This is a genomic window from Actinomycetospora endophytica, assembly GCF_021026375.1.
Lineage (GTDB): Bacteria > Actinomycetota > Actinomycetes > Mycobacteriales > Pseudonocardiaceae > Actinomycetospora > Actinomycetospora endophytica.
The window spans coordinates 56,691-114,361 of record NZ_JAJNDB010000005.1 but is presented as its reverse complement, the minus strand read 5'-3'; the positions used below and the strand labels follow the sequence as shown (position 1 = coordinate 114,361).

Annotated in this window: 49 protein-coding genes (2 of these 49 cut by a window edge); 29 read left to right on the top strand and 20 right to left on the bottom strand. The window is 75.6% G+C overall.

Features of this window, described 5'->3' with window-relative positions:
- The 4 genes in view from cbiE to LQ327_RS21520 are tightly spaced (at most 44 nt apart) and all read left to right on the top strand, a layout consistent with a single transcriptional unit that may run on beyond the window.
- Positions 1 to 948 carry the 3' portion of a precorrin-6y C5,15-methyltransferase (decarboxylating) subunit CbiE gene (cbiE, locus tag LQ327_RS21535; protein WP_230737817.1) on the top strand. It extends 339 nt beyond the left edge of the window, so 948 of the gene's 1,287 nt are visible here — the last part of the coding sequence; the start codon falls outside the window, past its left edge; the stop codon is at positions 946 to 948.
- Positions 945 to 1,688, top strand: coding sequence for a precorrin-4 C(11)-methyltransferase (gene cobM, locus LQ327_RS21530; RefSeq protein WP_230737816.1), 744 nt, complete (start codon positions 945 to 947; stop codon positions 1,686 to 1,688). Before cbiE ends, cobM begins: the two co-directional genes overlap by 4 nt.
- Positions 1,685 to 2,434, top strand: coding sequence for a cobalt-precorrin-6A reductase (locus LQ327_RS21525; protein ID WP_230737815.1), 750 nt, complete (start codon positions 1,685 to 1,687; stop codon positions 2,432 to 2,434). The genes cobM and LQ327_RS21525 overlap by 4 nt, the downstream gene beginning before the upstream one ends.
- Before the next feature lie 44 nt (positions 2,435 to 2,478).
- On the top strand, positions 2,479 to 3,585 hold the full coding sequence (locus tag LQ327_RS21520) for an LLM class flavin-dependent oxidoreductase (RefSeq protein WP_230738236.1): 1,107 nt from the start codon (positions 2,479 to 2,481) through the stop codon (positions 3,583 to 3,585).
- Between the two features lie 158 nt (positions 3,586 to 3,743).
- Here the strand turns inward: LQ327_RS21520 and LQ327_RS21515 are convergent, their stop codons facing one another.
- From LQ327_RS21515 to LQ327_RS21485, 7 genes are all read right to left on the bottom strand, one after another.
- Positions 3,744 to 4,433 carry an SDR family oxidoreductase gene (locus LQ327_RS21515; protein ID WP_230737814.1) on the bottom strand — a complete coding sequence of 230 codons (690 nt, stop codon included), beginning with the start codon at positions 4,431 to 4,433 and terminating at the stop codon, positions 3,744 to 3,746.
- 34 nt (positions 4,434 to 4,467) lie between these two features.
- Positions 4,468 to 5,046 carry a TetR/AcrR family transcriptional regulator gene (locus LQ327_RS21510; protein ID WP_230737813.1) on the bottom strand — a complete coding sequence of 193 codons (579 nt, stop codon included), beginning with the start codon at positions 5,044 to 5,046 and terminating at the stop codon, positions 4,468 to 4,470.
- Entirely contained in the window at positions 5,043 to 8,282 is a 3,240-nt protein-coding gene (locus LQ327_RS21505; protein WP_230737812.1) for an acetyl-CoA carboxylase family protein, read from the bottom strand. Before LQ327_RS21505 ends, LQ327_RS21510 begins: the two co-directional genes overlap by 4 nt.
- A gap of 66 nt (positions 8,283 to 8,348) precedes the next feature.
- The gene (locus LQ327_RS21500; protein WP_230737811.1) at positions 8,349 to 9,962 is read right to left on the bottom strand and encodes an AMP-binding protein; all 1,614 of its coding nucleotides are present in this window, start codon (positions 9,960 to 9,962) and stop codon (positions 8,349 to 8,351) included.
- A 29-nt stretch (positions 9,963 to 9,991) separates the two neighbouring features.
- Positions 9,992 to 11,566, bottom strand: coding sequence for a precorrin-2 C(20)-methyltransferase (locus LQ327_RS21495; RefSeq protein WP_230737810.1), 1,575 nt, complete (start codon positions 11,564 to 11,566; stop codon positions 9,992 to 9,994).
- Positions 11,563 to 12,264, bottom strand: coding sequence for a precorrin-8X methylmutase (locus tag LQ327_RS21490; RefSeq protein ID WP_230737809.1), 702 nt, complete (start codon positions 12,262 to 12,264; stop codon positions 11,563 to 11,565). The genes LQ327_RS21495 and LQ327_RS21490 overlap by 4 nt, the downstream gene beginning before the upstream one ends.
- On the bottom strand, positions 12,261 to 13,499 hold the full coding sequence (locus tag LQ327_RS21485) for a ferredoxin-like domain-containing protein (protein WP_230737808.1): 1,239 nt from the start codon (positions 13,497 to 13,499) through the stop codon (positions 12,261 to 12,263). The genes LQ327_RS21490 and LQ327_RS21485 overlap by 4 nt, the downstream gene beginning before the upstream one ends.
- Positions 13,500 to 13,529: 30 nt before the next feature.
- Between LQ327_RS21485 and cobN the strand changes: the two genes are divergently transcribed.
- On the top strand, positions 13,530 to 17,249 hold the full coding sequence (gene cobN / locus LQ327_RS21480) for a cobaltochelatase subunit CobN (RefSeq protein WP_230737807.1): 3,720 nt from the start codon (positions 13,530 to 13,532) through the stop codon (positions 17,247 to 17,249).
- A 4-nt stretch (positions 17,250 to 17,253) separates the two neighbouring features.
- Here cobN and LQ327_RS21475 read toward each other — a convergent pair whose 3' ends face one another.
- Entirely contained in the window at positions 17,254 to 20,532 is a 3,279-nt protein-coding gene (locus tag LQ327_RS21475; RefSeq protein ID WP_230737806.1) for a serine/threonine-protein kinase, read from the bottom strand.
- A gap of 54 nt (positions 20,533 to 20,586) precedes the next feature.
- A complete protein-coding gene (locus LQ327_RS21470) occupies positions 20,587 to 21,111 on the bottom strand; it encodes a MerR family transcriptional regulator (RefSeq protein ID WP_230737805.1) in 525 nt (174 codons plus the stop codon).
- A 124-nt stretch (positions 21,112 to 21,235) separates the two neighbouring features.
- On the opposite strand from LQ327_RS21470, the gene LQ327_RS34935 reads away from it, so the two are divergent.
- Positions 21,236 to 21,448, top strand: a complete 213-nt coding sequence (locus LQ327_RS34935) for a DUF2795 domain-containing protein (protein WP_230737804.1) — start codon at positions 21,236 to 21,238, stop codon at positions 21,446 to 21,448.
- 158 nt (positions 21,449 to 21,606) lie between these two features.
- On the top strand, positions 21,607 to 22,842 hold the full coding sequence (locus tag LQ327_RS21460) for a L,D-transpeptidase (protein ID WP_230737803.1): 1,236 nt from the start codon (positions 21,607 to 21,609) through the stop codon (positions 22,840 to 22,842).
- Between the two features lie 4 nt (positions 22,843 to 22,846).
- Here the strand turns inward: LQ327_RS21460 and LQ327_RS21455 are convergent, their stop codons facing one another.
- Complete coding sequence (locus LQ327_RS21455) at positions 22,847 to 23,500, bottom strand: LuxR C-terminal-related transcriptional regulator (protein WP_230737802.1); 654 nt, start codon at positions 23,498 to 23,500, stop codon at positions 22,847 to 22,849.
- 223 nt (positions 23,501 to 23,723) lie between these two features.
- Here LQ327_RS21455 and LQ327_RS21450 point away from each other — a divergent pair, with 223 nt between their 5' ends.
- From LQ327_RS21450 to LQ327_RS21380, 14 genes are all read left to right on the top strand, one after another.
- A complete protein-coding gene (locus LQ327_RS21450) occupies positions 23,724 to 24,347 on the top strand; it encodes a response regulator transcription factor (RefSeq protein ID WP_230737801.1) in 624 nt (207 codons plus the stop codon).
- A gap of 59 nt (positions 24,348 to 24,406) precedes the next feature.
- Complete coding sequence (locus LQ327_RS21445) at positions 24,407 to 25,024, top strand: ATP-binding protein (RefSeq protein WP_230737800.1); 618 nt, start codon at positions 24,407 to 24,409, stop codon at positions 25,022 to 25,024.
- A complete protein-coding gene (locus tag LQ327_RS21440; RefSeq protein ID WP_230737799.1) occupies positions 25,021 to 25,656 on the top strand; it encodes a response regulator transcription factor in 636 nt (211 codons plus the stop codon). The genes LQ327_RS21445 and LQ327_RS21440 overlap by 4 nt, the downstream gene beginning before the upstream one ends.
- Before the next feature lie 88 nt (positions 25,657 to 25,744).
- Positions 25,745 to 26,413: a LuxR C-terminal-related transcriptional regulator gene (locus tag LQ327_RS21435; protein WP_230737798.1), complete on the top strand. Its 669-nt coding sequence runs from the start codon at positions 25,745 to 25,747 to the stop codon at positions 26,411 to 26,413.
- On the top strand, positions 26,410 to 27,990 hold the full coding sequence (locus tag LQ327_RS21430) for a polysaccharide deacetylase family protein (RefSeq protein WP_230737797.1): 1,581 nt from the start codon (positions 26,410 to 26,412) through the stop codon (positions 27,988 to 27,990). The genes LQ327_RS21435 and LQ327_RS21430 overlap by 4 nt, the downstream gene beginning before the upstream one ends.
- On the top strand, positions 27,990 to 28,730 hold the full coding sequence (locus LQ327_RS21425) for a polysaccharide deacetylase family protein (protein ID WP_230738235.1): 741 nt from the start codon (positions 27,990 to 27,992) through the stop codon (positions 28,728 to 28,730). The genes LQ327_RS21430 and LQ327_RS21425 overlap by 1 nt, the downstream gene beginning before the upstream one ends.
- Position 28,731: 1 nt before the next feature.
- Positions 28,732 to 29,889, top strand: coding sequence for a glycosyltransferase (locus tag LQ327_RS21420; protein ID WP_230737796.1), 1,158 nt, complete (start codon positions 28,732 to 28,734; stop codon positions 29,887 to 29,889).
- A 49-nt stretch (positions 29,890 to 29,938) separates the two neighbouring features.
- Positions 29,939 to 31,291, top strand: a complete 1,353-nt coding sequence (locus LQ327_RS21415) for a nucleotide sugar dehydrogenase (RefSeq protein ID WP_230737795.1) — start codon at positions 29,939 to 29,941, stop codon at positions 31,289 to 31,291.
- Between the two features lies 1 nt (position 31,292).
- On the top strand, positions 31,293 to 33,773 hold the full coding sequence (locus tag LQ327_RS34930) for an FAD-dependent oxidoreductase (protein ID WP_230737794.1): 2,481 nt from the start codon (positions 31,293 to 31,295) through the stop codon (positions 33,771 to 33,773).
- Entirely contained in the window at positions 33,770 to 35,179 is a 1,410-nt protein-coding gene (locus LQ327_RS34925) for a sugar transferase (protein ID WP_308286357.1), read from the top strand. Before LQ327_RS34930 ends, LQ327_RS34925 begins: the two co-directional genes overlap by 4 nt.
- The gene (locus LQ327_RS21395; RefSeq protein ID WP_230738233.1) at positions 35,176 to 36,351 is read left to right on the top strand and encodes a glycosyltransferase; all 1,176 of its coding nucleotides are present in this window, start codon (positions 35,176 to 35,178) and stop codon (positions 36,349 to 36,351) included. The genes LQ327_RS34925 and LQ327_RS21395 overlap by 4 nt, the downstream gene beginning before the upstream one ends.
- Positions 36,351 to 37,328 (top strand): NAD-dependent epimerase/dehydratase family protein, encoded by a 978-nt coding sequence (locus LQ327_RS21390; protein WP_230737793.1) that lies wholly within the window; start codon positions 36,351 to 36,353, stop codon positions 37,326 to 37,328. The genes LQ327_RS21395 and LQ327_RS21390 overlap by 1 nt, the downstream gene beginning before the upstream one ends.
- Positions 37,325 to 38,515 carry a glycosyl hydrolase family 18 protein gene (locus LQ327_RS21385; RefSeq protein WP_230737792.1) on the top strand — a complete coding sequence of 397 codons (1,191 nt, stop codon included), beginning with the start codon at positions 37,325 to 37,327 and terminating at the stop codon, positions 38,513 to 38,515. Before LQ327_RS21390 ends, LQ327_RS21385 begins: the two co-directional genes overlap by 4 nt.
- Positions 38,512 to 39,987, top strand: a complete 1,476-nt coding sequence (locus LQ327_RS21380) for a glycosyltransferase family 2 protein (RefSeq protein WP_230737791.1) — start codon at positions 38,512 to 38,514, stop codon at positions 39,985 to 39,987. The genes LQ327_RS21385 and LQ327_RS21380 overlap by 4 nt, the downstream gene beginning before the upstream one ends.
- Position 39,988: 1 nt before the next feature.
- On the opposite strand, the gene LQ327_RS21375 is transcribed toward LQ327_RS21380, so the two are convergent.
- The 9 genes from LQ327_RS21375 to LQ327_RS21335 all read right to left on the bottom strand — a co-directional run bounded on the left by LQ327_RS21375 (position 39,989) and on the right by LQ327_RS21335 (position 48,991).
- Entirely contained in the window at positions 39,989 to 40,645 is a 657-nt protein-coding gene (locus LQ327_RS21375; protein ID WP_230737790.1) for a response regulator transcription factor, read from the bottom strand.
- Positions 40,642 to 41,010, bottom strand: coding sequence for an STAS domain-containing protein (locus tag LQ327_RS21370; RefSeq protein ID WP_230737789.1), 369 nt, complete (start codon positions 41,008 to 41,010; stop codon positions 40,642 to 40,644). The genes LQ327_RS21375 and LQ327_RS21370 overlap by 4 nt, the downstream gene beginning before the upstream one ends.
- A gap of 143 nt (positions 41,011 to 41,153) precedes the next feature.
- Positions 41,154 to 41,939 (bottom strand): FHA domain-containing protein, encoded by a 786-nt coding sequence (locus tag LQ327_RS21365; protein WP_230737788.1) that lies wholly within the window; start codon positions 41,937 to 41,939, stop codon positions 41,154 to 41,156.
- A gap of 1 nt (position 41,940) precedes the next feature.
- Positions 41,941 to 43,239: a vWA domain-containing protein gene (locus LQ327_RS21360; protein ID WP_230737787.1), complete on the bottom strand. Its 1,299-nt coding sequence runs from the start codon at positions 43,237 to 43,239 to the stop codon at positions 41,941 to 41,943.
- Entirely contained in the window at positions 43,236 to 44,489 is a 1,254-nt protein-coding gene (locus tag LQ327_RS21355) for a PP2C family protein-serine/threonine phosphatase (protein WP_230737786.1), read from the bottom strand. Before LQ327_RS21355 ends, LQ327_RS21360 begins: the two co-directional genes overlap by 4 nt.
- Positions 44,486 to 46,855 (bottom strand): serine/threonine-protein kinase, encoded by a 2,370-nt coding sequence (locus tag LQ327_RS21350; RefSeq protein WP_230737781.1) that lies wholly within the window; start codon positions 46,853 to 46,855, stop codon positions 44,486 to 44,488. Before LQ327_RS21350 ends, LQ327_RS21355 begins: the two co-directional genes overlap by 4 nt.
- Positions 46,852 to 48,060: a hypothetical protein gene (locus LQ327_RS21345; protein ID WP_230737779.1), complete on the bottom strand. Its 1,209-nt coding sequence runs from the start codon at positions 48,058 to 48,060 to the stop codon at positions 46,852 to 46,854. The genes LQ327_RS21350 and LQ327_RS21345 overlap by 4 nt, the downstream gene beginning before the upstream one ends.
- A 5-nt stretch (positions 48,061 to 48,065) precedes the next feature.
- On the bottom strand, positions 48,066 to 48,272 hold the full coding sequence (locus LQ327_RS21340) for a hypothetical protein (protein WP_230737771.1): 207 nt from the start codon (positions 48,270 to 48,272) through the stop codon (positions 48,066 to 48,068).
- Positions 48,273 to 48,334: 62 nt separating this feature from the next.
- Positions 48,335 to 48,991: a C40 family peptidase gene (locus tag LQ327_RS21335; protein WP_230737770.1), complete on the bottom strand. Its 657-nt coding sequence runs from the start codon at positions 48,989 to 48,991 to the stop codon at positions 48,335 to 48,337.
- Between the two features lie 303 nt (positions 48,992 to 49,294).
- On the opposite strand from LQ327_RS21335, the gene LQ327_RS21330 reads away from it, so the two are divergent.
- The 5 genes from LQ327_RS21330 (at position 49,295) to LQ327_RS21310 (ending at position 54,139) form a co-directional block, all read left to right on the top strand.
- On the top strand, positions 49,295 to 50,287 hold the full coding sequence (locus LQ327_RS21330) for an undecaprenyl-diphosphate phosphatase (RefSeq protein ID WP_230737768.1): 993 nt from the start codon (positions 49,295 to 49,297) through the stop codon (positions 50,285 to 50,287).
- Positions 50,288 to 50,436: 149 nt separating this feature from the next.
- Positions 50,437 to 50,976, top strand: a complete 540-nt coding sequence (locus tag LQ327_RS21325) for a type II toxin-antitoxin system PemK/MazF family toxin (RefSeq protein WP_230737766.1) — start codon at positions 50,437 to 50,439, stop codon at positions 50,974 to 50,976.
- Positions 50,977 to 51,159: 183 nt separating this feature from the next.
- Entirely contained in the window at positions 51,160 to 52,794 is a 1,635-nt protein-coding gene (locus tag LQ327_RS21320; RefSeq protein WP_230737765.1) for a Na+/H+ antiporter, read from the top strand.
- A 242-nt stretch (positions 52,795 to 53,036) separates the two neighbouring features.
- Positions 53,037 to 53,819 carry a thermonuclease family protein gene (locus tag LQ327_RS21315; protein ID WP_230737757.1) on the top strand — a complete coding sequence of 261 codons (783 nt, stop codon included), beginning with the start codon at positions 53,037 to 53,039 and terminating at the stop codon, positions 53,817 to 53,819.
- A 41-nt stretch (positions 53,820 to 53,860) separates the two neighbouring features.
- Positions 53,861 to 54,139: an MSMEG_0570 family nitrogen starvation response protein gene (locus LQ327_RS21310; protein WP_230737750.1), complete on the top strand. Its 279-nt coding sequence runs from the start codon at positions 53,861 to 53,863 to the stop codon at positions 54,137 to 54,139.
- A gap of 6 nt (positions 54,140 to 54,145) precedes the next feature.
- On the opposite strand, the gene LQ327_RS21305 is transcribed toward LQ327_RS21310, so the two are convergent.
- Positions 54,146 to 55,705 carry a serine/threonine-protein kinase gene (locus tag LQ327_RS21305; RefSeq protein WP_230737748.1) on the bottom strand — a complete coding sequence of 520 codons (1,560 nt, stop codon included), beginning with the start codon at positions 55,703 to 55,705 and terminating at the stop codon, positions 54,146 to 54,148.
- A 283-nt stretch (positions 55,706 to 55,988) separates the two neighbouring features.
- On the opposite strand from LQ327_RS21305, the gene LQ327_RS21300 reads away from it, so the two are divergent.
- The 3 genes from LQ327_RS21300 to LQ327_RS21290 form a co-directional block, all read left to right on the top strand.
- Positions 55,989 to 56,486 carry a helix-turn-helix domain-containing protein gene (locus LQ327_RS21300; protein ID WP_230737741.1) on the top strand — a complete coding sequence of 166 codons (498 nt, stop codon included), beginning with the start codon at positions 55,989 to 55,991 and terminating at the stop codon, positions 56,484 to 56,486.
- Complete coding sequence (locus LQ327_RS21295; RefSeq protein ID WP_230737739.1) at positions 56,483 to 56,683, top strand: hypothetical protein; 201 nt, start codon at positions 56,483 to 56,485, stop codon at positions 56,681 to 56,683. Before LQ327_RS21300 ends, LQ327_RS21295 begins: the two co-directional genes overlap by 4 nt.
- 156 nt (positions 56,684 to 56,839) lie before the next feature.
- On the top strand, positions 56,840 to 57,671 hold the 5' portion of the coding sequence (locus LQ327_RS21290) for an FAD-dependent monooxygenase (RefSeq protein ID WP_230737737.1). The gene runs 395 nt beyond the window's last position; the window shows 832 of its 1,227 coding nt (coding positions 1-832); the start codon lies at positions 56,840 to 56,842; the stop codon falls past the right edge of the window.

Here is a 57,671-nt window from a genome sequence, read left to right as displayed (position 1 = left end):
ACGGAGCAGGACGTCGTCACGGTGTCCGCGGTCGGGCGCCCGCTCGCCGCCGTCCGGGCCGCGCTCACGCCCGGGCGGCGTCTGCTCGTGCTCGCCGATTCGGCCGAGACGCCCGGCCTGCTGGCGGCCCTGCTCGTCGGCGCCGGGTACGGGCAGGCGCCGATGACGGTGCTGACCTCGCTGGGCGCGGAGCACGAGTCGCGCACCGACGGGGTGGCCGCCGACTGGGACGCGCGCACCGACGATCCGCTCGCCGTCGTCGCCGTCACCTGCCCCGCACTGCCCGACGACGAGCTCCTCGGTCGCGCCCCGGGCCTGCCCGACAGCGCCTACGACCACGACGGCCAGCTCACCAAGGCCGAGCTGCGGGCGCTGTCGGTCGCCGCGCTGCGGCCGCTGCCCGGCCAGCTGCTCTGGGACGTCGGCGGGGGAGCGGGCTCGATCGGCATCGAGTGGTGCCGCGCCGAGCCGACCGCCCGCGCGATCGCGATCGAGGCCCGCGCCGACCGCGCCGGGCGGATCACCGCCAACGCCGAGACGTTCGGCGTGCCCGCGCTGCGGGTGGTCGAGGGGCGTGCCCCCGAGGCGCTGGCCGGGCTCGACGCGCCCGACGCGGTGTTCGTCGGCGGCGGGGTGTCGGTGCCCGGGATGCTCGACGCGTGCCGGACGGCGCTGCGGGCCGGCGGGCGGCTGGTGGCCAACGCGGTGACGATCGAGGGGGAGGCGGCGCTCGCGGCCGCCCGGGCCGAGCACGGCGGGTCGATCCGACGCATCGCGGTCTCGCGCGCCACCCCCGTTGGGCGCTATCTAGGGTGGAAGGCGCTCGCCCCGGTGACACAGTGGGTGCTGCACGTGGGGGCGGACGCCGGTTCCGGTCCCGCCGCGGACGTCGGCAAGGACCCGTTCCCGGAGACGTCGTCGACCACCCCGCCCTGGAGGAACGCGTGACCGTCCGCTTCGTCGGCGCGGGTCCGGGTGCGGCCGACCTGATCACCGTGCGCGGTCTGCGCGCGATCGCGACGAGCCCGGTCTGCCTCTACGCCGGGTCGCTCGTGCCCGAGGACCTGCTCGCCCAGTGCCCGCCGCACGCGCACCGGGTCGACACCGCGCGTCTGACCCTCGACGAGATCGTCGCCGAGCTGGTCGCCGCGAACGAGGCGGGTCTGGACGTGGCCCGGCTGTGCAGCGGCGATCCCGCCATCTTCTCCGCGGTCGCCGAGCAGACCCGCCGGCTCGACGCGGCCGGGGTCCCCTGGGAGATCGTGCCGGGGGTCCCGGCGTTCTCGGCGGCCGCCGCGGCGCTGCGCACGGAGCTGACCGTGCCCGGCGTCGGGCAGTCGGTGGTGCTCACCCGCGACGCCGCGAACGCTACGCCGATGCCGGCGGGTGAGTCGCTCGACGTCTGGGCCGCGGCCGGCGGGACGCTCGTGCTGCACCTCGCGGTCCAGCGCTGCGACGAGGTGGTGGCCGCGCTGCGGGAGCACCGGCCGTCGACCGAGCCGGTCGCGGTGGTGGCGCGGGCCTCGCGGGACGACGAGCTGGTCGTGCGCGGCACGCTCGCCGACATCGCCGACCGGGTGCGCGACGCCGGGATCCGGCGGACGGCGGTGATCGTCGTCGGGGCCGTGGTGGGGATCGCCGAGCAGGGGTGCGAGAGCCACCTCTACTCGGCCGCGCGCGAGCGGTGAGCGCGCGACGGGTGCTCGTCCTCGGCGGCACCGCGGAGGCGCGCGAGCTGGCGGACGCCCTCGCGGCGACACCCGACGTCGTCGTCACCACCTCGCTCGCGGGCCGCACCCGCGACCCGCGGCTGCCGGCGGGCGACGTCCGGACCGGCGGGTTCGGCGGCGTCGAGGGGCTGGTCGCGGCGCTGGCCGAGGTCGACCTCCTCGTCGACGCCACCCATCCCTTCGCCGCGCGCATGACCGAGCACGCCGCGGCGGCCGCGGCCCGCGTCGGGACCCCGTTCGTCGTCCTCCGCCGCCCCGGGTGGACGGCGGGGCCGGGCGACGACTGGCGCCGGGTCCCGACGACGGGTGCCGCGGCGGCCGCCTGTGCGGCCGGCGGCTACGGGCGGGTGTTCCTCGCGATCGGACGGCAGGGCGTGGACCCGTTCCTCGACGTCGACGCCTGGTTCCTGGTGCGGGCGATCGAGGCGCCGGACGCGCTGCCGGCGCGGTCGGAACTGATGCTCGCGCGCGGCCCGTTCGCCCTCGACGACGAGCGCGCGCTGCTGCGCCGGCACCGGGTCGACGTCGTGGTCGCCAAGGACTCCGGCGGCGCGACCGAGGCCAAGTTGACCGCCGCCCGGGAGCTCGGGGTGCCGGTGGTGCTGATCGACCGGCCGGGCGTGCCGGCGGGGGCGACGGTGGTCGACGACGTGGCCGGCGCGCTCGCCGTCGTGCGGGAACAACCCTGGCCGCCCTGCGGTTGAGGACGTACAGTAGTTGACGGTTCAACTTTGAGAGGGTGGCCGCCATGCAGTTCGGGGTCTTCACGGTCGGCGACGTCACGCCGGACCCGACCACGGGACGCGAGCCGAGCGAGGGCGAGCGGATCCGGTCGATGGTGACGATCGCACAGAAGGCCGAGGAGGTCGGGCTCGACGTCTTCGCGACCGGCGAGCACCACAACCCGCCGTTCGTGCCGTCGTCGCCGACGACGCTGCTCGGGTACATCGCCGCGACCACCTCGACGCTGCAGCTCTCGACGTCCACGACGCTGATCACGACCAACGACCCGGTCAAGATCGCCGAGGACTACGCGATGCTCCAGCACCTCGCGGACGGGCGCGTCGACCTGATGATGGGCCGCGGGAACACCGGGCCGGTCTACCCGTGGTTCGGCCAGGACATCCGGCAGGGCATCCCGCTGGCGATCGAGAACTACGCGCTGCTGCGTCGGCTGTGGGACTCCGAGGTGGTCGACTGGGAGGGGCAGTTCCGGACGCCGCTGCAGGGGTTCACCTCGACGCCGCGGCCGCTCGACGGCGTCGCGCCGTTCGTGTGGCACGGCTCGATCCGCTCGCCGGAGATCGCCGAGCAGGCCGCTTACTACGGCGACGGCTTCTTCTCGAACCACATCTTCTGGCCCGCGTCGCACACGGCGAAGATGGTCGACTTCTACCGGCGGCGCTTCGAGCACTACGGGCACGGGTCGGCGGATCAGGCGATCGTCGGGCTCGGCGGTCAGGTGTTCATGCGTCGTCGTTCGCAGGACGCGGTGGCCGAGTTCCGACCGTACTTCGACCACGCCCCGGTCTACGGGGGTGGCCCGTCGCTGGAGGAGTTCTCGACGCAGACGCCGCTGACGGTCGGTTCGCTGCAGGAGGTCATCGACCGCACGCTCGGGTTCCGGGAGTACGTCGGCGACTACCAGCGCCAGCTGTTCCTGATGGACCACGCGGGCCTGCCGCTGAAGACGGTGCTCGAGCAGCTGGATCTGCTCGGTGAGGAGGTCGTGCCGGTGCTGCGCCGGGAGTTCGCGGCGCTGAAGCCGGCGCACGTGCCGGACGCGCCGACGCACTCGTCGCTGGTGGCCGCGCGCGCCGAGGCTGCGGGCGGAGTGGAGCTGGCGTCGGCCTGAAGTCGGCAGAGGTGTGGCGCGACCGAGTCACGATGACTCGGTTGCGCCACACCTCGCGAGGTCCGGCACTGTCGACGACCTCGCGAGTGCACACGCGGCGGCCGTAGCCCTCGCCCGCCGTTGGCCGCTGATCACTGCGGAACCAGACCGCTACGCACCTACCAGGGCACCGTCCGTCCGAGGTAGTCCAGGTACTCCAGGCCCGGACGAGAGCGCTTCGCGAGCAGCACCCGCACCAGGCTGGGGATGCTCTCGGCGATGGTCAGCCGCGCGCCCGGGCCGCCGAGCGCGGTCTGCACCCAGCCGGGCGCCATGAGCACGAGCGCCCGCTTCTCGGGCTGGCGCACCGCGAAGCTGCGCATGGACATGTTCAGCGCCGCCTTGCTGCCGCGGTAGACCTCGCGCATGCCGGTCGTGTTGTTCGTGATGCTGCCCTGCCCGGACGTCATGGCCCCGATCAACCCGTCGTCGGGCACGAGGTCCTGCAGGGTCTCGACGACGCGCATCGGGCTCAGCGCGTTCGTCACCATCACCGTCACGAAGTCCTCGGTGGACACGTCGCCGACGAGGGTCGCCTCGTCGTTCGTGGTCCCGGCGTTCACGAAGAGCACCGCGAACTCCCGCCCGGCCAACCGTTCGCGCAACGAGGCCAGCTGACCCTGATCGGTGATGTCCAGGACCTCGATCCCGACCCGCCCCGGGTGCTCGTCCGCCAGCTCGTGCAGCGGGGTCCGGACGGTCGGGTCCCGGACCGTGCCGACGACGTCCCACCCGTGCGCCACGAACTCGGCGGCGATGGCGTGCCCGAGTCCGCGGGAGGTCCCGATGATCAGTGCGGTATCGCTCATGAGGCCGACGCTAGGACCTGGAGCGCGCTCTCGATCAACCCCGAGCGCGCGAGAGTCCGCCCAGCCGCAGGTACGCCGCCACCGCCGCCTCGGCCAGCTCCGAGCGACGCTCCGGCGCCGCGTCCACGATCTCCGCGAACCGCCGCACGATCCCGGTGATCGCCTCCGACACCTGCTCGGGCGCGATCACCGGGTCCGCGAGCCCGTCCGCCGCCAGCCGGGCGACGAACCGGGTGTTCCGACGGTGCACCCGGTCGAGGATCTCGACCTGCAGCGCCGCGCAGTCCGGGTCGGTGCGCGCCCGGGCCGCGAGCAGCTCCAGGACCCGCAGGTGGCGCACCGTGAGGTCGAGGTAGTCGGTGACGACGGTGCGCGCGATCGCCGCCGGGTCGTCGGTGCCGGTCACGGCCTGGGCGTCGAGCACCTCGTCGCGCACCCGGTGCGCGAGCGCCCGGAAGATCTCGTTCTTGGCGCCGAAGTGGGCGTAGACGGTCGGACGCGTGACCCCGGCCGCCTCGGCGAGCTCGCCGATCGACGCCGCGTCGACCCCGCGGCGCGCGAACACCGCCACCGCGCCGGCGAGGATCGCCTCCCGGGTGGCTTCCGTGCTCACCGGGTGTCCACGAACGCCCGCCGTGGTGCGAGCGGCCCGTCGGCGGTCTCCAGGGCCGCGACGACGACGGCGGCGGTGTCGGCCGGGTCGATGACGTCGTCGATCTCGAACACGACCGCCGCCGAGAGCGCCTTGCCCTGCTCGTAGAGCGCGGCCACGAGCTCGTCGTACCGGGCCCGGCGTGCGTCACCGTCGAGTGCGGCCAGTTCCTTCTGGTACCCGAGCTCCACCGCGCCCTCGAGCCCCATCCCGCCGAACTCCCCGCTCGGCCAGGCCACCGTCGTCACCGGGACGCGCATCGAGCCGCCCGCCATCGCCATCGCGCCGAGCCCGTAGGCCTTGCGCAGCACGACGCAGACCACCGGCACCCGCAGGTTCGCCCCCGCGACGAACATCCGCGAGAACCGTCGGACGGTGGCCGTGGCCTCGGCGTCGGGACCCACCATGAACCCGGGGGTGTCGCACAGCGAGACCACCGGCATCCCGCGGAAGTCGCAGAGCTGCAGGAACCGCGCCGCCTTCTCGGCGCCCTCGGCGTCGATCGCGCCGCCGAGATGGCGCGGGTCGTTCGCGAGCACGCCGATCGCGCGGCCCTCGATCCGCGCGAACGCGGTGATCATCCCGACGCCGTGGCGCGGTCGGAGTTCGGTCAGCGACCCGGCGTCGACGAGCGTGTCGATCACGGCGCGCACGTCGTAGACCCGCAGCCGGTTCTCGGGGACGGCGTGGCGCAACGTGCGCTGGTCGGGGCGCTCCACCTCGGTTGCCGGGCCGGATAACGCGAGGTACCGACGAGCCACGTCGACCGCCGCCGCCTCGTCGGGCACCAGCACGTCGACGACGCCGTTGGGCACCTGCACGTCCATGGCCCCGACGTCGCCGGGCGCCACCTCGCCGAGCCCGCCGCCGGCGATCATCGCGGGACCGCCCATGCCGAGGTTCGCGCCCTCGACAGCGACGACGAGGTCCGCGCACCCGGCCAGCGCGGCGTTGCCCGCGAAGCAGTACCCGGCGACCACGGCCACCGTCGGGACCCGTCCGGACAGGCGCGCGAACAGGGCGAACGTCGGGACGTCGAGCTGGGCGACGGCGATCGTGTCGGTCTCGCCGGGGCGCCCGCCGCCGCCCTCGGCGAACAGGACGACGGGCAGGTCGTGGGCGAGCGCGAGCTCGAGCGCGCGGTCGGTCTTGGCGTGCGAGAGGACGCCCTGGGTGCCGGCGAGCACGGTGTAGTCGTAGGCCAGCACGACGCAGCGCCGCCCGTCGACCGCGCCGATCCCGGTGACGATGCCGTCGGCCGGGGTGCGGGCGATGAGGTCGTCCATCGACCGGCGCTGTCGCTGGGCCGCCACCGCGAGCCCGCCGTACTCGACGAACGTGCCCGGGTCGCACAGGTCCTCGACGTTCTCCCGCGCCGTGCGGCGGTCGAGGGCGCGGCGCTTGGCGACGGCGTCGGGGCGGGCGTCGTCGGTCAGGAACCGGTGGCGGTCGTGGATCTCGGCGAGGTCGGGTCGGACGTGGTCCGGGTCGATCGCGGCGGCCTCGTCGCTCGTGTCCGCGGCGCTCTCGTCGGGGGTGACGACGGCGAGCACGTCGCCCTCGGCGACGACATCCCCGACGGCGACGGACACCGCCCGGACCGTTCCCGCGACGGGGCCCGCGGCGACGTGCTCCATCTTCATGGCCTCGACGACGACGACGGGTGCGCCGGCCGTGAGGGTCGCGCCGGCCGGGACCTCGACGGCGACGACGGTGCCCGCGGTGGCCGCCCGCAGCGCGACCTCGCCCTCCTCCGGCACGAGGGGAGCCCTCGTACCGGTAGAGCGACCGGATCCTCCCCTCGCGGCCGAGCCGTCGGACCCGGCGTGGGACCCGCCGTCGTGACCGCCCCCGTCGTCGGGAACCACGAGCTCCGGGAGGAGTCGCTCGACGAGCCCGGTGTCCCACCGGCCGGTGCGGACCTCGTCGCGGCCGAGCAGCGCGCGCAGGACGGGGAGCTGGGTCGCGACCCCGGCCACGTCGAACGCGGCGAGGGCCCGGGCGGCGTGGTCGACGGCGCCGGCGAGGTCGGCGTCGTGGACGACGACCTTGGCGAGCAGCGAGTCGTACCGCGGCGAGATCACGAGGCCGACGCCGCCGTGGGTGTCGACGCGGACCCCGCGTCCCGACGGCGGGGTGAAGCGCGTCAGCGTGCCCGCCGCCGGCCGCACGGAGCCGACCGCGTCGAGGATCTCGGTGCAGACCCGGGCCTGGAGAGCGACGCCTCTTGGCGCGCCGACGGGGCCCAGCCCGAGCTCGGCCAGCGTCGCGCCCTCCGCGATCCGGAGCCCGGCCACCACCAGATCCACGCCGAGGACCTCCTCGGTGACGGTGTGCTCGACCTGCAGTCGCGGGTTGACCTCGAGGAACGCGATCCGATCCCCGGCGACGAGGAATTCCGCCGTCGCGAGCCCACGCAGCGCGACCGACTCGCCGAGCGACCGGGCCTGGGAGTGCAGCCGGCGACGGACGTCGTCGGGAAGATCCGGGGCGGGCGCGATCTCGACGAGCTTCTGGTGACGGCGCTGCAGGCTGCAGTCGCGGTCGGCGAGGACCGCGACCTCGCCGGTGCCGTCGCCGACGAGCTGGACCTCGACGTGCCGGGCCCCGTCGAGGTACTGCTCCACGAACACCCGCCGGTCGCCGAACGCCGAGCCCGCCTCCGACGCCGCCCGGGCCAGGGCGTCGAGGAGTGCGGCGGCGTCGCGAACCACGCGCATGCCGCGCCCGCCGCCGCCGGCGACCGCCTTGACCATGACCGCGCCGGTTCGTGCCAGCAGGTCGGCGGCGTCGTCGGGACCGGTCGCCTCGAGCACGGCGACGTCGAGCGCCGCGGCGTGGTCTCGTGCGCGCGCCTTGTCGCCGAACAGCTCGAGCGTCTCCGGGGACGGCCCGACGAACGAGATCCCGGCGTCCGCGCAGGCCCGGGCGAGCGCGGGGTTCTCGGAGAGGAAGCCGTAGCCGGGGTGCAGCGCGTCGGCGCCGGCGTCGACCGCGGCGGTGACGACGGCCTCGACGTCGAGGTAGGCCGCCGGCCCGGCGCCGGGCAGCTCGACGGCGTCGTCGGCCCGCGCGACGGCGGGGGAGTCGCGCTCGTCGGCCGGGTGGACCACCACCGTCGACCAGCCGAGCGCGGCGGCCCCCTCGAGCAGGCGCAGGGCGATCTCCCCGCGGTTGGCGACGAGCAGGCGGTGCACGGGTCTCCTTCCTAGGTGCGCTGCGCGCCTGTGAGCACTAATCCGTGCCAGAGCACGGATTGGTGCTCACAAGCCGGAGGCACCTCTGCGCGTGACGCGGATGCCGGCGGCCTCGCGGTCCCAGGTCGCCGACCCCACGCCGGCGTCGCGCAGCTGTGCCTTCTGGACCTTGTGCGTCGGGGTCTTCGGCAGCGCGTCGGCGATCTCGACGTAGCGCGGGACCATGAAGTACGGCAGCCGGTCGACGAGGAAGGCCGTGAGCTCGGCCGGATCGAGTGTCGCGTCCGGCTGCGGCACGACGACGACCTTGATCTCGTCCTCGGTCAGCGCGGACGGCACCGCCACCACGGCGCTCTCGTAGACCGCGGAGTGCTCGTTGATGGTCCGCTCGACCTCGAAGCTCGAGATGTTCTCCCCACGACGACGCAGGGCGTCCTTCATGCGCTCGCAGAAGAAGAAGCGGCCCTCGTCGTCGGTGCGGAACGCGTCGCCGGTGTGGACCCAGCCGTCGACGAGCACGCGGGCGGTCTCCTCGGGCAGGCCGTGGTAGCCGGCCATCACGGTGTGCGGGACCCGCGGGCGCACCAGCAGCTCGCCGATGGTGCCCGGCGCGACCTCGGCCCCGTCGACGTCGACCAGGCGCGGCTCGTAGCCCTCGCGCGCGAAGCCGGCCTCGCCGCCGACCACCGTCGCCGGCGGGCCGTCGAGCACCGCCCCGATCTCGCTCATCCCGTAGACCGCGGCGAGGTCGACCCCGAAGCGGCGGCGGAACGCGTCGACGTCCCCGGCCAGCGGCGCCATGATCGCGAGCTCGAGGGGGTTGTCGGCGTCGTCGTCCGCGGGGGTGCGCTGGGCGAGGAGCTCGGCCATCGCCCCGAGCATCGTCGTGACGGTGATGCCGTGGCGGCGGACGGTGTCCCAGTAGCCGCCGACGGAGAAGCCCGGCTCGAGCACGCACGGGACGCCGTGGATGAGTGCCTGGTAGACGCCGTACCACTGGCCGGCGAGGTGGAAGACCGGCAGCGTCACCAGGGTGCGGTCGCCGCGGCGCGGGCGTTCCTGGTGCTCGCGGCTGGCGTAGGTGTAGGCCTGCGCGTGCGGGATGAGCACGCCCTTCGACAGCCCCGTCGTGCCCGACGTGTACATGATCGCGTGCAGGTCGCCCGGGTCGCGGTGGACCGGGCTCGCCGGGGCGGCGGCGTCGAGCTCGGCGAGCCCGACGACCCGGAAGCGTCGTCGCGGCAGGGCGGCCTCGGCGGCGTCGAGATCGCCCCGGACGACGAGGGTCCGCAGCTCGGGGAGCTCGTCGGCGATGCGCGCGATCCGCTCGGCGTAGTGGTCCTCGACGACGAGCACCGAGGCGCCGCAGTCGCGCAGCAGGTGCGCGAGGAACCGGCCCTTGTAGGCGGTGTTCACCGGGACCTCGATCCCGCCGGTGAGCACGACGCCGAACCAGGCGTGGATCGCGTCGAGGGAGTTGTCCAGCATCAGCGCGACCGGGCGGTCGACCCCGCCACCGCGCGGCGCGAGCCCGGCGCCGAGGCGCAGCGACCGTTCGACGGCGGCCGCGAACGTCCAGCCCCCGGCCGGGTCGGTCTGCGCGACGGCGTCCGCGTCGCGGGCCAGGACGCGGTCGACGGCGGCGAGGAGGGTGCGGTGCTCGACCTCGGGCAGTGCCACGTCCGTACCCCTCTCGCCGTCGAGCGCACCTAGTACCGGCGCGGGGTGTAGACGGCGCCGGTCGTGGCCCAGCGGGTCTGCGAGGAACCGACGATCAGCAGCGTCCGCATGTCCACCTCGGACGGCTCGAGCGCGCCGAGCTCGACCACCCGGACCGACTCCTCGGGGCCGTCGACGTCACGCCCGATGATCACCGGCGTCGCGGGGTCGCGGACCTTGAGCAGGATGTCGCGGGCGGCCTCGACCTGCCACGTCCGCGACCGGCTGGCCGGGTTGTAGAGCGCGACGACCATGTCGGCCTCGGCCACCGCGGTGAGCCGGCGCTCGACGACGTCCCACGACTTCAGCCGGTCGGAGAGGCTGATCGTCGCGAAGTCGTGCCCGAGCGGCGCGCCCGCGCGGGCGGCGACGGCGTGCGCGGCGGTGATGCCGGGGACCACGCGGACCGCGACGTCGGGGTAGTCCTCGGTCGCGACCTCGACGACCGCGGACGCCATCGCGAACACCCCCGGGTCGCCCGAGGAGACGACCGCGACCCGCCGTCCGGAGCGCGCTAGGTCGAGGGCGAACGCGGCGCGCTCGGACTCCACCCGGTTGTCCGAGCCGTGCACCCGCTGCCGGGGGTTCACCGGCACGCGGGCGACGTAGGTGGTGTACCCCACGACGTCGTCGGCCTCGGCCAGCGCGGTGGCCGCCTCGGGAGTGAGCCGGTCCCGCGCGCCCGGGCCCAGTCCGACGACGACGACGGTGCCGCGGCCGGGCGACGAGCTCTGATGTGAGGAAGGGTTCACCGTGACGTCAGACGTCAGCGAAGGACCCTCGCTGACACGGGGTCGGGCGGCATCCCCGTCCGCCCGCGCGGCCGGCGTCGTCGCCACGTGCACCCGCGACGGCACGATCCCGACCGAGAAGTACGGCACCGACGCCGGGTCGACGTCCTCGAACGCGCTGCGCCGCTCCGTCGTGGTGCTCGCCCGCTCGACGTAGCGCGCCTCCTCCGCCCGACCGGCCCGGCGCAGCGCCGTCCGGACCCCCGTGAAGGTCCGCCCGAGCTTCATCACCGCCGCCGCGTCGGTGTCCGCGAGCCGCCGCGCCAGCTCGTCCTCGCCGAGCGTGCCCGGCAGCACCGTCAGGACCTCGTCGCGCTCCACCAGCGGTGTCCCGAGCGCCGCGGCCGCCGCCGACACGCTCGTCACCCCCGGCACGACCTGCGCGGTGTAGCGGTGCGCGAGCCGCTTGTGCAGATGCATGTACGAGCCGTAGAAGAACGGGTCGCCCTCGGCGAGCACGACGACGTCGCGGCCCGCGTCGAGGTGCGCGGCCAGCCGCCCCGCCGCCTCGGTGTAGAAGGCGTCGATGCGGCCCTGGTAGTCGTCGGTCGCCTCGGTGGTGACCGGGTAGGTCAGCGCCTCCTCGACCTGCGTCCCGAGGTGCTCGGCCACGATCGCCCGCGCGTTCGACCGGCCGTGGCGCGCGCAGTGGTAGGCGACGACGTCGGCGTCGCGGATCAGCTCGACCGCCCGCAGCGTCACCAGCCCGGGATCACCGGGACCGACGCCGACCCCGTAGAGCTTGCCTGCCGTCCGGACCGGAATCGTGTTCACCGGGCGTTCCCGGCCCCGAGCGCGAGGGCGTTCACGGCGCCGACGGTCATCGCCGAGCCGCCGCGCCGGCCGTGCACGACGACGTGCTCCAACGCCGCCGGGTGCCCCTCCAGCGCCGCCTTCGACTCCATCGCCCCCACGAACCCGACCGGCAGGCCCAGCACGACGGCGGGTCGCGGCGCCCCGGCCTCGATCAGCTCCAGCAGGCGAAAGAGCGCGGTCGGCGCGTTGCCGATCGCGACGACGGCGCCCTCGAGCAACGGCAGCCACAGGTCGAGTGCCGCGGCGCTGCGGGTGGTGCCCAGGGCGGCGGCCTTCGCCGGGACGTCCGGGTCGTTCAACGTGCACACGACGTCGTTGCCGGCGGGCAGGAACCGTCGGGTGATCCCCGAGGCCACCATCTGCGCGTCGCAGAGGACCGGGGCGCCGGCCCGCAGGGCCCCGTGCGCGGCGGCGACGGCGCCGGGGGAGACGGCGGTGTCGAGCGCGAGGTCGGTCATCCCGCAGGAGTGGATCATGCGGACGACGAGGTCGTGGGCGTCGTCGGGGAGGTGGGTGAGGTCGGCCTCCTCGCGGATGATCGCGAAGGAGCGCCGGTAGATCTCGGCGCCGTCGGCGACGTAGGCCGGGACCGCCGGGGAGTCCGGCTCGTGGATCCCGTGCTGCTCGGCGACACTGCCGGCACTGCCCGAGGTCATCCGGTCACCCTTCCCGAGCGGACCACCGTGCGGTAGATCCCTCGCTGCTGCTCACGGCCCCCCGAAGCACCCATGTTGTATCCCAGTGATTCGTCCGGATCCAGGGCCTCGATCACGGCCACCCGTCCGCCCGGCGTCCCGCAGGCTCGTCCGCACCCGACCCAGTGCTGACGGACGGTGCCCCCGGCGTGGCCGGACTCCACCGCGGCGGCGAGGTCGCCGCGCACGTCGGCGAGCGACCTGGCGCAGCGCGGCGCGCCCACGCACGCGGAGAGCCCCCGCCAGCGCGAGGCGGGGTCGGTCTCGACGAGCCCGTCCAGCGTGCGGGCGGCCGCCGCGGGGTCGTCCAGGCCGCGCAGGACCAGCGTGCGCCAGGGGGTGGCGCGCAGGGTCACGCCGTCGAGGAGGAGACCGACGAGGGCCGCGGCGGTGGCGGCGTCGACCTCGCCGAGGCGGGGGAGGACCTCGAGGGTGCCGTCGTCGCGCGGGCCGAGCGCGGTCGGGTCGGCCGTCGCCGGGGTGAGGTCGGGGAGTACGACGACAGCGTCGGAGCGGTCGCGGACGTCGGCGACGACCGCGCCCCGCGTGGTGTCGTCGAGCTCACGGACCCGCCACGCGGTGTCCCGGCGCGCGGCGAAGGCGTCGACGGCGGCGAGGGCGAGCGCCGTCGGGTCGGGGTGGCGCAGGCCGGTGTCGGTGCCGTCGAGCAGGAGCGCGGCGGTCGGATCGCCGTCGAGGGTGTGGTCACCGGGACGCGCGACGAGGATCACCGTGATGTCGGCGCCCTGGCCGCTCACGTCGCCCGCCCCCCGGTCCTCCAGCGCGATCAGCAACCGGCCCGGGACGTCGGTCCGCCCGCGCAGCGCCGTCGCGACCTGCGCCGATGCCCCGTCGAGCCGGGTCGAGCGCGGCGAGGTGAGCAGGCCGCACGGGATGTCGCGCCCGCGGACGTCCAGCAGCGCGTCCGGGTGATCGGCGCGCAGCGCGTCCGCGAGGTCGTCAGCGGTGCTTCCCGCGAGGCCCCGCACCTGCCAGGATCCGCGGGACGTCAGCTCGAGCGGTGATCCACCGAGGGTCGCGGCGCCGGCGAGCAGCCGGAGTTCGGCCGCGGTGGTGGCCCCGCCCACCGGGCGGAAGCGCGCGAGTGCCCCGTCGGCCGCGTCGTGGCGGCGCCAGGCGCCGGGGCAGGCGTCGGGCCGGGCGCGGGTCGCAGCGCGGTCTCGGGTGCGGGGCATCGATGACACAGTACTTGCGCAGATGGTGAGATGTTGACCGTGCTGCTGCTTCTCTCGACGTCCGACACCGACCTGCGATCGGCCCGCGCAGGGAGCGACTCGGCGGCCGTCGACTGGCGGTGGGCCAACCCCGCGCGCGTCGACCCGGACACCGAGCTGCCGGGGCTGCTCGACGGCGTCGACCTCGTCGTCGTCCGGCTCCTGGGCGGTCGCCAGGCGTGGGAGGCCGGCCTCGACGCGCTGCTCGACACCACCGCGCAGTCGCGACCCGTCGTCGTGCTCGGCGGGGAGCAGGCGCCGGACGCGCAGCTGATGGAGTCCTCGACGGTGCCGGTGGGCGTCGCGACCCAGGCGCACCTCTACCTCGCCCAGGGAGGGCCGGACAACCTGCGCGAGCTCGCGGCGTTCCTGTCCGACACCGTGCTGCTGACCGGGCACGGGTTCGCGCCGCCCGAGGAGATGCCCACGTGGGGTCGGCTCCCGGGATGGTCGGCCGAGGATGTGGGGCTGCTGACGTCCAACGTTCCAGCGGAGCGCTCCGAGCACGCCGATAGGGCATCGCTGACAACGCAACCGAGCCCCCGCGTCGCCGTCGTCTACTACCGCGCCCACCACATGGCCGGGAACACCGCGTTCGTCGACGGCCTCTGCCACGCGATCGTCGACGCCGGCGGCATCCCCGAGCCGCTGTTCTGCTCCAGCCTCCGGGCGCCCGACGACGCCCTGCTCGAGCGGCTGCGCCACGCCGACGTCCTCGTCACGACGGTGCTGGCGGCCGGCGGGTCCCGCCCGGCGTCGGCCAGTGCCGGCGAGGACGACGAGTCCTGGGACACCGGCGCGCTGGCCGACCTCGACGTCCCGATCCTCCAGGCGCTCTGCCTCACCCGGACCCGCGAGGAGTGGCTCGCCGACGACGACGGCGTGAGCCCCCTCGACGCCGCCAACCAGGTCGCCGTCCCGGAGTTCGACGGCCGCATCATCACCGTGCCGTTCTCCTTCAAGGAGACCGACCAGGACGGGCTGCCGGTCTACGTCGCCGACCCCGAGCGGGCCGCGCGTGTCGCCGGGCTCGCCGTGCGCCACGGCGGGCTGCGCCACGTCCCGAACGCCGACAAGAGGATCGCGCTCGTCCTCTCCGCCTACCCGACCAAGCACGCCCGCATCGGCAACGCGGTCGGGCTCGACACCCCGGCCTCCGTCGTCGCGCTCCTCCAGGCGATGCGCGACGCGGGCTACCGCGTCGGGTCGGCCGAGGAGCCGGTGCCCGGGCTCGAGGAGAACGACGGCGACCTGCTCATCCGCGCCCTCATCGACGCGGGCGGGCACGACCAGGACTGGCTCACCGAGGAGCAGCTGGCCGCCAACCCGGTCCGCATCGACGCCGCCGAGTACACCGCGTGGTTCCGGACGCTGCCCGAGGACTTCCGCGCGGAGGTCGAACAGCACTGGGGCCCCGCGCCCGGACAGATGTTCCGCGACGACTCCACCGGGACCGACGCGATCGTCCTCGCCGCCCTGGTGCGCGAGCACGTCGTCGTGATGATGCAGCCGCCGCGCGGGTTCGGGGAGAACCCGATCGCGATCTACCACGACCCGGACCTCCCCCCGAGCCACCACTACCTCGCGGCCTACCGGTGGCTGCAGTGCCCATCCGACGACGGCGGGTTCGGCGCCGACGCCGTCGTGCACGTCGGCAAGCACGGGAACCTGGAGTGGCTGCCCGGCAAGACGGTCGCGAGCTCGGCGTCCTGCGCCCCCGACCCGATCCTCGGCGACCTGCCGCTGATCTACCCGTTCCTGGTCAACGACCCGGGTGAGGGCACCCAGGCCAAGCGTCGCGCCCACGCCACCCTGGTCGACCACCTGGTGCCGCCGATGGCGCGCGCCGAGTCGTACGGCGACCTCGCCCGCCTCGAGCAGCTGCTCGACGAGTACGCCTCCATCCAGGCCATGGACCCCGGCAAGATCGAGGCGATCCGCGGCCAGATCTGGCAGCTCATCCAGGCGGCCAAGCTCGACCACGACCTCGGCATGACCGACCAGCCCGACGACGAGCGCTTCGACGAGTTCGTCATGCACCTCGACGGCTGGCTGTGCGAGATCAAGGACGCCCAGATCCGCGACGGGCTGCACGTCCTCGGGCGTGCGCCGGCGGGCCAGGAGCGGGTGGACATGGTGCTCGCGGTGCTGCGGGCCCGGCAGATGTGGTCGGGCACCCAGGCACTGCCGGGCCTGCGGGAGGCGCTCGGGCTGGACGAGTCCGCCGGGGCCGCGTCGAGGATCGACGTCGACCGCGCCGAGGAACTGGCCCACAGCCTCGTCGTCGGGATGGAGAAGCGCGACTGGCTTCCCGACGACGCCGCCGACGTCGCCACCGAGGTGCTCGGCGACCAGACCGACCCGACCGTCGTCGACATCCTCCGGTTCGCCGCCACCGAGGTCGTGCCCCGCCTCGGCCGGACCACCGAGGAGATCGACGGCGTGCTGCACGCCCTGGACGGCGGCCACGTGAAGGCCGGGCCGAGCGGGTCCCCGCTGCGCGGGCTGGTCAACGTGCTGCCGACCGGGCGCAACTTCTACTCGATCGACCCGCGCGCGGTCCCGTCGCGGCTGGCGTGGGAGACCGGCCAGATGCTCGCCGACTCGCTGCTCGAGCGGTACCGCGAGGACCACGAAGGTGAGTGGCCGACCAGCGTCGGGCTCTCGCTCTGGGGGACCGCGGCGATGCGGACCAGCGGCGACGACATCGCCGAGGCCCTCGCGCTGATGGGCGTGCGGCCGGTGTGGGACGAGGCGTCGCGGCGGGTCACCGGGCTCGAGGTGGTCGACGCGGAGGAGCTCGGGCGGCCCCGCGTCGACGTCGTCCTGCGCATCTCCGGCTTCTTCCGGGACGCGTTCCCGCACGTCGTGGCCACCATGGACGACGCGGTGCAGCTGATCGCGGGCCTCGATGAGTCCGACGAGGACAACTTCGTCGCTGCCCACGCCCGCGCCGACGCGGCCTCCGGCAGCAGCTGGACCCAGGCCACCACGCGGATCTTCGGCTCGCCGCCCGGCGCCTACGGGGCGGGGCTGCTGCAGGCGATGGACTCCCGGGAGTGGCGGGGCGACGCCGACCTCGCCGAGATCTACACGACCTGGGGCGGGCACGCCTACGGCCGCGACCGGCACGGCGAGTCGGCCGTCGAGGAGATGAACGCGGCGTACCGGCGGATCGCGGTCGCGGCGAAGAACATCGACACCCGCGAGCACGACATCGCGGACTCCGACGACTACTACCAGTACCACGGCGGCATGATCGCGACGGTGCGCGCGCTGACCGGGGCGGCGCCCGCGGCCTACGTCGGGGACTCCACGCGCCCGGAGTCGGTGCGCACCCGGTCGCTGATCGAGGAGACCGCGCGGGTGTTCCGCAGCCGCGTCGTGAACCCACGGTGGATGGCCGCGATGCGCCGCCACGGCTACAAGGGCGCCTTCGAGATGGCCGCGACGGTGGACTACCTGTTCGGCTGGGACGCGACGGCGGGCACCGTCAGCGACTGGATGTACGGCTCGCTGACCGAGAACTACGTGCTCGACGAGCAGAACCGGGAGTTCCTGCGCGAGGCCAACCCGTGGGCGTTGCACGGCATGGCGGAGCGGCTGCTCGAGGCGGTCGACCGCGGGCTGTGGGAGAACCCCGACCCGGCGATGGTCGAGTCGCTGCGCGAGGCGTTCCTCGAGGCGGAGGGCGAGGCCGAGGGGGAGTAGCGCCCTACTCCTCGTCGCGCTCCGGCAGCGCCTCGAGCGCGGCCGCGAGCGCGGCGGCGTCCTCGGGCCGGGCCTCCGGGTCCGGGTCGAGCAGCGTCGTCAGGACCTCGCGCAGCTCCGGCGACCCGGGCAGCCCGCTCAGGTCGGGGCGGTACGTGGCCGCGCGCGCGACGATCGTCGCGACGGTGCCGCCGCGGACCGGGTACCCCAGGAGCATCTCGACCAGGATCAGCCCGAGCGCGTAGAGGTCCGACCGGACGTCGACCGGCTTGCCCTGCAGCTGCTCCGGGGACAGGTAGAGCGGGGTCCCGACGACGACGCCCGCACCCGTCAGGCGGGTCTCGCCGTCCCCGACCCGGCGCGCCAGGCCCAGTTCGACGACCACCGGACGGCCGTCGGCGGTGACGACGATGTGGGACGGCTTGAGGTCGAGGCGCACGACGCCCTGGTCGTCGAGATAGCGCAGCAGGTCGACCAGCCCGAGGGTGAGGTCGACCGCCACCGGCGGCCGCAGCGGGCCGCGGGCCACCAGGTCGGCGAGCGAGAGCCCGACGACGAAGTCCGACACCAGCCCGGGGTTCGCGGCGTCGTCGAGGGTGGCGATCGTCGTGGCCAGCAGCGGGTGGACGAGGCGGCGGGCGAGATCGAGCTCGCGGCGGAACCGCTCGCGCGCGGTGTCGTCGTGCGCCCGGACGTCGATCGTCCGGATCGCCACGTCCCGGCCGACGACGGCGTCGTGCGCCCGGTAGGTCCGTCCGAGGACGCTGCGCCCGAGCTCCTCCACGAGGACGTAGCGCCCCTCGCCCACCCGGCCGAGCTCGCGGTGGGTCGGCGCGACCCGCGCGACCGCGTCGGCCAGCGGCCGCGAGAGCCGGTACACCGTCTCGGCCGGCCCGGACCCGCCCACGGCGGTCACCAGGGCCGAGCCCGCCTCGCGCGCGTCGAGGACGCCCACCGTCGTCAGCTCGTGCAGGATCCCGAGGCACTCGTCGTCGGAGGTGAGATCCCGGCGGCTGGCCCCCGCGGCGCGGTCGGCCAGGAAGTCAGACGCGGTGAACATGGTCCCGCGCCGCTCGAGGATCCAGTCGACGACGAGGTAGGTGGCGCTGCGCCGGGCGTCGACGTCGACGGGGTCGGCGAGCGCGCCGCGGGGCCGGCCCTGCGCCCAGAGCGGGCCGACGCGGCGCTCCAGGGACGCGTAGAACGCCACGAGTAGCGCGTTCGCCGGGTCGATGACGACGTGCGGACCGTCCGGGTGCCACTCGACGAGCTCGTCGAGCTCGTGGAGCAGGAGCCGGGGCAGGCCGCGCGAGCGGTACTCCAGGTAGTCGGGGAGCTCGGGATGGACCCCGGGGTCGCCGCCGGTGAACAGGCCCGCGAGCAGCTCGGCCGGGGCGCTCGGGGGGAGGCCGTTGAGGTAGAGCGGCCGGCCGAACACCGAGGCCCAGATGGTGCTGCCGCGGGACTGGCTCCGGCGCGCCAGGTCGCCCACGTCCGCCCCGGCGACGAACACGACGTGCGCCGAGCTGGCGGTGAGCGTGTTCATGAGCGTCCGCAGCAGCTCCTCGAACGAGGCGAGCCCCGCCGGGTCCCGGGTGAGCTGGTCGAGCTCGTCGACGACCACCACGACGCGGCCGGTCCACGCCGGCGCGGCCTCCCGCCGGAACCAGCGGCGCGACGACGGGTCCTCGCCCGTCTCGCCGGGGGTGAGTGCCGCGACCAGGCGCAGGAAGTCGTACTCGGCCTCGGCGACGCCGTAGGGCTGGGCGGGCTGGTCACCCCCGGACGAGCGGCGCTTGCGCCCCGACCCCGACGACAGCCCCTCCGCGGCGCCCGCGTGGGGTCCCCACAGCGTCGTCGCGCTTCGGCGGTGCGCGGTCTCCACGAGGTCGCCGACCTCCTCGTGCAGCCGCGCGAGGAGCCCGTTGCGGTCGAGGGCCTCCGCCAGGCCCCGGAGCATCCGGACGATCAGCTCGGTGGGCGCCATCGGGCGGGCGACGGACTCCCACACGACGACGAGGGGGGTCTGCTCGGGCTCGGTCGTGACCAGCTCGGTGTGCAGCTCGTCGAGGGCGCGGGCGACGACGGTCGTCCGGCCCGAGCCCTCGAGCCCGGTCAGGAGCAGCGACCCGCCGGGCGAGAACCGGATCCACTGCCGGACGAGGTCGACGAACCGCTGGTTGCCGAGGAAGGGGATCACCGCCGGGTACCGGAGCGGCTCGGTGGTCGTCCGGTAGTCCGGACGCAGCGGGATCCGTCCGACCCGCGGCCCGAGGAGCTCGAACGGGCGGGGCGGCCGCGAGCCGGTGATCGTCGTCCGGACCGGGCCGCTGCCCGAGGTGGTGTCGGGTCCTGGAACGGCACTGCGCGCGGTGTCGGGCGGGCTCCCCGACGACGTCCGCGCCGAGGGCCGGGCCATGAGAGCCGTGGCGCCGGGGGAGTCCGTCGGGGTCCGCACGGCGGCCAGGACCGCCGCGCCCATCTCGCCCGCCGTCGCGTACCGCTGCCGGGGCTCCTTGGCCATCGCGCGGGCGATGATCTCGTCGAACGCGGCCGGCACCTCGGGCCTGGTCAGCGAGGGCCGGGGCGGCGGCTCGGTGAAGTGGGCGTGCATGGCCTCGGCGATCGAGGAGGTCCGGAAGGGCCGGTGGCCCAGGAGCATCTCGGCGAGGACGCAGCCCAGCGCGTAGATGTCCGACGCCGCGCCCGACTGCGTGCCGTCGAACATCTCGGGGGCCAGGTAGGCCACCGTGCCGATCACCGTGCCGGTGCTGGTGAGGTTCTCCGAGCGCCCCTGCTCGGCGGCGACCCCGAAGTCGGTGAGGTAGGCGAAGACCGGGTCCTGGGCGGCCAGCAGCACGTTGCCGGGCTTGACGTCGCGGTGGACCAGTCCCTCCCGGTGGGCGGCCTCGAGGCCGCTCGCGACCTGGGAGACGACCGCCGCGGCGCGGTCCGGCGCCATCGGCCCGGCGGACAGCACGCTCGCCAGGTCCGGCCCGTCCACCAGCCGCATGTCGATGAAGAGGCGGCCGTCGATCTCGCCGAAGTCGTGGATGGGCAGGATGTGCGGCTCGGACAGGCGGGCGGCGACCCGGGCCTCCCGGCGGAAGCGGGCGACGAACTCGTCGTCCACCGACAGCTCGCGCAGCAGCACCTTGAGGGCGACGGAGCGTTCCCGTCCGGTGTCGAAGGCGCGGAAGACCTCGCCCATGCCGCCGCGGCCGAGGCGCCCGTCCAGGCGGTAGCGCCCGATGGTGGCGCCGACCCCCGATTCCGCCGTCACGTCACCCCGCCCCCCGGACTCGACCTGCGCGCGGCCTGCCCGCGGGGGTGGAGATTACGCCCCGCAGCTACCGCCGTAGGTCGTGATCTTGTAGTCCACGACGGCGAGGGCGCCCTGCAGGTCGCGGAGCTGGGCGACGATCGCCGCGCGCTGGTCGAGCAGCAGGCCCAGGCGCTCGTCCTGGGTCTGCGGTCCGGCCTTGACCAGCTCGACGTAGCGGCTCACCGCCGCGATCGGCATCCCGGACAGGCGCAGCCACGTCACGAAGGCGACCCGCCCCAGGGCCTCGCGGTCGTAGATCCGCCGGCCGGAGGCGTCGCGGCCGGTGTCGACCAGCCCGATCCGCTCGTAGTAGCGCAGCGTGTGCGCGGTGATCCCGGTGATCTCGGCGACCTCGCCGATGCCGAGGGTCTCGGGCAGGTCGTCGGGCAGCCGCAGCGCGCGGATCAGCTCGTCGTTCAGCGGGGGCAACGAGCCGTCCTCCGCGGCGACCGAGTCCAGGATCGAGCGGAGGCGGGCCGCCGGGTGGACCTGGAGGTCGCCGGGGAAGGCCTCCGGGGCGGTGCTCACTGCCGTCATGGGATCGACCGTAGGCCTTCGAGTGCGCTCGAAGGCAAGCCCGGGTTGCACGGCGCCGACGCGCGTCACAGCCCGGAACGATCACGTTGACGACTACCTGTTACCGCCGGTACCCGTTGATGACGTGAGGGCTTCCGCATTCGCCGCCGTGCTGGACGGGGTCGAGTTCCCCGTGCGGCCGTGGCAGATCGCGGCCGCCGCCGAGGAGTTCGGGGTCGACACGGTGACCCGGACCAAGATCGACCAGATTCCGGACCGGGAGTACAGCGACGTCTTCGACGTGGTCGTCGCCCTCACGTCGACGCCCGCGCACCTGCGTCACCGGCGTCCGTTGTAGGCGACGCAGGACCGCACGAACCGGTCGGGCAGGGCCCAGCAGGGCACGAATCAGGCGTTCTACCTGCGAAAACACGCCGCCCCGATCACCAGGGCCAGGTGGTGGGTGTGCGACCGTCTTGAGCGGCGCCGCACGGCGCCGGGGAGCGAGGACGTTTCGTGGCGAAGTCTCGTGCGGGACGCCGGGGGACGAGCCGGCACGCTGGCGACCACGCGTGGCGCACCGCGGCACTGCTCGGCGCGGTGGTGACGCTGGTCCTCGGTGTCGCGGCCTGCTCCAGCAGCTCCGCCTCGCCCGGGTCCGCGGCCTCGCCCGCCGCCTCGGCCGGGGCTCCGACCTCCGCGCTGCCCCCGCCCGGTCCGCGGGTCACGGTCGACCCGGCCGCGGACGTCAACCCGGCCACGCCGGTGCACGTCCACGCCGACGGCGGCCGGATCACCTCGGTGCACATGACCAACCCCACGGGTGCGGTCATCGACGGCACGACCTCGCCCGACGGCGCCACGTGGACCACCAGCGAGCCGCTCGCCTATGGGCGCACCTACACCGTCGTCGCGGACGCCGTCTCCGCCCAGGGCGCCCCGACCCACCTGCAGTCCACGGTGGCCACCCTCGCGCCCAAGCAGACCGACACCGCCGCGGTCGACCCGGGCGCGACGAACGTCGGGGTGGGCCAGCCGCTCGCGGTGACGTTCTCCCACCCGGTGACCGACAAGGACGCCGCGGTCAAGGCGCTGTCGGTGACGTCGACCCCGGCCCAGCCCGGTGCCTGGCACTGGATCTCCTCGACCCAGGTCGACTACCGGCCCCAGGCCTACTGGAAGCCCGGCACGACCCTGGCCCTCTCCGGCAAGCTGCTCGGCGCGCAGCTCGGTGGCGGCGCGTACGGCGCCAAGGACATCAACGAGACCTTCCACGTGCACGACGCGTGGGTCGCCAAGGCCGACGGCGGCGCCGAGCAGATGCAGATCTTCGACAACGGCGCGCTGGTCAAGACGATGAAGATCAGCCTGGGATCGCCGCAGTTTCCGACGCACACCGGCACGCACGTCATCTCCGACAAGCAGCCGAGCATCGTCATGGACTCCGCGACCTACGGCGTCATGCCGGGTCAGCCGGGCTACTACAAGGAGACCGTGGCGCTCGACGAGCGGATCTCCAACGACGGCGAGTTCGTGCACTCCGCGCCGTGGTCGGTCGGCCAGCAGGGCAGCGACAACGTGTCGCACGGCTGCGTCAACCTCAGCCCGGCCGACGCGCAGTGGTTCTTCGACCACTTCGGCGTCGGTGACGTGGTGGAGATCGCCAACTCCGGCGGGCCGACCCTGCCGATCTACGACCGCTGGGGCGACTGGGCCGTGCCGTGGCAGCAGTGGCAGGCGAGCACCACGTAAGCCGCTACCCGGCCCGGTCGGCCGGGACCCGGGGCGCGCCGGCGACGCCGTGGCGCAGCGCGAACGCCGCCGCCCCGAGCCGGGAGTGCACGTCCAGTGCGGCGAGCACCGCCCGCACGTGGCTGCGCACCGTCGCCGGCGTCACCCCCATCGCGAGCGCCATGTCCTCGGTGGACGCGCCCCCGGCGATGAGCTCGAGGCACTCGCGCTCCCGCGCGCGCAGCCCGGCCAGGCGCCGGCGGGCCTCCGCGCCGTGGCCACCCTCCGGGCCGGCCGGCACCTCCCGACCGGACTCGCTGACGACGATCTCGCCGTGCGCGATCCGGTCCAGGGCCGCGAGGATCTCGGCGCCCGACACCGTCTTGCCCAGGTGACCGACCGCGCCCGCCTCGAGGGACCCGGCCGGGGCCTCCCGGGATCCGGTGAGCACGACGACCCGGGTGGTCGCGGCGAGCCGCTCCACCAGCGCCGCCGGGTCGGCCGGGGCGACCGTGGCGGCGTCCACCAGGCAGAGATCCGGACCCTCGGACCGGACGAGCGACTCGGTCTCGGCGGCCGTGGTGGCGACGCCGAGGACCTCGACCGCGTGCGCGGCGAGGAACCCGCCCAGCAGCTCGGCGAACAGCCGGTGGTGGTCGGCCAGGAGCACGCGGGTCATCGATCTCCCTCCGCCGGCGACGAGCGCCGGTTCCGGTCCGTGACGACGCGTCGCCGCGGCGTCACACCCCCGGGTGACGCCCGACACCTGGCCGGGGTTGCCGCGGGCAGGTCTCGGTCCCGCAACGGCTGTGGATCCGTGACGGCCGTTCCTCCAGATGAACGAGGTGATCCACGGAGCCGCTCGCTAGCGTCGGAGCATGTCGCCGATCCGTGTCCGATATGTGACCGAGAGCGAGCTTCTCGGCGATGTCATCGGCGCGCGCCTGGCGGCGGAGCCCGATGTGGTGCTCGACCACGGCGACGGCGGGCCGGCCGACGTCGTCCTGACCGACACCGTGCCGCGGCCCGCGACCTCGCCCGGCGACCCGGGCGGGGCCCGGCTGGTGGTGCTGGCACCGTCCGGGGATCCCCGGGGCGCCGTCGAGGCGGCGCGGGGCGGCGCCTCCGCCTGGCTGGACGGCAGCGGGACCGCGGACGAGTTCGTGCGGGTGCTCCACGGCGTCGTCTCGGGGCAGGCGTACTTCCCCCCGGAGGTGCAGGGAGCCGTCCTGCGGGCGCTGCGTGACGACGCCCGGCCCTGCGCCGGACCGCTCGCGCGGCTCACCGGCCGGGAGCGCGAGGTCCTGGACGCGCTGGCCGGCGGCCTCGGCAACCGCGAGATCGGCGATCACCTCGGGATGTCGTACAACACCGTGCGCACGCACATCAACGAGATCTTCCGGAAGCTCGGGGTGCACAGCCGGGTCGAGGCGGTCCGGCTGCTTCCCGCCCCGACGGACGGGACGTACCGGGACCCGCCGGGCGGCGGGGCTCGCGGAGCACACGGTGATGCCACCGGGAGCTGAGGAATCTCGGGGGCGGGGACACGGGGGCCGTGGGGGCGGATGAGATGACGGGGCGCGCGGTGGACAGAGCGGACGAGGAGCTGTTCCACGACATCGGGCACGAGCTGGCGACACTCTCGCTGCTGGTCGCGTCGGTGCGGGCGGAGCGGGGACTCGCGGGTGCGGTGAGCGAACGGATGGCGCTCATCGAGGGGGAGATCGACCGGTTGCGGGTCCTGGTCGGCACCGGCGGCGGGGGCGGCGGACCCGGCGACGCGGTGCTGCTTCGGGAACAGCTGGCGGGGATCGTCGCGGCCCGCGCGGTCGGCACGACGACGTCCGTGGCGCTGCTGCCGGGACCCGAGGTGGCGCGGCGGGTCGACACCTGCCTGCTCGACCGCGTGGTGACCAACCTGCTCGACAACGCCATCCGCGCGGCGGGGCCCGCCGGGCACGTGGAGGTCGAGCTCAGCGCCGGACCACCCGTCACGGTCCGGGTCCTCGACGACGGCCCGGGGCCGGGCCGCGGCCCGGGCGGCCGGTCCGGTCGGGGCCTCGCGATCGTCGGGTCGGTCGCCGAGCGTCTCGGCGCGACGGTGACGCTGCGCCCCGGCCGGGGGGCGGGCACCGTCGCGGAGGTCGTCCTGGACGACCGGCTGTGCCCGGCCGTCCCCACGCCCCGGGGGTCGGGGGAATGATCGACGTGGTCGTCGGCGACGACCACGGGGTCTTCGTCGACGCGCTGAGCACGGTGCTCGGCCAGCGGCGGCTGGTCGTGCGCTCGGTCGCGCACCGGGCCGCCGACGTGCGGGAGGCGGTCCGTCACCACCGTCCCGCGGTCTGCCTGCTCGACCGGGTGTTCTCCGACGGCGACGGCATCGAGCTGATCCCGGAGCTCCTCGAGGCCAGCCCCGGGACACGCATCCTCGTGGTGACCGCCGATCCCGACGACGGGTCCGCGCGCAAGGCCCTGGAGCTGGGCGCGAGCGGCTTCGTGCACAAGACGCGGGGCGTCACCGCGCTCATCGAGGCGATCCACCGCGTGGTCGACGGGCAGACGGTCGTGGAGCTGCCCCCGCGGCGGCGGCCGGCCGGGACGGACCCCACCGCCGAGGTCCGGCGGCTCGCCGGCCACCTCACGAGCCGCGAATGGGAATGCCTGCGCCTGGTGGTGCGCGGCCTGGGGTCCGCCGAGATGGCCACGGAGCTGGGCATCTCGGTCACCACCGTCCGGACCCACGTGCAGGCCGTCATGACGAAGCTCGGCGTGCACAGCCGGCTCGAGGCGGCGGCCCTCGCGACCCGCCACGGCCTCGTCGTCCCTGCCTGAGTCCTCCCCGCCGGACCCCCGTCCGCCCCAGGGCGTTCTCCTCCAGATGCACGAGGACCCGGGCCCCGCCGCTCGCGAGCATGGCGACGTGACGCTGCGGATCCTCATCCTCGACGACCACCGGATGCTGGTGGAGGCGCTGGCGGCCCGGCTCGGGACCGAGCCCGACCTGCTCGTCGCCGCCCGCGCGCCCGGCGGGATCGACACCGTGGTCGCGTACGCGGCCCGGACCCGGCCCGATGTCGTCGTCATCGAGGTCGCCCCGTTCGACGACGAGCGCCGCGAGCTGCTGCTCCGGCTGGGGCGCCGGCTGCCCGACGCGCACGTCGTCGCCCTGACCGCCGCCGACGACGGCGAGACCGCCGCCGAGGTGGTGCGCCTCGGGGTCGAGGGGTGGGTCTCGAAGGAGAGCGACGTCGACGACCTCGTCGAGATGATCCGGGCCGTCGCGCAGGGCCGGGGCTGGTTCCCGCCGCGTCAGCTGGGGGCGGTGCTCGACCGGCTGCGGGCCGAGGCCCGGCACGACGGCGGCGGGGGCGGCCCGCTCGACACCCTCACCGACCGCGAGCGGGAGATCCTCGCGGCCATGGTGGACGGCCAGGCGCCGACGGTCGTGGCGCGCCGGTTGCGGGTATCGGCCAACACCGTCCGGACCCACGTGAGCAGCATCTACGAGAAGCTCGGCGTCCACAGCCGGATGGAAGCGGTCGCGCTCGCCCGCACGCTCGGCCCGGCTCCGGCCCCGGTGTCGTCGTGAGCCGCCGGGGGGTGCTCGCGCTGCTGGCGAGCGTCGTCGTCGGCCTGCTCGTCGCCGCCCTGCCCGGGACCGCCGCGGCCCAGACGGCGACCCCGCCGGTGGTGGTCTCCCTGACCTTCGACGACGGCAACGCCGACCAGACGGCGTCGCTGGACATCCTGGCCCGCCACGGCCTCGTCGGGACCTTCTACGTCAACACCGGGTCCATCGGCCAGCCGAACTACCTCACCCGGGCCGACCTGGGACGGATCGCCGCGGCGGGCAACGAGATCGGCGGGCACACCGTGTCGCACGCCAACCTCGTCGGCGACGCGCCGGACGAGACCGCCCGCCAGATCTGCGACGACCGCGCGACCCTCACGTCCTGGGGCTTCGACCCGGTCTCGTTCGCCTACCCCTTCGGCGCCTACGACCTGGGCGTCGAGAGCGCGGTCCGCGCCTGCGGGTACACCAGCGCCCGGCGGGTCGGGGGTCTCGGCGTCGACGGACCCGCGTGCCCGGGCTGCGCCACGGCCGAGAACGTCCCGCCCGCCGACCCCTACGCGGTGTCCACGACGGCGCAGGTCGGGCCGACGACGACGCTCGCGGACCTCGAGCAGTCGATCGCGACGGCCCGGGCGGGCGGCGGGGGCTGGGTGCCGTACATCTTCCACCACGAGTCGTGCGACACCGGGTGCGGCGACCTGTCCAGCGATCCGGCGCTCCTCGACGCGTTCGCCACCTGGCTGGCCGACCAGCAGCGGGCGGGCACCGTCGTGGTCCGAACCGTCGGCCAGGTGATCGCCCGGCCGGGCGGTCCGGCCCACACCGCCCCGGCCGCGACCTCGACCGCGGTGGTCAACGGCGGGCTCACCGCCGGCGCCGGCACGTTGCCGTACTGCTGGGACGTCGGCGGGTTCGGGCGGAACACCGCGACCTACCGCTGGACCCCCGCCGCCGCGGGGCAGCCGGCCTCGGAGACCGTCGCGGTCACCGCGTACACCGACGGCGACGCGACGATGCTGCCCCGGCTCGACCTCGGCCGGTGCGCACCGACGACGTCCACGGGCACGGCGACGACGCTCACCGCCCGGTACACCTCGACGGTCCCGACCCAGTTCGCGGTGTACCGGCGCACGGCCGTCGGGACGTGGCTGTACTGGACGTCCAGCCCGTTCGTGGCCCCGGCGCCGCAGTGGACCCCGATCACGTGGACCACCCCGCCGGCGCCCCCGGACACCACGGCGGTCTCGGCCGGCCTCACGGTCGGCGCGGTCGGCAGCGTGACCAGCACCGCCTACACGGTCGGCCCGGCGGCACCCGTCCCGGCGCCGCCGCTGCTCCCGAGCGGCGGGCGCGGGCTGCTCGTGCTCGGCGCGGTCCTCGCCGCCGTCCTCGGGCTGCTGGGCGCCGTGATCGGGTTCCTCGCGCACCACGGCGGACGGTTCCGGCGGCGGCGCCGTGTCCGCCGCGCCTGGGGTCCCGCGGCCGGGGTGCCCGCCCCGCGGCCGCCCGGCGACGACGAGGCGCCGGCTGAGTCGGGGGACGACGGGGTCGCGGTCGGGGCCACCGGACCCGAGCAGGAGGGCGGTCCGTGATGTGGCCCTGGATCCTGATGTACCACTCGGTGGCGGCCTACGAGCGCGACCCGTACCTGGTCACCGTGCGCCCGGAGCACCTCGACGCCCAGCTGTGGTGGATGCGCCGCCGTGGCCTGGTCGGGGTCGGTCTGGGCGAGCTGCTCTCCACCCGCCGTCGCGGGATGGTGGCCCTGACCTTCGATGACGGGTACCGGGACTTCGCCGAGGAGGCCGTCCCGCTGCTGCGCCGCCACGGCTTCCGCGCGACCGTCTTCGTCATCGCGGGCCTGCCGGGCGGGCACAACCGCTGGGACCCCGACGGCGAGCACAAGGACCTGATGACCGCCGACGAGGTCCGCGCGGTCGCCGACGCCGGGATGGAGATCGGCGCCCACGGGATGACCCACGTGCGGCTGGGCGCGGGAGCCGACCTCGACGAGGAGGTCGCCGGCAGCCGCGCGGCGCTCACCCGGGTCGTGGGGCGCCCGATCCCCGGCTTCTGCTACCCCTACGGCGCCCACGACGACGCCGCGGTGCTGGCGGTGCGTCGGGCCGGCTTCGGGTACGCCTGCGCGACCGGCCGCCCGGCACGCCCCGGGCGCTTCGCGCTGCCCCGCACCTACGTCGGGGACGTCGACGGCGCGCTGCGCCTGGAGGCGAAGCGGGCCCGCCACCTCGTCGCCGAGGCCCGCGGCGCCGTGGGGACCGCGCGGTCCGTCCCGGCCCGCACCCCGGCGGGCGCCGCGGGGCCGGGCTGAGGTGCCCCGGGTCCTGCACGTCAGCCAACCCGTGGACGGCGGGGTCGCGGCCTACGTCGCGCAGGTGGCCGCGGACCAGCGCGCCCGCGGCTGGGACGTGGTCGTCGCCTGCCCGCCGACCGGTGCGCTCCCGGGCGCGCTCGCCGCGCACGGCGTGGCCCACCGCCCCTGGCACGCCCGTCGGGACCCCGGACCGTGGGTGCCACGGGAGGCGGGCTCGCTCGTCGGCGTCGTCCGCGACGTCGACCCGGACCTGGTCCACCTGCACTCCGCGAAGGCGGGCCTGGCCGGGCGGCTCGCACTGCGCGCGGCGGTCCCGACCCTCGTCCAGCCGCACGGCTGGTCCTGGCTGGCCGCGGCCGGGCCGGCACTGCGCGGGGCGGCGCGGCAGTGGGAGCGGCACGCTGCGCGGTGGAGCGACGCCTGCGTCTGCGTCGGACCGGGCGAGGCGCAGCTGGCCCGCGACGCGCGCATCCCCGGCCCCCGGGCCCTGGTGCACAACGGCGTCGACCTGACCCGCTTCCGGCCCGCCGACGCCGCGGCCCGCGCCGCCGCGCGAGACGCGCTGGGCCTCGAGCAGGGCGTCCCGCTCGCGGTCTGCGTCGGCCGGGTGTGCCGCCAGAAGGGGCAGGACGTCCTGCTCCGGGCCTGGCCCGCGGTCCGCGGCGCGCTCCCGGACGCCCGGCTGGTCCTCGTCGGGGATCCGGGGCCGGGCGCGCCGGTCACCGTCGCCGGCGTGCACGGCGCGGGGCACGTCGACGACGTCCGGCCCTGGCTCGCCGCCGCCGACGTCGTCGTCCTCCCGTCCCGCTGGGAGGGGCTCTCCCTGGCGCTGCTCGAGGCCCTCGCGACGGCGCGCCCGGTGGTCGTCACCGAAGTGGCGGGGCTCGTCGACGCCGTGGGGGAGGGGACCGGGGCCCATGTGCCGCCGGACGACCCCCGCGCCCTCGCCGACGCGGTCGTGACGCGGCTGTCCGACCCCGCGCGCTGCCGGGCCGAGGGGGTCGCGGCCGGGCGCCACGCGCAGCGCTTCGACGTCCGCCGCACCCTCGACGGGCTCGCCGCGCTGACCCTGCGGGCCCTCGCCCGGTCGGCCGAGGAGCGTAGAGCGACTCACGTGGATGGCCGAGGACCCCTGCCCTCTCCCGCCGCAGGCTGAGTTTCCGGCGGAGCCCCCGCCGCCGACACCAGCCCCCGTGGGAGTCCCGATGGCCGCAGCGTCCCTGTCCCTCGCGATCAACGGTCGCGAGCGGCTGCTCTCCGACGACCTCGTCGCGTTCGCGCGGCCGGTCGGGGCAGCGCGGCTGGGCACGGTCGCCGTCGTCGGGCTCGGTTACGTCGGGCTCCCCACCGCGCTGGCCGTGCAGGACGCGACCGACCGCGTGATCGGCGTCGACGTCGACCCGGCCCGGCTGGCCGCGATCGCCGCGCGGGACGTCGATCTCGACGACGACTCGGCCCGCGCCCTGGAACTGGTGCTCGACGCCGGGCGGATCGACCTCACCCCCGACCCCGCGGCGATCGCCGAGGCCGACGTGGTGATCGTGTGCGTGCCCACGCCCGTCCAGGACGACCGCACCCCCGACCTGCGGGCCCTGCGCGGCGCCTGCGAGGCCGTCGTCGAGCACGCCCGGCCCGGGCAGGTCGTCGTGCTCACCTCCACCACCTACGTCGGCACCACCCGGGAGCTGCTGGCCGAGCCGCTGCACGCGCGCGGACTGGTGCCGGGCACCGACGTCCACGTCGCGTTCAGCCCGGAACGGATCGACCCCGGCAACCACGACCACCGCCAGCGCGAGACCCCTCGGGTGGTCGGCGGCATCACCGCCGACTGCGCCTCGGCCGCCGCGGCGGTCATCGCCGCGCTCACCGACTCGGTGTTCCTCGTGAGCTCCCCGGAGGCCGCGGAGCTGACCAAGCTCTACGAGAACATCTTCCGGGCGGTCTCGCTGGCGCTGGCCAACGAGTTCGCCGACGCGTGCGGGGCGCTGGGCCTCGACCCCATCGAGGTCACCCTGGCCGCGGGGACGAAGCCCTACGGGTTCCTCGGCGCGTTCCCCGGGCCGGGCGTCGGCGGGCACTGCATCCCGTGCGACCCGCACTACCTGCTCTGGCAGCTGCGGGGCACCGGGACGGCGGCGCCGGTGGTCGGCGCGGCGATGAGCGCCATCGAGGACCGGCCCCACCGCGTCGCCGAGCGCGCCGGGGAGATGCTCGCTGCCGACGGGGTCGACCTCGCCGGCGCGCGGGTCGTCGTCGCGGGCGTGAGCTACAAGGCGGGGGTCCGCGACGTGCGGGAGTCGCCTGCGCTGCCGCTGATCGCCGCGCTGGCCGACCGCGGCGCCGCCGTGTCCTACCACGACCCGCTCATGCCGGAGATCCGTCTCGCCGACGGCCGGGTGCTGCGCTCCGAGCCGGACCCCGGCGCGGGCAGCTGGGACCTCGCGATCGTCCAGGTCGTGCACCCCGGCGTCGACCACGACTGGGTGCGGCGCTGCCCGCGGGTGCTCGACGCGACCTACCGCTTCGGCGCCCCGGGCACGGCGCGGGAGGTGGTCTGACGTGCCGCCCGCCCTCGACACCGGAGTCCCGGCGGTCCTGCTGCGGACCGACCGCAACGTCATGCACCACGGTGCGCTGGGCGTCGTGCGCTCGCTCGGCGCCCGCGGGGTGGCCGTGCACGCCGTGGTCGAGCACCCCTGGACCCCGCTGGCCCGGTCCCGGTACCTGCACCGGCGCTGGCCGTGGGCGGTGGGCCGTGACGCGGTCCTCGCCCGGCTCGAGGAGATCGCGACGGCGCTGGGCCGCCCCGCAGTCCTGCTCACCACCGACGACGGCGGCGCGACCCTGCTCGCCGAGCACGGCGACGCCCTGCGGGACCGCTACCTGTTCCCCCGCGTGCCCGCCGAACTGCCCCGCCGCCTCGCCGACAAGGCCGCCCTGCCGGTCCTGTGCGCCGAGCACGGCATGCCCTGCCCCCGCACCGAGCCCGCGGCGACCGCCGAGCAGGTCGCGGCGTTCGCGGCGGAGACCGGGCTCCCGGTGGTGGTCAAGCGCGCGACCGCCTGGGACGGGCCCGGCCGGCCGAGCACGTCGCTGGTGCGCACCCCGGCCGAGCTCGAGACGCTCGCCGCCGAGGTCACCGCACACCCCGGCTCGCTGCTGCTCCAGGAGTACCTCGCGCCGCTGGACTCCGGGCCGCAGGACTGGTTCGTCCACGCCTACCTCGACGGCTCCGGCACGGCGGTGTTCGTCGGGACCGGGGTCAAGGAGCGCTCCTACCCGGCGCACGCCGGGCTGACCAGCCTCGGCCGGGTCGAGCCCTGGCCGGAGCTGGCCGCCACCGCGACCGGGTTCCTGCGCCGCGCCGGGTACCGCGGCGTCGTCGACCTGGACCTGCGGGTCGACCCCGTCGACGGCGTCGCGAAGCTCCTTGACGCCAACCCGCGCCCCGGCGCCCAGTTCCGGATGTTCCGCGGCGCGCGGGGCACCGACGTCGCCGTCGCCGCCCACCTCGATCTCACCGGCCGTCCGGTCCCGGACGACCCGCCCGGCCCGCGGCGCTTCCTCGTCGAGCCCTACGACCCGCTCTCCGCGATCGCCCACGCCCGGCGCGGGGAGCTCGGCGCGCGGGCCTGGGCGGCGTCGATGCGCGGCGTCGACGAACCCGCCTGGTTCGCCGCCGACGACCCGCTGCCGTTCGCGCTGATGACCGCGCGCACGACCGCGACCGCCCTCGGGCGCGCGGCCCGCCGGGCCCCGCACCCCCCGCCGACCCCCACCTCGACCACACCGCTCGATCCCCGGGAGGAACCCACCATGTCGGAACGCACCGACGTCGTCGTCATCGGTGCCGGGCCCTACGGCCTGTCGCTCGGGGCGCACCTGGCCGCCACCGGGCTGCGGGTCCGGCAGTTCGGACGCGTCATGCAGGCCTGGAAGACGATGCCCAAGGGGATGTACCTCAAGTCGCAGGGGCACGCCTCGAGCCTCTCCGACCCCGACGGCACCCACGGCCTCCAGGCCTACTGCGCGCGCACCGAGACGCCCTACGCCGACTACGGCCTGCCCGTCGCGCTCGACACGTTCATCGCCTACGGCGAGTGGTTCGCCCGGGAGCGCGTCCCGGGCGTCGAGGAGGTCCCGGTCGTCGGGCTCACCGCCGACACCGGCGGGTTCCGCGTCGAGCTCGGCGACGGCGAGGTCGTGCAGGCCACCCAGGTGGTGGTCGCGACCGGGATCACCGGGGCCGCCGCGATGCCCCCCGAGCTGGCCGAGCTGCCGGCGCGGCTCGCGTCGCACACCAGCGACCAGGCCGACCTCGCCGACTTCTCCGGGCGCCGCGTCGTCGTGCTCGGCGCCGGCCAGTCGGCGCTGGAGAGCGCCGCGCTGCTGCACGAGTCCGGGGCCGACACGCGCATCGTCGCCCGGGAGCGCCGGATCGCGTGGAACGGTGACCCGCTCGCCGCCCAGCGCTCGGTGTGGCGGCGCATCCGCGAGCCCGAGGCACCACTGGGCTCGGGGTGGGGCACGTGGTTCTACTCCACCCAGCCCGACCTGTTCCGGCGCCTGCCCGCGGGCACCCGCCTGACCCGGGCCCGGACGGCCCTCGGCCCGGCCGGCGCCTACTGGCTGCGGCCCCGGGTGGAGGGCGTGATCCCGACGCTGCTCGGGCACCGCGTCGAGTCCGCGGGCACCGACGGCGACGAGGTCCGGCTCGACCTGCGCGACACCGAGGGCCGCCGCCACGTCCTGCACGCCGACCACGTGCTGGCCGGGACCGGCTACCGGATCGACCTGTCCCGGATCGGGTTCCTCGACCCGTCCCTGATCGCGCGCGTCGACACCCTGGGCGGCACCCCGTCGGTGACCGCGGAGTACGAGTCCTCGGTGCCCGGCCTGTTCTTCTGCGGTCCGGCCGTGGCCCCGAGCCTCGGCCCGGTCATGCGGTTCGCGTACGGCTCGGCGCACGCCGCCGTCGCCTGCACGCGTGGTCTCACCGCGTCACTCCCCGCGCCCGTCTCGGCTCGGGCCCGGGGGTGACGGCGGCCGCCGAGACGGCGGCGCGGTGCGAGCCGCGACCGCCGTCTCCCCACCGCGGACGACCGGAGGCGGTCGCCGGGCTGCGCCCCGCCCTCGACATGGCCGCGGCCACCGTCGTGGGTGTGGTGGCGGGGTTCGGCGTCCCGGTCGCGGTGGGCTACGGCGCGGCCACCGTGCTCCTGCTCGCTCTCGACCGGGCCTACCGGCCGCGCATCACCACCGAGGTCGGGCTGCGGGTGCCCCGCCTCGCCGTCGCGGCGGGCCTGCCGCTGCCGGTGCTCGTGCTGGTCACGTCCGGCCGGACCGCTCCCTGGGTGCCGGTGGCCGCGGTCGCCGTCACCGCCGTCCTCGTCGCGGCCCTGCACATCGCGACGGCCGCCGCCGAGCGGACCCGCCGGCGCCGGGGCGGCGGCGAGCCCACGCTCGTCGTCGGGGCCGGCGCGACCGGCCTGCGGCTGGCCCGGGTGATGGCCGAGCACCCCGAGCTCGGGCTGGTGCCGTGCGGCCTGCTCGACGACCCACCGGACGGGGTCGCCGCCCTCTGCCGGGGACGACCCGCCGACCTGCCCCGGCTCGTGGCCGAGGAGGGGATCACGCGGGTGGTGGTCGCCTTCCCGGCGGGCGAGGCTCTCGACGACCTCACGGACGTGCTGTACGCGGCCCGGGAGCGCGGGGCCCGGGTGTGGGTCGTGCCGCGGCTCGACCGGTCGGGCATGGACCTGCCGCAGGCCCACCTCGACGACCTCTGGGGCACCCCGCTCGTGGCGCTGCGCGGTGTCGTGGGCGAGGGCTCGCTCGCCGGCCGGGCGCGGCGGGGCGTCGAGGTGGTCCTGGCCGCGGCGCTCCTCGTGCTCACCGGCCCGGTGGTCCTCGCGGCGGCGGCGCTCGCCGGCCCCGCGGGGCTCGCCGGCCGCGGCCCCGCGTTCTTCCGCCAGTGGCGGCTGTCGCGGGGCGGCCGGCCGGTGCGCGTCACCAAGATCCGGACGATCAGCGGGCCCGAGGACGGATCCTGGGCGGTCCCGCACGACCGGATCACGCCGTGGGGCCGGCTGCTGCGGCGTTCCCACGTCGACGAGCTGCCGCAGCTGTGGGGCGTGGTGCGCGGCGAGCTCGCACTCGTGGGACCGCGCCCGGAACGCCCGGTGTTCGCCGCGCGGTTCGACCGCACCGTGCCCGGCTACCCCGCGCGGCTCCGCGTCCGCGCCGGGCTCACCGGCTGGGCCCAGGTGCACGGCCTGTGCGGGGACACCCCGATCGAGGACCGGGCCCGCTTCGACTCGCAGTACGTCGAGTACCGCTCGCCCTGGCTCGACGCCGTGATCCTGCTCCGCACCATCGCCTCCCTGCGCCTCGCGCCGGCCGGCGACCGCGAGCCGTCCCCTCGTTCCCCCGGAGGTCCACCGTGAAGGTCCTGCACGTCATCACCGGCCTCGGCGTCGGCGGCGCCGAGCTCCAGCTGCGGTCGCTGCTGCGGCACACCCGCCACGACTCCGACGTCGTCACGCTCTACAACCCCGGCCCGGTGGCGGAGATGATCGTCGCCGACGGGGGTCGGGTGCGTGACCTCGGGATGACCGGCAACACCGAGCTGTCCGCGGTCGCGCGGCTGGCCGCCCTGATGCGCCGGGGCCGCTACGAGGTGGTGCACGTCCACCTCTACCGGTCGTGCATCTACGGCCGGCTGGCCGCACGCCTGGCGGGCGTGCCCGTCGTCGTCACCACCGAGCACTCCATCGGGGAGACCCACCTGGAGCGCCGGCGGATGACCTCCGGCGTGCGGGCGCTCTACCTCGCCAGCGACGTGTGCTCCGACGTCACCATCGCGGTCTCCCCGGCCGTGCGGGAGCGGCTCGCGCGGTGGGGCGTACCCGAGCGCAAGATCGAGATCATCCCGAACGGGCTGGACCTCGACCGGGTCGCCGCCGACCCGGTGGCCGGCGCCGAGGTCCGCGACCAGCTCGGACTGCCCGCGGCGGCCACCGTCGTCGGAGTGCTGGGCCGCCTCGACCCGAACAAGCGGTTCGACCTGGTCATCGAGGCCGCCGCGCCGCTGCTCGGGCCGACGGTGCGCCTGCTCGTCGTCGGCGACGGCGCGGAGCGCGCCCACCTGGAGGCGGTCGCCGAGACGTCCGGGGCGGCACCCTGGATCACGTTCGCGGGGGAGCGTCACGACGTCGCGGCGGTCCTCTCCTCGCTCGATCTGTTCATCGCGAGCTCCGAGCAGGAGACCTTCGGGCTTTCCGTCCTCGAGGCGCTGACCAACGGGGTCCCGGCGCTCTACACCACCTGCCCGGCCCTCGAGGGGATCGCCACCGACCGCGCGCGGCACGTGCCGGGCACCGTCGCGGGGATGCGCGAGGCGATCGCCGAGGAGCTCGCGGCACCGCGCTCGCGGCGCAGCGAGCCGGCCGTGATGGACCACTACGGGATGGCCGCGGTGACCGGGCGCATCGACGAGCTCTACGAGCGGATCGCCGGCCGCCGCCGCCCGCTAGCGGGCGTGACCGAGGTGCTGCCCCCGCTGCCCGCGCCGCGCCCGGCGCCGGTGACGCCGTCGACCCTGGTGGGGGGCGCGTGATGCGCGCGCTGGTCACGGGGGCGGCGGGCTTCATCGGGTCGCACCTGGTCGAGCACCTGCTCGACGCCGGGCACGAGGTGGTCGGCCTCGACGACCTGTCCACCGGGACCGCGGCGAACCTGGCCGCCGTCGACGGCCGCGCCGGGTGGGAGTTCGTGCGGGGCTCGGTGCTCGACGAGGCCCGGGTCGACGAGGTCACGGCGGGCGCCGACACGGTGTTCCACCTCGCCGCCGCGGTCGGTGCCTTCGTCGTCCGGGACCGGACGATCGAGGGCATCCGGATCAACGTGCACGGCACCGACACCGTGCTCGAGGCCGCCCGGCGGCACTCCGCCCGGCTGCTCGTCGCGTCCAGCAGCGAGATCTACGGCAAGAACACCAAGATCGGTCTGCGGGAGGACGACGACCGCATCGTCGGGTCGCCGCTGATGCACCGGTGGTCCTACTCCGAGGCCAAGGCGCTCGACGAGAGCCTCGTGTCGGCGACCGTCGAGGCCCACGGCGTGCCCGCCGTGATCGCCCGGCTCTTCAACACCGTCGGCCCGCGCCAGACCGGCCTCTACGGCATGGTCGTCCCGCGGTTCGTCGGCCAGGCACTAGCGGGGGACCCGCTGACGGTGTTCGGGACCGGCGAGCAGATCCGGTGCTTCTGCCACGTGCTCGACATCGTCCCGGCGCTGGTGGCCCTCGCGGGCTGCGACGAGGCGCGCGGCCGGGCGGTGAACCTCGGCACCGCCGACCAGATCAGCATCGGCAGCCTCGCGGATCGGGTGATCGCCCGCCTCGGCTCGTCGAGCACGGTCGTCCGCCGCTCCTACGAGGAGGTCTACGGGCGGGGCTACGAGGACCTGCAGCGCCGGGTGCCGGACTGCTCGCTGGCCCGGGAGCTCATCGGCTTCCGGCCGGCCCGTGACCTCGACGACGTCATCGACGCCGTCGCGGCCGACCAGCTCGGCCACCGGCCGGCGGTCGCGTGACCGCCGCCGGTGTCCCGGAGATCGTCGGGAGGAGTGTGCGACATGACCCGTCCTATCCCACGACGGCCCGGCGCCGGTCGCCGGCCCTGCTCGTCGCGCTGCTCGTGGCCGCCGTGCTGGCCGTGGTGGTCGTCGTGAACGCCCGCAGCCACCCGGGCGGCGAGACCGCCTCGCTCGCCGGGGCGGCCGGCGTCCCGGCGGCGTCGGCGTCGAACCTCGTCGTCGCGTCGATCCCGTACTGGGATCTCGGCCCCGGGTCCGCGGCTGTCGAGGCCAACCCCCACGCCGTCGGGGAGATCTCGCCGTGGATCTACACGATCGGCTCGAACGGGAACGTCACGTCGGCGGTCCCGCCGCAGGACACGGCGACCGCGACCGCCACCATGACGAAGCTGCGCTCGCTCGGGGTGCCGATCATGCCCAGCGTCTCGAACATGGTCGGCGGCGACTTCTCCTACGGCGCGGTGGCCCCGGTGCTGCACGACCCGGCGACCATGGAGCGCAACATCTCCTCGATCACCCAGCTCGCCGTCGCGCAGAACTACGCCGGCATCGACCTGGACTACGAGGAGCTGCAGGGCGGCGACCGCGCGGCGTTCTCGACGTTCGTCACGCAGCTCGCGGACTCGCTGCACGCCCAGCACAAGAAGCTCTCGGTGGCCGTGTTCGCGAAGACCGACGACGCCGGTGAGGACCAGCGCAACGTCGCGCAGGACTACGCCGCGATCGGCGCCGCCGCGGACGAGGTCCGCCTGATGACCTACGACTACCACTGGCAGACCTCGCCGCCCGGCCCGCTCGCGCCGAGCGGCTGGGTCCACGACGTCCTCGCCTACGCCACCACCGTGATCCCCCGCGAGAAGCTCGTCGTCGGCCTCGACGCCGCCGGCTACGACTGGGTCGGCAACCAGGCCCAGGTCCTCTCGTTCGCCCAGGCCACCCAGCTCGCCGCGAGCCACGGGGTGACCGTGCAGTTCGACCCGCTGAGCCAGTCGCCCTGGTTCCGCTACACCGACGCCAGGGGCACCGAGCACGAGGTGTGGTTCGAGAACACCGCGAGTTCCCAGGCCAAGCGGTCGGTGGCGGCGTCGTTCGGGGTCACCAACGTCTTCCTCTGGATGTTCGGTCCACCCGATCCGACCCTCTGGGGCGCGCTCGGATCCCCACCACCGGGAGGCACGGGATGATCCCGGTCTGGCTGCTCGTGCTCGGCATCGTCGGGCTCAACTTCACCGTCTGGGGGCTGGTCGGGCTCTGCCGGCTGGTCGACGACAAGGTGCTCGGCCGGTGGCGGCGACGGCGGGCCCGGCGCCGCGCCGGGGACTCGGGCCCGGCGCCGGTCCCGGTGCCGCCGCTCGCCACCGTCGCCGTGCTCATGCCCGCCTACAACGAGGAGGTGGTGATCGCGGAGAGCCTCGCCGCGATCACCGCCCTGGTGCCCGCCGACCAGGTCCACGTCGTCTCCGACGGCTCGACCGACCGCACCGTCGAGCTCGCGCGCGAGGCCGGCGTCCACGTCATGAGCACCACGGCGAACGTCGGGAAGGCGGGCGCCCTGACGGAGGCGGTCGAGCGGTTCGACCTGGTCGAGCGGTTCGACTACGTGCTGCTCCTCGACGCCGACACCCGGGTGCGCCCCGGGTACTTCGAGGCCGCCCTGCCGCTGTTCACCGACCCCGGGGTCGCCGCCGTCGCCGGTGCGGTGCGCAGCTCCTGGGACCCCGACCGCCTCTCCCTGATGGGCAAGATCCTCGTCTGTCACCGGCAGCGGATCTACGCGCTCACCCAGCGCCTGATCAAGTACGGCCAGACCTGGCGGCGGCTCAACGCCACCCACATCGTGCCGGGGTTCGCGAGCATGTACCGGACCCGCGTGCTGCCGCAGATCGACATGAACCCGCCGGGCCTGGTCATCGAGGACTTCAACATGACCTTCGAGCTCTACCGGCACAAGCTCGGGCGGGTCGGGTTCACGATGCGTGCCGTCGCCGAGACCCAGGACCCGGCGCGGCTCGCCGACTACGTCCGCCAGACCCGGCGCTGGTCGCTCGGGCTGTGGCAGACCGTCCGGCGGCTCCCACCCCGGCCGAGCCTGTTCGGGGCCATGCTCACGCTGCTGCTCTTCGAGCTCGTCACGGCGGCGGTGTCGTTCCTGCTGCTCCCGGTGCTGGCCGTGATCCTGGTGCTGCCGGAGATCACCCCCGCCGCACTGACCTGGCCGGTGGAGGGACCCGCGTACGGCTTCCTCTCCGCGCACCTCAACCTGCCGGCGCTGCTGTTCGGGCTGCTCTTCCCGGACTTCCTGCTCACCTGTCTCGTCGTGGTCCTCGAGCGCCGCGCCCGCTTCCTGGCCGCGTTCCTGGCGTTCCCGCTGATGCGTCTCATCGACTCCTACCTGGCGCTGCGCACGTTCGTGCCGGGCATGCGACGACGCTCCGACGGGCGCTGGGTCAGTCCGGCCCGCCGCGAGGTCGTGGAGGAGACCGTCGGCGCGGAACGGGTGGGGCGGCCCCGCATGGTGCCGTTGTCCGTGCGGTCCGAGGTCCCCGCGGAGCCGGTGGAGGCCGTCGAGGGGGCGGAGCCCCTGGAGACGGTCGAGGCCGTCGAGGCCGTCGTGCCCGAGCAGACTTCGGTGAGGACGCCGGTCTCGGGCGCCTGAGTCAGGCCGGGGAGGTCGCGACCAGGTCGTGCCGCGCGGCCAGGGTCGCCGCCTCGAGCCGGGTGTGGACGCCGAGCTTGGTCAGCACGGCCTGCACGTGGGTGCGCACCGTGGTCACCGAGACTCCCCACTCGGCGGCGATCTCGGTGGTGGACCGGCCGTCGACCATCAGGGCGAGACACTGCCGTTCCCGACGGGTCAGGTACGACGCGAGCCGTTCGACGACGGCGGGGTCGACCGCGTCCGGGGCCGGCGGGCCGGGGTCGGGACGCCGCGGCGGGAGCTCCACCACCGTGGCGCCGTCGACGACGCGGTGGATGGTGTCGACGAGGGCGGTCACGCCGCGGGTCTTGTGCACGAAGCCCTTCGCGCCCCGGGCGAGTGCCCGCGTCGCGACGCCGCGGTCGGGGTCGGCGGTGACGACGACGACCCGGGTGCGCGGGCTCGCGGCGAGCAGATCCGGGATCAGCTCGATCCCGTCGCCGTCGTCGAAGGTCCGGTCGAGCAGGCAGATCGTGGGGGAGTGCCGCGCCACGGCGGCCAGGACGTCCGACGCGCGGTGGGCGACCGCGCGGACGACGAGGCGACGCTGCCCGAGCACGGTGCTCAGCGCGTCGACGAAGACGGCGTGGTCGTCGCCGACCACCACGTCGATCACCGGCGTCCGCCCGGCACCGGCGACGCGGGCGCTGGTCGCTGCGCCGGGATCGGGAACGCGCTCGGGTGCAGCCCGGTCATGGTCAACAGCCCGTGGCGGCGGGTCAGCCGCCGCTGGAAGCGGCCCAGCAGCGGGACGAGCGAGGGGTCCGCCCGGATCACGTCGTGGGCGTCGACGGTGATGAACCGGACGCCGGACTCGAGGAACCCGTACAGGTGGGCCGCCAGCCGGTCGACCGCCTCCGCGTCCAGCAGGCCCTGCAGCGTGATCCGCCCCTGCTGCGCGCCGTCGCTGGTCGATCCGACGAAGCTCGAGCTCCCGGAGCATGGCCGAACGTGCTCGGTCTCGGCAGCGATGTGCGGCAAGAGGTCCCCCGGGACGCCTCGGGACTGCATGGGCGGGTCGGCGGGGACCAGGGCGACGCCGCAGGAAGGTCCTTCGACCGTAGCCGCCTCGGAAGTGGCGGTCGAGGATTGCCGGACAGAATGGATCTGGGCGTGTCGCGGCCTCAGCGGCGCTCGAGCAGCAGGGTCGTGAACGCCCCGACGTGCACCCGGTCGCCCTCGCGCAGCGGGATCACGGTGTCGAGCGCGATGGGTTCGTCGGAGTAGTTGATCGTGGTGCCGTTCGTGGATCCGGGGTCGAGGACCGACCAGCCGGCCGCGCCGTCGGCGTCCGGGAGCGGCAGCAGGACGGCGTGCAGGTGGGACACCCCGGGGTCCAGGGGCGGGCCGGCCAGGTCGACCTGCGGGGCGGGGGTGGAGCCGTGGACCCGGCGCCGCCCGACGCGGACCTCCGCGCCGGCCAGCGGGATCTCCGCGCGCGGGTAGTAGTTCGGGAAGGAGACCTCGCCGATGTCCGGACCCTCCCGGGCGAGTACCGACTCGTAGTAGCGGCGGTCGGCCTCGACGGTCAGCACCCACCCGGACTCCGCCGGCGGGCCGTTCCCCGTGGCGGGCGCGGCGGGGGCCGGTGCCGCGGGGGCGGCAGACGGCGGCGCGGCGGGGACGGGAGCCGCGGCGGCGGGCGCGGCGCCCGAGACGACGAAGTCGTGCCCGTCCTCCTCGCAGAACCGCCCGGTGCGCGGGGTGCCGCACAGCGGGCAGACCTCGCCGGCGAACTCGGGCGGGGACGGCGGCGCGGCCGGCGCCGCGGTGGCGCCGGGTGAGGGCGGGGCGGACGGGGTGCCGGCGGACGGGGTGGCGGAGGCCGGGGGAGCGCCCTCGATCGGCACCCCGCACTCGTCGCAGAAGTCCGGGGTCTCCGAGGAGTGCCCGTGGCGGCAGCGGACCAACTCAGCCCTCCCTGACCCGTGCCGTCCGCGTCGAGCGCACGTCCAGGGTCATCTCGTCGGCCGCGGTGACCTCGCGGCGCAGCCGCACGCGGCCGGTCGCCGGGTCCTCGACCTCCACGACCTTCTCCAGCAGCGCCGAGGTCTCCGCGTTCCCCGACTCCGCGGCGAGCGCCACCGCCCGCCCCAGCCGCGCGGTGGCGGTGTCGACGTCCCCGCTGCGGCGGGCGTCGAGGCCCTCCTGGATCGCCTCCGCGAGCTCGGCCTGCCCGGTGTAGTGCGCCACGCGGCGGTTGAGGCGGGTGGACAGCGCCGAGTCGCCGGTCCAGGCGACCCGGACCCGGGTCTCGCCGAGCGGCGCGTCGGACAGCGAGGGCGCCGCGATCCCGACCCGAGCCGCGAGGATCTCCTCACCGCTCGCGAGCGGGTCCAGCGCCACGCGGATGTGGTACTCGCGGGTCTCGTCGCCCCACGCGCCGGTCGGGTAGAGCCCGATCAGCGGCTTCGCCGGGTCGGGGGTCCGGCGGTCGGTGAGGTCCTCGACCGCGGGCGAGACCTGCTTGACCGCCGTCACCGTCGCGCCGCGCGGCGTCCAGACCCGCAGCGCGACGTCACCCGCCCCCTTGCCCATGGCCCGCCCGACGATGCCCTCGAAGTCGGCGGCGAGGTGCTCGGGCTCGGCGACGATGTCGGCCGTGCCGAGCAGGCGCGACGCGATGCCGCGGACCTCGTCGACCACCCAGTCGGTCCCGATCCCGCGGGCGTCGCAGGTGAACGCGCCGTCGGCGGCGTCGAGCGCCGCCGCGAGGTCCTCGGGCGTCTCGTGCTCGTCGCGGCCGTCGGTCAGCAGGATCGCGTGCCGCAACCGGCGCGGGTGCGGGGACAACAGCCGCTCGGCGAGCCGGAGCCACGTGCCGATCGCGGTGCCGCCGCTGGGCGTGAGGTGGTCGACCGCCGCGTGCACCTGTCGGCGGGTGATGTGGTCGAGGACCACCATGCGCTCGGACTGCGGGAACACCATGCGGGCGTCGTGGCGCCCGGCCACCACCGCGAGCAGCACCCCGTCGGGCAGCGCATCGACCGCGGCCTTCGTCGCGCGACGGGCCGCGGCGATCTTGGTGGACGGGTCGCCCATCGAGCCCGAGCAGTCGATGACGACGACCTCGGCAGCGTCGGTGCTCGTCGTCGCGGCCCCCAGCCCGGCCGCGGTGACCGACACGATCGCGTCCACCTCGGCGCCGTTCTCGGGCAGGTACTCGTTGTGGAACGCCTCGACGGTGAACGACGGCGCGGGCGTGCTCACGCGGGGATCCCCTCTCCGGCGACGTCCACGACGACGAGCGTGGTGTTGTCCGTGCCCCCGTCGTCCAGCGCCGCCTCCAGCATGGCCTCCGCCGTGGCCGGCAGCCCGTCGTCGTGGACCAGTCGGGCGAGGTCGGCGGCGTCCGGGATGTGGTTCCAGAGGCCGTCGCTGCAGATCAGGAGCACCCCCGGCCGGTCGGCGGCGTGGGCGACGACGTGCGCGGGCCCGGGCGGGCCGTCGGCGGCGACCCACCGGGTGATCGCGTGCGCGCGCCGGTCGGCGTACGCGGTCTCGGGGTCGAGCAGGCCGACCGCGACCGCCTCGGCCGCCCAGGAGTCGTCGGTGGTGAGCACGCAGGAGTGCTCCGGCTCGTCGGGCACCAGCCAGTAGGCACGGCTGTCGCCGATCCAGGAGACGACCAGGACGTCGCCGACCACCAGCGACGAGACGTAGGTGCACGCCGGGGAGTCGCGCCCGGCGTGGGCCAGCGCGGACACCGCGTCGACGGCGGCGTCCGCGCAGACGTAGGCGAGCTCGGTGAGGTCGACCCCGCCGGTGTCCGCGAGGTCGGGATCGGCCGGGTCGGGGTGCGCCACGGCATCCCGGGCGGTGGCCAGCACCGTCGCGCACGCGACCGCCGACGCCGCGGCGCTGCCGGGGACCGAGGCGACCCCGTCGCACACCACCCCGACGACGAGGTCGGGCCCGCCCTCGGCGAGCGGCAGCCGGTCCAGTCCGAACGCGTCCTCGTTGGCGGCGCGCAGGCGGCCGACGTCGGTGATCGCCGCCGCGCCCTCGACCGACCGCTCCGCGTGGTCGCGGTCGTCCGGGTCGTACCCCAGGTCGCCGGGGTCGGACGCCATGACCTGGGCCGCCGTCGCGGGCCCGCCCGCGGATCCCGTCGCGTCGGGCGCCGGGCGTCCGCAGTCGTCGCAGAAACCGTCGTCGGCGATCGTGCCCTCCCCGCAGGACGCGCACGGCCGTCCCACCGCGGCGTGCCCGGGGTCATGATCGTCGGTCTGCTGCGGGACGTCCGCGTCGGGGCCCGGCGACTCCGGGGACGCCGGTGTCGGCGACGACGCGCGCGCGGTGACCGGCCGGGCGCGGGTGCCCTCCCGCTCGGCGGGCGGCGGGCCCTCGGTGGCGGGCAGCGCCGCGCCGCACCCCTCGCAGAAGCGGTCGCCCGGTTCGCCGCGCTCTCCGCAGGCAGCGCAGACCGCGCCGTCGGTCGTCGTCGTGCCCGGTGTCATCGCGCGGTCCACGGCCGGGCGTCGTTGGCGGCGTCGACCAGGGCGAACCGGTCGGGGAGCGTGGCGGCGAACCGTGCCCGCAGGCGGTAACGCTCCTCGATGCCGAGGCCGAGCCCCCGGTCGTCCAGCGGGCAGTCGAACAGCGTGCCCTCGGCGGGGGCGTCGGCGGCGTCGAGTCCCCGCGCGGCCTCGAGGACCTCGGTCTGCAGCTCCGCGGCACGCAGGGCGTCGAGATCGACCGCCTCGGTCCGCGCTCCCGCCTCCATGACCGTCGAGCGTGACAGAACGCCGTCGGATCGCGACTCGAGCAGGACCCGCACGGCCGCGACCCGGGCGTCCGCGGCGTGCACCGAGCTCCCCGGGACCTCGTCGAGCACCGCGACGGCGCCCGGCCGGTCGTCGGCCGCCGCGCGCAGCCGGGCCAGCGCGAACGCCGCGCCGGTCCAGGTGCGGTCGGTGCGCCAGATGTCGGCGAAGCGGTCGGCGACCAGCGGGCCGGCGGGCCCGCCGTCGCGGGCGGCCCGGTGCTCGCCCAGGGCCGCGAGCGCGAACTCCGGCGCCAGCTCGCCCGGCAGCGCGTCGGCGACCTCGTCCACCAGCTGCGCGGCGGTGTCCGCGTCCCCGGTGGCGGCGGCGTGCCGCGCGCGCAGCCACGTCCAGGTCCACTCGCCGGGCAGCGCGTGCGCGTCGAGGGCCCGGCCGGCGGCGTCGAGCTCGCCCGCGTCGAGGTGGGCGGTCACGGCGGAGAGGCGGGCCTGGTCGGTGTCGGGGGCGTCCGCCGCGGAGACGGCGGCCAGCACCGCGCGCGGACCCTGCGCGGCGGCGGCCACCAGCTCCGGCGTCGCCGGGTCCTCCGGGTCGGGCAGCGGGGCGGGCATGGCGGCCGCGAGCTCCGCCGGCGTCGGGGGCGCGTCGATCCCGACCGCGGCCGGGGGCGCCGCGAACATCGTCGACAGCCGGGGCGGGGGAGTGGCCGCGTGGGCGGTGAGCCGCCGCAGGACCCCGATCATCTGGTCGGCCATCTCGTCGATCGAGACGAACCGGTGGGCCGGGTCGCGGTGGGTGGCGCGGGCGAGCAGCCGCCGCAGCGGCTCGTGGGCGAGCGCGGGCGCGTCGTGCGGGTCGGGCAGGCGTTCCCGCATGCTGCGGTGGAAGTCGAAGGTGGCGACGAGCACGGCGAGGGTGCGCCCGACCGTGTAGACGTCGGAGGCCACCGACGGGCCCACGCCGTCCGGGGAGATCTCGGGGGCCTGGTAGCCGACGGTGCCCCAGACGTCGCCGCCCGGGTCGTCGATGCGCCGGACCGCGCCGAGGTCGATCAGCGTGACCTCGGTGCCGGTCTGCACGACGTTGTCGGGCTTGAAGTCGCAGTAGAGCAGGCCCCGCTCGTGCATGTGGCTCAGCGCGGGCAGGACCTCGAGCACGTAGGCCAGCGCGTGCTCGGGGGGCATCGGTTCGCGGGGATCGCGCATCGCCTTGAGGGAGCGGCCCCCGAGGTACTCCATGACGATGTAGGTCGCGCCGTCCTCGCCGGACACCACGTTGTAGATCCGCACGATCCGCGGGTGCACGAGCTGGGCGAGGAAGCTCTGCTCCGCGTCGGCGGCGGCCAGCGCGGCGGCGTCGCCGGTGTTCAGCAGCCCCTTGAGCACCACCCACCGGTCGCGGACCTTGCGGTCGCGCGCCAGGTAGACCCAGCCCAGCCCGCCGTGCGCGAGCGCGCCGAGGATCTCGTACTGGCCGGCCACGAGGTCTCCCGCGCCGAGCGAGGGCGTGAACGAGAACCGGGTCCCGCACTGCGGGCAGAACCCCTCGGTGCGGCCCGGCCGGTCGTCGCGGCCGCGCCCGACGGGGGCGTCGCAGTGGCTGCAGTACCGGCTCGACTCCGGCACCACGGCCTCGGCCATGACCGCGTCGGCCGGGTCGGCCGCGGGCTCCGGGGCGATCTCCACCAGGCCCGCGCCGATGCGCCGCCGGGTCGACCCGGACCGGGTGCGGCCGGACGCAGTGCGGGCCGAGGCGCTGCGCCCGGACGGGGTCGAACCCGACCCGGTGCCGGAGGTCGACGGGCCGCTGCCGGCCGCCGTCGCCGGACCGCCACCGGCCGCCGTCGCCGGCCCACCCGCCGTCGCGGGGCCACCTGCCGTGGCGGGCCCGCCTGCCGTTGCGGGGCCGCTGCCGGCCGCCGTCGGTGGTCCTCCGGCGGGCGTCGGGGGGCCGCCCGCCGCGGTCGCCGGCCCGGAGGCGGGCGCGCCCGCCATCGCCTCGGCCATCCCGCCCGCCTCCGGGGCGCGCCCGCAGGTGTCGCAGAAGCCGTCGTCCTCGATCTCCCCGTCGCAGCCGGGGCGGGTGCACGCCTGGGTCACGTCCCCTCCTCCAGCGCTCGTTGGTAGGCCCGCACGGCGACGGTCGCCGCCGCGAGGTCACAGGGTGCGCTCCAGAGCAGCTCCTGCGCACGTGTGTGCAGCGCGTCGAGGGCGAGGTCCTCCGCGCGGCCGCGCGCGCCCGCCTTGGCCCGCAGCGCCCCGAGGCGTCCGCGCAGCTCGGCCCGGCGGTCGAGCAGGCCGCCGAGGACGGCCCGGCCGGACTCGGCCTCGGCCACCGCCTCCTCGATCCCCGAGGACGCGGCCGTGAACCCCGCCGACGCGGCCTCCCACCGGCCCGCGTGGGCCGCCTGGACCGCCTCCCGGACCGTCGCCCGCAGTGCCGGCGCGCGCCGCTGCGGCACCGGCAGGCCGGGCACCGCCACGACCAGCCGCGCGACCTCGGCCGCCACCGCCTCGGCCGCCGCCTCCCGGGCGGCCAGGTCGTCGACGCGTGCGGTGAGGTCGGCGACCCGGCCGTCGAGGTCCCCGCGCAGCGAGCGGGCCTCCCGCAGCTCCTCGCGCGCGGCGTCGAGCCCGGACTCGACCTCGGCGAGCGCGGCAGGCGCCACCGGGGTCGTCTCGTCCGCGTGCGCGATCGGATCGGTGAGCACCGCGGCGCGGAGCTCCTCGAGGCGGCCGGCCCAGGACTCCACGTCCACCCCGGACTCGGGGAGCGTCGAGGCGTCGGCTCGCAGGCTGTCCAGCGCCCGGTCGGCCGGGCCCAGCTGGGCGGCGACCGCGTCCCACACCGCGGCGACCTGGGCCGCCACGCGCGTGGCCGCGTCGAACGCGGCGGTCATCCGCGCGAGCAGGGTGTCCGCGGTGGTGCGGGTGACCTCCGAGGTGGGCCCGAGCAGCCCGCGCCGCTGCAGCGGCACCGCCTCCTCGGCGACCGTCACCGACTCGCCGTGCAGCGCCTCGTGCGCGGCCGCGAGCTCGGCCGGCGAGGGCTTGGCCCGGCTCCCCCGCGCCTCGCGGGCGGCCTCGACCGCCCGGCGGTACAGCTCGAGGTCGCGGTGCAGCTCGGCGACCGTCGCGAGCGTCTCCTCCCGCCGCCGCTCGGACACGCCGGTGAAGCCCCCGGGCAGCAGCAGGCGGTGGCCGGGGTGGTCCTCGAGCTCGACGAGCGACGCGGACGCGCGGCCGACCGCCTCCTCGGCGGCCTCCAGGTCGGCGTCGAGGGCGGCGCGGTCGGGGGTGGTCACGGCGCTCATCCCGCGTACTGCCCCGGCGGCGGGGCGGCCGGGGTGCCGCCGAAGGTCGCGGCGACGATCGAGGCCCACGTGCCGTCGGTCTCGAGCCGGCCGACCCGGGTGGTCCGCCCGAGGTCACGGACCTCCGCGGCCCGCGCACGCCACGGTGGGCGATGCGGATCCGCGTCGACGCCCGACGGGCGCACGGGAGCACTGATGGTCACCGTCGCCCCCCTCCCTCGTGGCGACGATCACGATAACGGAGGGGTCCGACGCTGTCCGTGGATCAGTACGGCGCGTAGGCCCAGCCGAGCGGGTGCTGGAAGAACCCGACCGGGACGATCCCCACCTGGTGGTGCGCACTCGACGAGACCACGCGCCCGTCGCCGAGCGAGAGCGCGACGTGGCCGTCGGAGGAGGTGTCGTAGAAGACCATGGCGCCCTTCGGGGCGTGCTGCCAGTCCGAGTGCTGCTGCTGGGACCGCCAGTCCTGGATGGCGCTCTCGTAGTGGCCCTGCGTGCCGAAGGCGTTCTCGACGGCGCGCTCGCAGTAGTCCTCGTACTGCGTCGACCCGATCTTCGACTCGAAGCGGTCGATCGCCGCGTCGACCTTCTGCGACTTCGCCTGCATGCCCGCGGCCTTCGTCAGCTCCGGCACGGTGCCCGCGGCGGAGGTCGGCTCGGCGCTGACCGGGGTCATCGCGGCGCGCGTCGACGACGACCCGCTCGCCGGGCTCGCGCCCGCGGTGAGATGCAGGTCGGCGGTCACCGTCGAGGCCGACGGCAGGTCGGGCAGCGAGCCCTGGGCGGCCTGGGTCCCGACGACCGCGGCGCCGACCGCACCCGCGGCCAGGCCCAGCACGGTCGTCACCGGGTTCGCGGCGAGGCGGCTGACGCTCCGGGGGAGCGCGGGGCCTGCCGGGCCGAACGCAGCAGCGGTCATGGTGCGGGGTCACCTTCTTCTCGGGCTCGTCCCGGTCGGGGGAGCTGGGGAGCGTGACCGGGCCGTGATCCGACCGGCGCACATTAGCAACCATTTCGACGGGGGTCCGCTCCGACCCGCCCCTTCTTCCCCGGGAGATCCGCGCCGTTGACCGTTTCTTTGCCTGCGCGACAGCGGTTTCTGACCTCTGCGACCAGCGCAGACGTCCCCCGCCACCCGGGTGCCCGGGACCCGGCGAATGCCTGGTTAGCGTGGGGCCCCGATTCGTGGGTGGACGATTTCAGGCGACGAGAGGACCCACCGGTGTCGGCACATCTGAGTTGGCTCGAGGCCGCCGTGATCGGCGCGCTGCAGGGCGTCGCCGAATTGTTCCCGGTGTCCAGTCTGGGGCATTCGATCCTGCTGCCCGCGGTGATCGGCGGCTCGTGGGCGCGCGACCTCGACGTGTCCGCGCCCGACTCGCCCTACCTCGCGTTCATCGTCGGCCTGCACGTCGCGACCGCCATCGCGATGATCATCTACTTCTGGCGCGACTGGATCCGGATCCTGCGCGGCCTGGCGACCAGCATCCGGGAGCGTCGGGTCGAGACCGCCGACGAGCGCCTCGCCTGGCTGCTGGTGATCGCGACGATCCCGGTCGGGCTCGCCGGGCTGGTGCTCGACCACCTCTTCCGGACGCTGCTGGCGAAGCCGATCCCCACCGCGGCGTTCCTCGTGATCAACGGGGTGCTGCTCATCGCGGTGGAGGGACTGACCCGGCGACGGGCCGCGGCGCAGGACGCCGGGTCCGCGCTCGAGGCGCCCACGGTGCGACTCGACGCCCGTCCGGACGCGCCGACCCAGGTGATGCGCAGCGGGTCCGGCGTCGGGGTGGCTCCGGCGCGCACTGCCGGGGAGGAGTCCGACGCCCGCGTCGCGAAGCTCCCGCTGCTCACCGCGGTGCTCGTCGGGGCCGCGCAGATCCTCGCGCTGCTGCCCGGCATCAGCCGCTCCGGCGCCACGATCGGCGCGGGCCTGCTGTCCAAGCTCTCCCACGAGGACGCGGCGCGCTTCGCGTTCCTGCTCGCGACCCCGGTGATCCTCGCGGCCGGGGTGCTCAAGGTCGGCGACCTGATCGGCCCGGCCGGCGACGGGATCCGCGGCCAGGTGCTCCTCGGCAGCGTGCTCTCCGGGGTCGGCGCCTACATCTCGGTGCGCTTCCTGACCCGCTACTTCGAGCACCGCTCGATGCGCCCCTTCGGGGTCTACTGCATCGTCGCCGGGGCGGCCTGCCTGGCGTGGTTCACGCTGTCCTGAGCGCGGCCGCCCCACGCTCGGGTGATCAGGGGTACGTGGGGCAGGTCCGGCAGCGGCCGATCATGCGCGGCGTGCCCTTCGCGACGGGCTCTGACGTCCGGCTCCGGGGCGGACGTCTGGACGGAGCCGGGACACGGCATCCTGGGCGCGTGGCGAACTTCGGGGACTTCGTGAACCGCGCGGTACAGGTCGGGCTCGACCTGCTGACGTCGTCGGGCGACAACGACGGCGGGCGTCGGAAGCCCGCGGGCCCGCCGCCCCCGCTGCCGGGGCAGGACCGCAACGGCGGCGTGCGGACGGTGCCGTCGTCCGAGCGCGCGCGCGAGATCTCTTACGCGCCGGACATGGACGGCGCCGCCGACCCCGGCGAGATCGTCTGGACCTGGGTGCCCTTCGAGGAGGACGCCTCGCAGGGCAAGGACCGGCCGGTGCTCGTCGTCGCGCGCGCCTCGGTGGCGGGGGAGCTGCTCGGGCTGATGCTCTCCTCGCAGGGACACCGCGCGGACGACGCGAACTGGCTGCCGATCGGCTCGGGTCCCTGGGACCGCGAGGGCCGTGACTCCTACATCCGGCTCGACCGCGTGCTGGAGGTCCCGGAGCACGGCATCCGCCGCGAGGGCGCGACCATGCCGCGCGACCGGTTCGACGCCGTCGCGAACGCGCTCCGCGGCTCGTACGGCTGGCACTGAGCAGCTAGGCGGAGCGCCCTCCGCGCCGCGGCCCCTTGGCGAGGGGTACGCCACGCAGGCTCGACCGACCCCGAACCTGGCCCCACGTACCCCTGATCACCCCGGCGCCCAGGCCTCCACACGCTGCCGCCGGGCCGGGGGACGAGCCCGGCGGGGCCGGGCCAGGTCTGGCAGGGTCGCCCGGTGGCCGTGCTCCTGGTCGTCGTCGGCGCCATGCTGGTCGCGGTGCTGCTCGCCGGTGCGGGCGACCGCCTGCGCCTGCCGTGGCCGGTGCTGCTGCTCCTGCTGGGTGCGGCGGCGGCGTTCGTGCCCGGCATCGAGGCCCCGGACATCGAACCGGAGCTGATCCTCCCGCTCTTCCTGCCGCCGCTGCTCTACGCCACCGCGCAGCGGACCTCCTGGGCGCTCTTCCGGCTGCGCTGGCGCACCATCGCGTTCCTGGCGATCGGGCTGGTGGTCGCCACCGTCGCGGCCGTGGCCGGGACCCTCGTCGCGCTCACCGGGATCGGGGTCGCCGCCGCCCTGGCGCTCGGGGCGGCCGTGGCGCCGCCGGACCCGGTCGCGGTGGAGGCGGTGGCCGGTCCGCTGCGGGTGCCGCGCCGGCTGGTCGCGACGCTGCAGAGCGAGGGCCTGTTCAACGACGCCACCGCGCTGGTGATCTTCCAGACGGCGGTGCTCGCGGCGCAGACCCAGGGGGATCTCGGCGTGCTCGGTGGCGCGCTGCGCTTCGTCTACGGCGCCGCGGTGGCCGTCGCGATCGGGCTCGCCGCCGCGTGGCTCGCGCGCCTGGTGCTCGACCGGCTCACCGACGTCGTCGCCAGCAACGGCCTCACGCTCGTGCTGCCCTTCGCGGTCTACCTCGCCGCGGACGCTCTTGAAGCCTCGGGCGTGATCGCGGTCGTGGTGGCCGCTCTGCAGCTGCGCCAGCACTCCGACGCCGACGCGTCCGAGGCCCGGCTGACCGGCTCCGCGTTCTGGAACGTGGTCGAGATGCTGGTGACCGGGGTGGCGTTCGCGCTGATCGGGCTCGAGCTGCGCGCGGTGATCGACCAGGCCGACCGCTCGCTCGGGACGATCCTCGCCCACGCCGGGATCGTGTGCCTCGTCGTGATCGGGGTCCGGCTGGTCTGGATGATGCTCGCCCTGATCACCGTGCGCTCGGGGCGGCCGACCCCGACCGAGCGCGCCGTGCCCGCCACGGTGGGCGAATCCCTCGTGCTCGCCTGGGCCGGGATGCGCGGGCTCGCCACCCTCGCGCTCGCCCTGGCCCTGCCCATGACGGTGGACGGCGGGGCACCGTTCCCCGACCGTGCCGAGCTGGTGATCATTGCCTGCTCGGTGCTCGTCGTGACGCTGGTCGGTCCCGGCCTGACGCTGCCGGTGCTGATCCGGGCGCTCGGCCTGCGGGAGGACGCCGACGTGGCGGGCGAGGCCGAGCGCCGGATGGCCGGCCGCGCCCGGCGGGCCGCGCTCGACGAGCTCGCCGCGGTCGACCGCGAGGCGCTCGGCGTCGACGACGAGCAGGGTGAGCAGATCCTCGACGAGCTGCGGACGCGGTTCGCGCGCGTCGGCGCCGCCCTCTCCGGTGACGACGCCCCACGTCCCGACGACCCCGACGGCGACCGCGACGACGACTACCGCGAACGGCTCGCCCGGCTGCAGCGCCGCCGCGAGCAGTGGACCCGCCTGCAGGCCGTGGCCCTCGCCGCGGCACGGCGCGAGGTGGTGGCCGCCCGCTCCGAGCCGGGCACCGATCCTGAGGTGGCCGACCGGGTCCTGCGCCGCCTCGACGTGCGCACCCTCGCCCGGGGGCTCTGAGCGGGCTGCCCGCGGATGTCGCACCGTCGGCCGTGGCGACCGAGTGCTCTCCGGCAACCGAGTCACGGTGACTCGGTCGCGCCGTACCTGTTCGTGAGGGTCTCCGTGGCCACGCGTCGCGCACGACGGCCGGGCCCGGGATGCCCATCGCGTCACCCGTTCACGACCCGGCACCACCCGAGCGGCGGAGAACCGCAGGATTGGCGGGCGCGGAGGTTGGGGACTAGACCGTCCTCGGACGGATGACCGGGGAGGATGGCGGGATGGGCAACCACGGTGCAGGTCGGGCGACCGGGCCCGCCACCGCGCCGCGCCCTGCCGTCGGGACGCAGCACATCGCGACCCACCACGGCGGGCCCCCCACCGGTGCGCACCATGCCGTCCGGCCCCGACGGCGGCGCCCACGTCTGACAGTGCTGCTGGCGGTGCTCGCCGGCGTGGTGCTGCTCGTGCTCGGGGTGCTGGCCGGCCGGATGACCGCGCCCGGCCCCACCGAGGTCCCCGCCGCGGCCCCCGCGGCCAGCGCGAGCCCGGTGTCGGACGCCCCGGTGTCGGCCACCCCGGCGGCGACCCATCCGACGTCGCTCGGCGAGGTCGTGCGCGTGGACTCCGGGGACGAGATCGTGGTGCGGGTGGACGGGCAGGAGCAGACGGTGTCCGTCCTCGGCATCACGGCACCGCGCCTCGCCGGTCCGCAGCGCATCACCGCCGAGTGCGGCGCCAAGGCGGCACTGACCTTCGCCGACGACCGCCTCTCCGGCCAGACCGTCACGCTCGTCCCGGACCCGACGGTGCCCGAGACCGACGACCAGGGCCGGCGGCTGGCCTACGTCGTGCTCGCCAGCCAGCTCAACTACACCGACGCGGCCCTGCAGGCGGGTGTCGTCCAGGCCGACACCACCCGCAAGCTCTGGTACGCGCCGGTCTTCGCGCGGGAGCAGTCCGAGGCCGCCGCCGCCGACCGCGGGCTGTGGGGCCCTCCCTGCGGGGCGACCCCGGGTCAGCCGCTGCCCGCCGGGAGCTGAGCGTCACGCCGTCGTCACACCCGCACGGCATGATCGCCCACATGCCCGAGATGCACGTCCGCCTGCGCTGGCCCGACGGGACGCGGGAGCGCGTCTACTCGCCCTCGCTGGTCCTCGCCGAGCACCTCGACGCGGGCACCGCCTACCCGCTCGAGGACTTCGCGCGGCGCAGTCGGGAGGCCCTGACCGAGGCGAGCGAGCGGGTCCGGGCGAAGTACGGCTTCCCGTGCAGCCGGGCGGCCGCGTCGCTCGCGGGCATCGAGGCGCGGGTGCGCCGGTACGGCGAGGGTGACGTCCTGGTGGAGGCCGTCGAGACCTGAGGCTCCTCAGCGTCCTCCGCCGAGGACGCCACCGACGAGCCCGCCGACGCCCTTGAGCACGCCCGCCACCGGTCCCTGCGGCGCGGGGCGCTTGCTGGGGGAGGCGTCGCTGCTCGGCGTGGTGGTGCGGGTCGGCTCCGAGTGCGGCGTCGGCTCGGCGGACGAGGTGGGTTCGGCGGACGAGGTCGTCGAGCTGCTCGACGGTGCCTTCGCCGTCGTCTCGCGGGCCGGGGCGGCGACCTCGCGGACCGGGGCGTCCTCGGTCTGCGGCGCGCGGGTCGTCGCCGGCGCCGCGGCGTCGTCGGTCGGTTCCGTGTTGCTCCCACCGGCGGAATCGGCGCCCTCCGAGCTGCCCTCCGACGACGCGGGCGGCGCGGCCGGTGCCGCGGCGGCCGCCGACGCGTGCGGATCGGGCGCCCCGACGGTCGCGCCACCCGGCACGATCGCGGCGGGACGCGCGGAGTCGGCGGTGACGGCGACCGGGCCGGAACCCGCGAACGCGACCGTGCCCGCGAGGACCGCGCTCGCGGCCAGCCCGGCGAGCACGACGATGCCGCGGGTGCCGGTCGCGCGGGGGGTGCCGCGGGGATGCGAGGGGGAGAGGCGGGCGAGCGTCGAGCGCCGGCGCCCCGGGGCCGGACCGGACGCGGCGGTACCCGGCGTCATCGCCAGGCCGCCGAGGCCGCCGAGCAGCGACGGCGCCTTGTCCGACGACGGGCCCACGATCACCGAGGGCATCGTCAGGGGCTCGGCGGCGACCAGGGCGCGGCGCAGCGCGACGGACGCGTCCGTCGCCTCGGGTCGGAGGCCGGCGTCCCCGGCGGTCATCGCGGCGAGCAGCCGCGCGACGTCGGCGGGGAGGCCGTCGGGGATCGTCGCGTCCCGCTCGAGCCGGGCCTGCGCGGAGGACAGCGGATCCCCGGGGAACGCGCGGCGTCCGGTGAGCGCCTCGATGAGCACGAGGCCGAGGGAGTAGACGTCCGACCGGGTCCCGGCGTGCTCGCCGCGCACCTGCTCCGGGGACAGGTAGGGCGCGGCGCCGACCGTCAGCCCGGTGTCGGTGATGCGCGGGGCGTCCGCGACGAAGGCGACGCCGAAGTCGGAGAGGTGGGCGCGCCCGTCGGAGTCGTAGAGGACGTTGGCCGGCGTGACCGCCCGGTGCAGCACCCCGGCGCGGTGGACGTGGTCGAGCGCGCCGGCGACGGTGCCGCCGGTGCGCAGCGCCTCGATCAGCGGCAGCCCGTCGGGGTGCTCGCCGTCGTCGCCGAGGAGGGAGGCGAGGGATCCGCCGTCGAGCAGCGCCATCACGACGAACGCGATGCCGTCGTGCTCCTCGACGTCGTAGACCGGCACCAGCCCGGGGTGGTCCATCATCGCGAGCAGGTTGAGCTCGCGACCGGCGCGCGGGTCGGACTCGACGCGGAACGTCTTCACGGCCGCGTCGCGGCCCAGGAGGGTGTCGTGCGCGCGGAACACGGCGGAACCGAGTCCTCGACCGATGACCGGACCGACCTCGTACCGCTCGGCGAGGCGCTCCGGCAACATCGGGATGCCTACCGTCGTCATGCCGGCTCAACCTCCCCCTGGCGCCCAGACATCGTACTCACGTGTTCCCCCGTCCGGCGCATTCACACTCGGCGTTCGCTCGAAGATGTGATCGCCCTCGCGGCGGTTCGTCCTGGGATCGGCAGCGGGCGGTGCGGGCGAAACCCGGATCTGAATCGTTGACAGAACTTGCAGTGGCGAGTAGAACTTTCGCACGGGCCGCCCGACGTTGGGTCGCGCGCGGTCTGCAGGAACGAGCAGTCCCGGGCCTCCCGGGAAACGACCGCAAGGACGCGACGGAGCCGTGGGCGCCGAGGGCCTCGATGACGAGGACGTACCCGCGCTGACCACTGGTCAGGCAGCGGATGTCATCGGAGTGCAACCGGCCTTCCTCCGCAGTCTGGACGCGGGCCGGATGCTGCGCCCGCAGAGATCGGCGGGTGGACATCGGCGCTGGACGCGCCGGCAGCTGGCCCTCGCCGCCAGGGTGCGTGCGCTCTTCGACGAGGGTCTGACCCTCACCGCGGCCTGGAAGGTCGTCTCCCTGGAGGACCGGGTGGACGAGGTCTCACGCGAGCGGGATCTCGCCCGGGCCGAGCTCGAGCGCACCCGGCGCGAACTGGACCGGATGCGCCGCGAGGCGGCCGAGGCAGTGAAGATTCGATCCGAGTCGATCGCCCGGAGCGGATCGCCCGAACGTGCATACCGCGCGCCCGGGCTCCACCGTGCGACCGGGTGCGTCCCGGCCACCGCACGTTCGTCGACCACCCCTGCGACCACCACGGACGTCACTCAGCCATGAAGCTCATCGACCCTTCCCGCACCTACCTCCCGGCCGTCGGGCGTCGCCCCATGCCGCCGTCGCTGGCCCGGATCCCGCTCGTGGATCTCTGCACCTGCAAGCACCCGCGTGAGTCCCACGAGCACTACACCGCCGCCGAGGACTGCGCGCAGTGCGACTGTCGCTCGTTCGTCCGCTGGGAGCCCGCCACGATCTAGGCCGGGCCCGATCGCTCCGGCCCCCGTGCGCACCGCGTCCGGGGGCCGTCGCATGTCCGGGGGTCGTCGCACGTCCGGGGCCCGGATCCGGCGCCGGCCCGTGACGAGCCTCGCCGCCGACGGCGCCCCGTCGGCCGCACGCCTATGGTCGTCCCCGTGACCACGGTGGACGAACCGGCACGAACCGGGCGGAAGCGGACGTCCGTCCCGTCGACGGCGGGGCCCCGGGCCCTCGTCGTCGGCGCCGGGATCGCCGGCCTCGCCGCGGCGACGTCGCTGCACCGGGCGGGCTGGCGGGTCACGGTGTGCGAGCGCGCCCCGGCCCGCCGCACCGGCGGGTACTTCGTCCGGCTGGCCGCCGAGGGCGTCGAGGCGGCCACCCGGCTCGGCGTGGAGGAGTCGCTGCGCACCCGGCTCCCGATCGACGGGCACATCACCGGCGTCGACGGCCGCGGGCGCACGACCTCGCGGGTCGAGGCCGCTCTCGTCGAGGACGGCGTCAGCCTCGCGCTGGTCCGCGGCGACCTCGAGGCGGCGCTCTGGGAGGGCCTGCCGCCCGGGGTCGAGGTCCGCTTCGCGACCGCGCCCCTCGCCGTCTCGCCGGCCCACGGCGCGGTCACCCTGTCCCACGACGGCGCCGAGTCCACCGAGCGGTGGGACCTCGTCGTCGGGGCCGACGGCGTGCGCTCGACGGTGCGCGACCTCGTCTTCGGGCCGGAGGAGGAGTTCCGGCACGACTTCGACCACGTCGTGGTGTCCGCGGTCCTCCCGCGGCTGCCCGGTGCGCTCGTGGAGGGCGACTACGTGGTCCTGGTCGAGCCCGGCCGCAGCGCCCACCTCATGGGGATGGCGGGGCACGACCCGGTGGTGTTCTTCACCTACCGCACCGACCTGCCGCAGGCGGCGGGCACCGAGCCGACCTCCCGGCCGGTGGAGGCGCTGCGCGCGGTCTACGGCGATTTCGACGGCCTCATGCCCGAGCTCCTCG

Coding starts and splice junctions, on each gene's coding strand:
- LQ327_RS21315 (WP_230737757.1), top strand. CDS start 53,037: ATGACCGGGGAGGATGGCGGGATGGGCAACCACGGTGCAGGTCGGGCG.
- LQ327_RS21335 (WP_230737770.1), bottom strand. CDS start 48,991: ATGACCGCTGCTGCGTTCGGCCCGGCAGGCCCCGCGCTCCCCCGGAGC.
- LQ327_RS21390 (WP_230737793.1), top strand. CDS start 36,351: ATGCGCGCGCTGGTCACGGGGGCGGCGGGCTTCATCGGGTCGCACCTG.
- LQ327_RS21440 (WP_230737799.1), top strand. CDS start 25,021: ATGATCGACGTGGTCGTCGGCGACGACCACGGGGTCTTCGTCGACGCG.
- LQ327_RS21295 (WP_230737739.1), top strand. CDS start 56,483: ATGAAGCTCATCGACCCTTCCCGCACCTACCTCCCGGCCGTCGGGCGT.
- LQ327_RS21380 (WP_230737791.1), top strand. CDS start 38,512: ATGATCCCGGTCTGGCTGCTCGTGCTCGGCATCGTCGGGCTCAACTTC.
- LQ327_RS21455 (WP_230737802.1), bottom strand. CDS start 23,500: ATGACCCGCGTGCTCCTGGCCGACCACCACCGGCTGTTCGCCGAGCTG.
- LQ327_RS21485 (WP_230737808.1), bottom strand. CDS start 13,499: ATGCCCCGCACCCGAGACCGCGCTGCGACCCGCGCCCGGCCCGACGCC.
- LQ327_RS21490 (WP_230737809.1), bottom strand. CDS start 12,264: ATGACCTCGGGCAGTGCCGGCAGTGTCGCCGAGCAGCACGGGATCCAC.
- LQ327_RS21425 (WP_230738235.1), top strand. CDS start 27,990: ATGTGGCCCTGGATCCTGATGTACCACTCGGTGGCGGCCTACGAGCGC.
- LQ327_RS21355 (WP_230737786.1), bottom strand. CDS start 44,489: ATGACACCGGGCACGACGACGACCGACGGCGCGGTCTGCGCTGCCTGC.
- LQ327_RS21305 (WP_230737748.1), bottom strand. CDS start 55,705: ATGACGACGGTAGGCATCCCGATGTTGCCGGAGCGCCTCGCCGAGCGG.
- LQ327_RS21415 (WP_230737795.1), top strand. CDS start 29,939: ATGGCCGCAGCGTCCCTGTCCCTCGCGATCAACGGTCGCGAGCGGCTG.
- cobN (WP_230737807.1), top strand. CDS start 13,530: ATGTTGACCGTGCTGCTGCTTCTCTCGACGTCCGACACCGACCTGCGA.
- LQ327_RS21520 (WP_230738236.1), top strand. CDS start 2,479: ATGCAGTTCGGGGTCTTCACGGTCGGCGACGTCACGCCGGACCCGACC.
- LQ327_RS21310 (WP_230737750.1), top strand. CDS start 53,861: ATGCCCGAGATGCACGTCCGCCTGCGCTGGCCCGACGGGACGCGGGAG.
- LQ327_RS21470 (WP_230737805.1), bottom strand. CDS start 21,111: ATGACGGCAGTGAGCACCGCCCCGGAGGCCTTCCCCGGCGACCTCCAG.
- LQ327_RS21515 (WP_230737814.1), bottom strand. CDS start 4,433: ATGAGCGATACCGCACTGATCATCGGGACCTCCCGCGGACTCGGGCAC.